This window comes from bacterium, assembly GCA_026708055.1.
In the GTDB taxonomy this organism is placed as follows: domain Bacteria; phylum Actinomycetota; class Acidimicrobiia; order Acidimicrobiales; family CATQHL01; genus VXNF01.
This window is the reverse complement of sequence record JAPOVS010000018.1, coordinates 61,329-102,552: the sequence shown is the minus strand read 5'-3', so window position 1 is coordinate 102,552 and position 41,224 is coordinate 61,329. Positions and strand designations below refer to the sequence as shown.

Below are 41,224 nucleotides of genomic sequence, written 5' to 3'. Positions count from 1 at the left end.
CCTACAACGAACTGCTGGCGCGCGACAAGGTCAGCCTCGACATCTTCTGGCTCCGAGACGACAGCCTCACCGATACCGACGACCTCCCACCCCCCGCCGTCCTCGCCGCTGAGATCGCTGAAGACATCCAAGCCGCCCTAGAAGAAATCCAAGCCCTCGCCGACTCGCTGACAACGTCGGAGAGAACTACTGACCCTGGATCGAACTGATGTTGGATATACTTGAGCCCAACGAGCCGGTGCACCTAGGCAGTTCAACAATCATCAGGATCGAAGACCAACTGGTCGATATCCCTGCCGAACTCATACTCCGGTTGCTTCCCACCCCAGTCTTTACGATTGAAGCTGTTCTACCGAATGTGTTCTTAGAAAAGAGACCTCTCGACATTGAATTGCAGAATGGTGCTTGCCTACGCTCTGTTTGCGGATCCTTCGACCTCAATACAGGAGAAGGGGTATTGTTGCCACAACGTCAGCCCGTGGATGTCCGGGACGACGGAAGGCCGCTAAGTGCTGTGACCTTTTCGCTGATCAACTTTCCTCAGCTACTCGGGAATCAATCGATCCCTAGTATCAACGGATCGATAATGACTTCGATTTCTCATGCAACCCTCGCGGATTCTGATTGGACCGTGGAGCTCACCGGGGTCAATAACATCTCCGAGGTCTGCACGACGCTCCAGCGAGATAGAGGATTCGGCGTTACGTATACTGGCAGAATCATCCGTACTAGCGGCGCTACGTTTTCGGTCAAGCGAGCGAGCGTACTGCTTGATGCGTTGCGTATGCTCCTTTCGTTCGCTCGTGGCTCGGCTTGCGGTGTCACTCTCGTGGAGGGTCAGGATGAGCACGGAGCACAATCTTGGATGCGCTGGGGTGTACACCACGTAGATTCATGGAGACAAAGCCGGTCCTGGTTCCGAGGATTGAACGGTGCCGACTCACTCTCGGAGTTGTTCCCCGAACACTGGCGTCTATTCAGAGACGATCGCGATTGGCGCAGCACTATGACACGAGCAATAGATTGGTATCTCGTAAGTAATACAAGTCCAGCATATGTTGGAATAGTACTAACCCAAGCGGCTCTCGAAGTTCTCTCGCACCAAGAACTCGGACGGGAAAAGAAGCGAGGAGAAAGCACAGGTAAGTTTGTCGCGTGTGCGACAAAAGGTATGGGAATCGATATCAGACTTGGTGCAGGTTGTGAAGCACTAGACGCGCTGGCACGGGTCGGCCGACTTCCAGCGAATGGTCTGGAAGCGATCAATAGCGTCCGGAATGACTTGGTTCATGCTAAGCAAAAACTGGGTGAACTGCCGAACGAAGTCCATCACGAAGCCTGGAATCTAGGACAGTGGTATATCGAGAGAATGCTGTTACACAAGCTTCACTACCAAGGATCGATTCTCAATCGCTTAACAGGTGAGAGGCATAATCGGACCACTGCGTGATGCCGAGCCCACTTGGAAGTGGCCAGGAACTCGTGTGATGCTCGGTAGACGAGTCGCCGGACCGCGACTCATGATTCCCGAAGTCGCTCCAACTCAAGACCTGAACTGAGCGACTCCCAGCACCAACGCGATACCTGACTGGTCACTGTCCGATCTGGAACCCGAGCCACGCTCCAGTAGCGGGTCGCGCTCGCGTCGACCTCGGCCTAGCGCGGCCCCGATTGCCGGTCGTCGGATTTGAGCGGGCACTAGGTCCGTGGTCGGTGAACTGAGGCCTCCAGAATCGGGTTTGACATGCACCGATTCGGAGGAGTCCGCGGTGCGGGAGAACCCGACGTGAGGTCCCCGTGTTGGTTTGACACCTCAATTGGGAGGGAGCCATGTCTGTGATGAGGCACTACCCGCCGCCGGGGAAGACCAGGCGGCGGTTCACGAAGAAGTTCAAGGCCACGCGGTGGCGTTGGTCCTCGACGGTGACCGGTCGGTCACCTGGCGGCGCGGGACACCGCCGCTTCGCGCACTACCAGATCAGAGCGCCCCTCTACGCTGGCAACCCCAACTGGGCGCTCTTTGCCGGCGCCACTCCCCGTCAATCGCCGAGGTCCGCAAGACATCCTCTGATCTGGGTATTGCCGGTTCGTTCGGGTCCGCTTGGCTCGATCTCACTGAGCCAGGGAGTGTCTTCGCGGTCGTTGCGGCTAGGCGCTGACTCCGATCCGGATGGGGATGGCGGTTTCTGCTTCGCCGTCGTCGAAAATGGCGAGGATCTGGAGTCGGGCGCCGAGACTCTCGAGGTAGCTGCGCAAAGTTGAGAGTTTCGCGTCGTCGCCGCGTTCGAGTTGCGAGACGGCCGGCTGGCTGATGCCCAGCTCGGCAGCGAGGTCGGTCTGGGAGCGTTCGAGGGAACGACGGAGTTCGTACAGGCCGATCTCCGCGAGGGTGCCCAGGCGGAGCGCGGCGAGGCGCTCGGCGGCGCCCGACCGCTCGGCAACCCGGCCGTGAAGCTCTCGGTATGACGTCGTGTTTGGCATGGTGCTGCTGTCCATTCGTGTGTCGGGTCATAGTTAGGGCTCATCGTCGAGGAGCCCTTCTGCTCGCGGTTCCTCGAGGTAGGTGTCGTATGGTTCGTCGGCTTGGGGGGGGGATCGCCCAGTTGTGCCACTCCTGCCATCGGCCTGACTTCTCGCCGACCAGCAGCAAGATGGCGTGGCACCGCGGATCGAATGCGAAAAGCACCCGTAGTGCGCTGCCCTTCGATACCCAGAGTTCCTTCATGTTGGCGTGCGTGACCAGGTGATCTCTCCGACGACGGGGTGCCGCAGGCCCTGTCCGACCTCGGCGAGCAGTATCACCCGATCGTCGAGCGCTTCTTGCTGCTCGGGGTCAAGCTGTCCCACCACTCGCCGAACTCGTCGGTGTGCTCGCCTGCCCACACACCACAATCATAAGCTAGAGATTGTAGAAGTGTGCACTTATAGTCCCCCGACCGTTAGCTGGTGAACTAGCCAGCCCAGCGTGCTACGACCATGTAGCGCCGCTCGAGGAGGTCGCTGCGCTGGTCGGCGCCTTCGACGCTGGCGACGGTGTGGCCGGATGCGGCATCGGCAACATCGCGGGGTACCCGGTTCTTGGCGCGCCAACTGCGGAGTCCGTGGAGGACGGCGCCAATGTGGTGTTCTTTGAGAACTCGGTTCGGTGGATCCCGCCCCATCAGCGGCTCCTGCGAGATGCGGCTCTTCGGACTGTACGCCGGGTGTCTCGCGAGAGCAGTTGGCGTAGTGCGTCATGGGAGGGGATTTCGCGTAGCGCCGACGCCAGGGCGGCTCGCACCGTGTGTGATGGGTCCATAGCGAGGCCCCGGCCAATCTGCTCATCAACATCGTCCAAGCTGGCCCACGTCAATGCGGCCAGGACGCGCGCCCGGGAATCCGGTCGTAGTCGAAGTGTGTCCACGTCGCCCGCGAGCACCGGCGCCGGCAGTTGAGCGGCAGCGAACGCCGCAGTCTCGGCTGTGTACTTGTCGGGTGCGATTAGGAGTTCCAAGGCCGCGCCTCTCACCATCTTCTTCTGCTCGTTCGTGACAGCGCTCGCGGCCGCGCACCGAAGTCCGGGACCTCGCAGAGAGCTTGGTCCAAAGCTGATCCGGAATCTACTCAGAGGGTCTGTGTCGCCCAGTGGCAAGGGAGTGCTCCCCTGATCGTCGTGTAGGCCGCGAGCGCACTCCATGGCTACCTTGAAGAAGTCCGACCGCTGCGATTCGGGAATTCCTGGCATGCAGGCTTCTGCTGCACCAAGGGCTTGATCTCGGTTGGGAACTGGTTCTCCTGGGTCGACGGCGAGCGCCATCGCCGCGGTGACGAATCTGTGTATGGATTCGGCCTCCAAGTGGCGGATCAGGTAGGCGTCGTAGGGCAGACTGCTGCCTATGTGTTGGACTCCTGGTTCTCTCTCGGGCTGCGAAACTGCTCGTTCGAGCCTTCGTCTCGCCTGGTCAAGGACCGCCTCGTCCACACAGTCCGCTGCTGTCATCACGATGCACGCCGTGAGGTCGCCTGCCTGCACCTCGACAGCCAGGTGATCTCTAACGATTTGTTGGTGCTGCCTCAGCACGTTGTAACCCTCATCCCAGTTGATGTGGGATCGATACGGGACACTCAGGAATAGCTTCATGGCCGCTGTGACGGCGCGGCTGGCCAACTCTGGGTGAGAGCCCGCTATCTCGTATAGCACTGTGACCGAGCAGCTGTCGGCGTCGAGAATCGCGGCCCGCTCCGATTCCAGGCCCGCCTCAACCTGCTCGAGGAATCGTTCAGCTTCTGCCGCTGCCAGATCCGAAGCTGTCGCCGCGAGCGCGCCATATGCGGCCTTGGGAGCACGGCGTCGGAATAGCCCGGCAGCGCCGGAGTCGGTGAGAATCTCCTTGAGCGAGGACGTGGCCCACAGGGCGCGGTCAGGATCCGGTAGCCAATCGTCGAAGGCAGCGACAGTTTCGAAGACCGCTGCACGTTGCCAACTCGGCAGCCCTGAGATGTCAGCATCGAGGCTGAACGCCTCGTCCGGCCAGCGTTCCGCGAGACTGGTGGCAGCTTTGCCGTCACCCGCGACGATGTAGTGCTGAACTGCTTCCATCGGGCGTCCCGTGTCCGCGAGGAGGTGCCCAAAGAGCTGGTGTGCTTCCATCTCCTCCGAGAGCGAAGCCGCGACCGTGGAGTGTCGAACGTGCCGCCTGATTGCTTCGTAGGCCGCGATCGGGTCCTGAGAATTGAGCGTCGCCAAGGCTTGCGTGCGTGTGCGCCCATTGGGAAGAACCGACGAGTCTCCATGAGCGCGAACGGTTTCGGCTATGCGATGAACGTCGCCTATGTCGTCGCTCACTCGGCGGTCGTTGCTAGAACAGACTGACCGTAGGGCGTATAGCCAAGCCCATGCGTCTCCGTAGTTCTGAGCATCCGTCGCGGCTCGGATGGCCTGTTGGTAGCGCTCAACAGCTAGATCCACGTCCCCTTGCTGGCCAGCGTGTCTGCCATGTCGTGCGCAGATGAGTGCATTGATCTCAGGAGCCCAGTGCGTCCGCGCATGCAGCATGAGTTGAGACCACTCGCCGGTAGCGTCGGCAATGCAGGCCCGTACACGCGCCGCGACAAGGGGTGCTGCCTCGTCGAGGGAAAGCTCGTTGAAAGCTGTTTGCATCGTGTCGGCTCGGTGCCGCACGAAGTCGAGACGATGAGCAGCAAGTGCCTCCTCCGCGAACGCGAGCAACCCAAGGTCACCATGAGGGTCGTCTGCTTCGAGGGCGTCGACTGCTTCCGCGATGTCCGCCAGTTCGGGGCCCGGCCCCAACCGGATTGCCACAATGTTGCCCAGAGCCTTGATTGATCGCGCCATCGGCTCCGGAAGGTGTTCAGCCGCTTCTCGGAGCTTTCGCGTTGCCACGTTGGCCGTCCAAAGATGGGCGGTGTCGATGAGAGCCCACGCGACGGACAGGCGGATCTCGCTGGCAGCGATGATGTCGTCGGCTTCCTCGAGGATGTCCGCCTGGCGCAGGCGAAACTGGTTAGCGTGTCCACCGAAAGAAGCTTCCTTTAGCGCGCTGGCAATCTCCCCGAAGCAATCCGCCGCGATCCGCGGGCGTACAGATGCCTCGTTCTCGGCCTCGCTCAGCACGGTGCTTAGTCCGAGATGTCGGATCGGACCCCTCATCACGTAGTCGCGCAGGGTCGCGGTGCTGGCTGGATCGCCGCTCGTTCGTTCGCCGCAGAACGTTCGCTTTGTGTGCTCACCGAAGAACTGCTCAACGATGTCCGGATGTCCGACGAGCAAACGCGACAGAACACTACGATCCCACAGTTCGATGTAGAAGCCCGGATGGCGGCGCTGACACTCCTGAAGCATGTTCACCGTGGCAGTGGCGTTCGCGTCACAGGCGACGATGACGATGAACTTCTGTGCATCCAGGGGCCGTTCCCCGTTGACAAAGTCCTCTACAGCGTTTCGAAGATCAGAAGCACCGAATCTCTGGTAGCGCTTCGCTTGAAATACCGTCGGCTCGCCATCGGAGGGAAGACAGGCGATATCGATGCCGTGCTGCGCCTGGCCGGAGCGCCCATATCGAAACACGTTCTGAGTGCGCTGCAGCTTCGGCACAAGCCAACAAAGCAGCCTCTCGAAGTCTTGCCATCCGAGGGCCTCTAAGTCGAGTTCTGTTGGTCGGGTCGTCGTCAGTGGAACCTCGAGCGGTACCGGCGGTTCCCAGATTCTGTCATCAGCGCCTATGCGTGACCAGCCTCGCGGCAGCGCGTCATCGGGCGCCGATGGCAATTTGATGCTCGCTGTGCATTGTCATTGTGTCTCCGCAATCAGGCTGCGCGGCACTAGGACTGGCGCCGTCACCTCCAAGATTACCGAGCGGTGTTCGCTCAACGTCTATCGGAAACACGCTCGGCAGGTCCGTGCAAGGAGGGCGGGAGTGGCGACACGGAGCGAGTACGGACCTGCACCGACGAGGTCCTTGGCCGGTCCAGCCGCGACGGCCTCATAACCATTGGTAGGTCACACCGAGTCTGCCGCTCCTGTGCATGTGGTCGGGTATCGGATCAGTCCTGCGGTGGGGAGCACCGTTTGGGCAATCTCGGGTGGCCTGCTGGCTACGTTCTCGCACTTCGTCGCCAGCGGCAGTGATGGTGGAGTTTGCCAGGCCTACTTCCGTCCCAGGTGATGCCGTCCGTCGCGTGGCATCGAGTCTCGAGGCTTCTCGCGCGAAGGCCGTTCGTCAGTTGAGTCGCGGTCAATCCGAATAGAGCGCGAGCCGGCTGACGCCAGCGACTACGAGGGCGTCGACGACTTGTTGCCATTGTGCTCCGAGGCTCGCATTGGTGGCGAATGCGCGGATGTCGATCAGCCAGGCGGACAAGTTGAGGGCTCTGTTGCCGACTCGGTTGGGGGCCGCGAGCACGAGTCTTGCTATCCATGGCAGCCCCATGGCAGCTTGATCCACGGGACTTAGTGCGCTGAGGAGGGCGATGAGCTGGTCGATGCATGTAGCGTTGCCTTCGGCGATCGCCAGCCACTCCTCGACTTCGGCGCGCAGCGCGAGCGGGTCCCACCACCTGATCGGATCGTGCTGCACCTCGCGGTAGCGGTACTCACTCTCAGGTGAAGGATCGGGGAGGAGGGCGGCCCGCGTCATGTCACCGATGAAACCGCTGCCGAACCGTGCACGCCCCGAGTGGTGCAGCGTAAGCACGTGGCGCATCACGCTTGGCCAGAGTCGGCGGGCTGCTGCGGCGCGGCCAGTTGTTTCTTCGGCTGCGGCTGAGAGCGTTCGTAACAGATGGCCGAGCAGGAACTCGTTGCCGGCATACGCGTCGATGTACGCGTACACGGCCGTGTCGTCGTCGTTTTCGGCGAGGGTGAGCAGGGCGCGGGCGCCTATGAGCGTGTGCATCCCTCGCTCATCCGCAAACTCGTGGCTAGCGTTCAGCAGACTTCGCCGCTGCGCGTCGAGCAGGACCATCAGCAGCGCGTGTGCGTCTGCGGAGACACAACAGTTGGCTATCGAGGCGGGCGCGAGCGATCTGATGGCGGCGTCGAGTCGTAGGGTGATGATCGAGTCGGCGCTGAGTTGGGCGACCGATTCAGCGATCGGTTCGTCGAGCGCGGCAGGTTGGCGACGTCCGTCGTCGGGATCCGGTTGCCCAAGTGCGCAGTCGCGCAGCGTCTCGGTAGCGATCCGCAGCCCCGTCTCGTGGTGACACGTTCTCTGGTTCTCACAGGGTGTTGTCCAGAGGGCATCGAGGCCGCGAGCCAAGTGGAGGCGGACCTCGTAGGAGAGAGTTCCTGCAAGGTTCACGCATGTGTTCGAAGCGCGGTCGTGTAGCGACCGCCCGTCGGCTCCGTCGACGAGTGCGCGAAGCCCCGTAGCGACGGGGAGAAGTAGCAATGGGAGGGCGCGCGCGGCGCTGCGATCCGCGGCCTGCTCGAAGTAGGTGGTTTCGGCCAAGTACTCGCGAGGCCACGCCTCGCCCTCGCCGACCTGCAGTACCGTATTGACCGCGAACGTGAGCGGTTCAACCGGAAGGTCTACGCCGCGCAGGAGATGCGCTTGAAGTGCTGCCGCTGCGACCGCTGTTGGAAGATCCCAGGGGTGCAGGGCGACAAGCGCTGACTGGTTTGCGAGGATCTGCTGCGCGACTTCGATATCGACAAGGAGTTCGTCGCGACTAACAGCGTCGAGCGGCTTGTCACGGGGCCAGATGGCGTAGCGACGGAGCAGCCGGATCTCTTCATGCCCGGGTTGCTGATCCCCAATGCGCTGTTGGAGCATCTCTGCCAGGTCCTCGGGCGGCGTAGCTTGCACGTAGAGGCCGTCTGGAGTCTGAAGCAATCGATATCGGTCGCGATCAAGGCTGATAGCCCAATTCCGGACGGTCGCGAGTTCCTGTTCGACTGGTTCGTTGGCTCCATCATCAACATGGGTCACATCCTGGCCGCCGGCCGTCTCGATGGTGCAACGCGCGTTTGCGACCAGCGCCTCTCCGAGTGCACGCAACTCGGCTTGACGATCTTCGTCGGCTTCCATGACCATGAATCCAGCCGCGTGTCGAAGTGACCAGTCTCGCCGGTCCGACTCCACGCTCGTGCCGGAGGGACTTGCAAACCAACTGTCCTCTGTGGCGAGGCGCGGGACTTCGAGTTCCCAGATCTGCGGTTCTGTGAAGAACGGGTCCAACGCAGAGTTGGCATTCTCGGCGTGCCGTACGAGGACCCCAACGACGAGACCGACCATCGCGAGGTTCTCGCAGCCCTCCAGGAGGATCGCAACGAGGGGATCGACCGGATCACCGGCTGTGATCCGGTCGTCGCACACGCGCTCAAGTGCCTGCAGCGCGCTGACGCACGGGTCCGGTCCGACTCCGGTTCCCCGGTACCAGCGCCAGACGTGATCGTCGCCGACATAGAGATGGCGTGTCCCGGTGATGCCCAACTCGGTCTGGTAGGTGCCAACGGCGTCGTCGGGTGCCCGGCCCGGCCGTTCTAGCGAGGCGACCGTGAGCGCACGAACGCGAGCGGCATGGTTGAGAAGGTGGTTGATCACCCTTACGCCGGTGCGGAAGTCGGCCTGAAGCAGCGGATAGAACGGGCCGCGGTTCCATGCAGCGCCCCAGGGTGAGCCGATGCCTCGGAAGCGGTGACGGCGGATCCCATCATCAAAGCCGTCGAGACGACCAATTTCGTCGTCGAAGTAGTACCCCTCGGCTAACTCGGCCAAGAGCCCGGGGGCGTAGCTGGCGACAGCACAGGCAGTGGGCAGGTCATCGACAGCGGGTGCGAGCTGGTCGGGTGCGTCGCGCCTGACGCGGCGAAGAATCTCCTCACCGTCGGTGCCAAGGTCGGGGCCGAGCAGTGCGAGGAGTTCGAGGATTATCTCCTCGGTGATCTCGTAGGGGAGATCCGGGCGCTCCCGGCGCGTGCTATAGCTGAGCGCAGCTACGCGTGGGAAACAGCCCGCTTCCAAGCCGCCCTCCTGCTCGGGAGTTCGGGTTGCCCGGACGGCGGCTTCGGCCTCTCGCTGCTCGGCCAGGCGACGGTCCGCCGCTCGGCATGCCGAGACGAGACGCTCCTGCAACAGAATGCGCAGTGGACTCCCGGCCGGAGTACGCGAAGTGATGTGCGCGTGCAACCACTCCCGCAGCAGGCCTTTGGCGAAGTCGCCGACTCGCCACGGGGTTTCCTCCTCAAGCAACAGTCGCACGACGGGTTCCACGGCGATCAGGCTGACCAGGCCGCTGTTGTCACGGTGCCTCTGATCGACCAGGCGGACAAGCCGGCGGAGGCCGGCATCATCGTCGGCGCGCAGCGAGGGCCAAGCGTCCGAGAGCACATTGTCGGGATCGGCGATTGTGAGCAAGGCCTCAGTGGGTACGTCACCCCAGCGATCCCCGTGCCCGGCCCGGACGACCGCGTCGAACGAGGACTGCAGGGTTGTGAACCGGCCGCGTATCGGCGCTGTGGCTGTCTCGGGCTGCGCCAACCGGGCTTGACACGCGAGTTGCGCGGCCGACAGGGACCAGCGCGGGGCGCCGTCCTGCAACAGCTTCGCGCCGGGATCCGGTTGCCCGAGCAATAGGCGAGCCACCGCATAGCGACGTAGTTCGTCGTGGGCGAACTCGGGTCCGATCCGGAATGGATCGTCGACCGATGTCTGCAACAGTCGGTCGTGGCGGAGACCACTAAGGGCGACTGGATCGATCCCCCTGAGCACAGCAAGCCGGTCGCCGCCGCTGAGTTCGAGATCAGCTAGTTGCAGTAGCGCCAACTCTCGGGCGTCCGGAGAGCCCCGCTCGGGCACCTCGCGTCGACGGACCAGACCCTGCCAGACTTCATTCATTGCATCTGCGTCGGTCAGTGGTACACCGGAGACGCCACCGCGCACAAGCAGGTCGACGACGACCAGCCGGCGCAAGAGTTCTCGTGATCGCTGGTTGGCGGTCAGGTTGTACAGTTCCGGGAACATCCCAGCAATTCCCGAGATCTCCGCGTCGGTCAACGGGGAGACCGCATGCTCTGCGACCGGGGCGCCAAGCGCATCGGTGAGCGCGTCGTGCACGACCTGCTTCGTGTCAACGGCGCACACTGCGATCACCTTCACGTCGGTCGCTCGGGCAGCCTCCACCAAGTGGCGGAATGCCATCTCCCGGCCCTCAGCGACCGCGTCGGCGCCATCGACGACAAGAATCCGCTTGGGTGCGCTCAGTTCACCGAACAGGGCAGCGAGCGGACAGCCCAAAGCGTTCTCGAAGTCGACCACGAGCAGCGGAACGGCTCGCAGGTTGACGCACAGCACCTGCAGGGAGTCCGGATCTGCGGTACTCGCGTCTGTACACGACTGCAGTGCAAGCGCGCTCTTGCCCACACCTGGCTCACCGGTAACGACTACACCTGCGGCATCCCTGATTGCTTCCAGCAGTTCCGAAGTGGAGTCGCGCCGATCGACATGCATGCAGCGGACGCCGTCGATAGTAGAGAGCTCGCGACGTACCGACGCGAGGGCCATCTCGTGGAGATGGTCGAGCATGTGCCATCCCGGCTCATGTCGTCGGATTGTTGGTTCGAGGGCCGCATGCGCACCCCGCCGTAGCAAGGTGAGATCGATTCGCGCGGACTTCGGCGAGTATTCGGCCGCAAGGTCGACAAGCCGATCCCGTAGTTGCGATGCTCCGAGCAGATCAGTCCCTCGGGCGACAGGGACGAGGCGGTTTGTGATGTCGGACCAGTCCGTCTCTTCGGGCGGCTCGAGCGTCGGCATGAGCACTTCGAGCGCCGAGAGCATTTGCCACGTGCGGTGCCGGACCGCCGTCGGGTCGGCTTCGGCTTCGTCGAGGTCACGAAGCGCACAGCTGACGAGCTGATATAGCTGAGCCAACCGGTCTCGAACCCCAGTAGGAAACTTCCCCGGCGTATTGATCAGCTCGAAGAATCCGGGGGCGTCCATCTGGACCGCAGCGTGGGTGGCCAACGTCGCGAGCTGCTCAGCATGCGTCTGCAGTCCCGATACCACCAGCGCCACCCGGAATTCCGGACCGTCGATTGGCGCATTGATCACAGCGCGCACGAGCTGCTGAACCAGCTTCCGCGTCGACTCGTCGCTTGAAACGATCTGCGGTCTGCGCCGCACTGCGAGCGCGAGCACGAGCGACGGCTCTTGTTCGTCCCGAAGCGCCGCCTGTACGACAAGATCGTCTACCGGGTGCTCCAGAGCCTGCTGGAACGCGACTCCCACTACGCGGCGGGCGTCACCGAGTTCGCTGGTGCCGTCGCCGACGAGGAGATGCGCGAGGTACTTGACCGCGACCTTCCGCTCAAAGGTGACCCCGCCACCGCCCGTCGAGTAGGGGCTCACGCCCGCCGGGCGAGCGTCGCCGTCCGCGCCCACCAGAGGCCCCGACTCGTCTGGACTTGCTGCGATCATTGACATCTATCTATCTCTAAAGAACCGCGATTGGACCTCAACACTGTGGTTCGTGCAGTTTCCTGCTCGACGACCGCGTGTGACAGCTGGAGAACGCGACGAAGCCCGGGCTGGGTGGCTGGGAACTCTGGGTGCCGGAGAAGTCTGCTCTGATCCTGGCGTACGTCAGAGACGTCGGGTCAAGGCAGGTCTCTTCACGTTCGCGATCCAGCGATTTGTGGCGGTCCTCTCTGTCGCTGGACTGGTAGCTGAGGTGGCCGCGCTAGGTGGAACTCTGCGGGTTGGTGAAGCTCCTCGTGCGCGCCGGGGGTCTGTGTGCGCGGTGTGCCCGCGGGGGCTAGATGGTGATGTAGCCGCCCCAGTCGTCCATGAGTTGGCGACGGGTCTCGAGGAGGTCGCTGCGTTGGTATGCGCCTTCGACGCCGGCGACGGTGTGGCCGAGGGCGGCTTCGGCGACTTCGCGGGCCACGCCGGTGTCGGCGCACCAGCTGCGGAAGCTGCTGCGGAAGCCGTGGGGGACGGCGCCGATGTTGTGTTCCTTGAGCAGCTTGGACATCGTGGCGTCGCTGAGTTGGCGACCCGTGGGGCTGGGGAACAGCAGTCCGCTCTCATCGACGAGGGCGGTGGCGTCGGCGAGGACATCGAGGGCTCGGTCGCTGAGCGGGACGCGGTGGGGTTTGCCGGTCTTGGTCCGGTCTCCGGGGACGGTCCAGGTCGCTGACTCAAGGTCGATCTCGTTCCAGCGGGCGCCGCGGACCTCGCCGCTGCGCGTGGCTGTCAGGACGAGGTACTCGAAGGCGAGTTTGGTCGCCGCCCAGGCGTCAGACTCTCGCACCGCAGCGAGGGCGTCGCCGACCTGTTGGTGGGGGAGCGCCCGGTGATGGGTCTGCTGGCCGCCGGTGCGGGGCAGTGCGGCGGCGATGGCGTCGCCGGCGGGATTGTCGGCCCGGTGGCCCTGCGCGATGGCCCACTTCATGACGCCGCCGATGCGCGACTTCAGCTTGGTGGCTGTGGCCCGCTTGTCGTTCCAAATCGGCAACAGCACTCGCATCACGTCCCCGGAGGTGACCTCGTTGACTCGCTTGGCGCCGATCTGCGGGTACACGAAGCGTTCGAGGGACGACCGCCAGATGTCAGCGGTGCGGCCGCCGTCACGCCAGGTGTCGGCGCGGAGCGCGATCACCGCCTCGGCGGCCTGTTCGAAGGTGGGAATGGCTCTGCTGCGCCGTGGATCCTTGCCCTGGGCGAGCACCCGGCGGTTCTCCAGCGCCTCCTCGCGCGCGTCGGCGAGGGAGACGACGGGGTAGGCGCCCAAGCCGATCATCACGGGGTGGCCGTTGATGCGCAGGCGCTGGCTCCACGTCTTGCTGAACCTGCCGTTGGTGGTCGGCTTGACCAGTAGGCTGAGTCCGCGGGATCCGCGGCCGTCGCCATAGCGCCCAGGGCGCTTCACAGTGCGTACGAAACTGGCCGAGAGTGTCGCGGGCCGGTCCACGTTTATGCCTTTCGTTATTACCAATTGTTCGGGAGTCTATCGGACTGATCTGGACAGTGGCAAACGTCAAATGGCATATGACCTGGACAAATACAGAATCTCTCGGACAGCTTCGGACGGTGGCAGACCCCGAATCGGTTTCCCCCTCCGACACCCTGGACAAGCGACTGAATTGCATTCGCCGGTAATCGATGGTGGCCGGGCTCAGGAGGGGATGAGGCCGTCCTGGGGCAGGGTCCATGGCAACGAGGGCACGTGCGCCAGCAACTTGGCGCGGGGCAGATCGACGTGGCCGATGGGGACGTCGATGACCACCGGTGCGCGGCGCTCGAGTGCTTCGGGGATCAGCCGGGCCAGATCCAGAGGGTCGTCCGCCCGTAGCCCGACCGCGCCGAACGATTCGGCGAACGCCACGAAGTCGGGGTTGTGGAGATCGGTCTCGTAGGTGCCGTCGAAGAACTCGGTCAGATCACGGGCGACGTTGCCGTAGGAGTCGTTCCTGAAGACGACGGTGACCACACCGAGCCCGTACTTGACCGCCGTCGAGAGTTCGGACGCGTTGAACATGAATCCCCCATCGCCGACGACGCAGACCACCGGGTCGTCCGGTCGGGCCATCTGTGCGCCGAGCGCCGTCGGGAATGAGAAGCCGAGGTTGAAGGCGTACCCGGAGTCCACGTAGGTCTTCGGGTGGTTCACCTGGAAATGGGTGCGGGCGTAGTAGCCGAACTGCGTCACCCCCCACACGACACAGGCCTCCTCCGGGATCCCGCGCTGCAGCGCCTCCAGGATCGGGTACTGGGGCTCCTTGAACTTGATGTCGTAGTACGCAATCAGCCGGCGGGCGGCGGTGACCGCTTCGGCGGGTGACGGGCGGTCGCCGGAGCCCGCCTCGAGGAGGTGGGGCAGGAGAGCCTCGATGGTCGCCCTGGCGTCGCCGTGCAGGGGGAGCGTGTTGGCCTGGATGCGCGTCAGTTCGGTGTCGTCGATGTTGATGTTCACGAGCGTCGACGACTCGCCGGCCGGGTTGCCCATCGAGAATCGCGCCCCGATCCCGATGACCACGTCGGCGGAACGCATCACGTCGTAGAGCTGGTTCATCTCGAACCGCTCGCCTTCGGGGCTGACGCACGAGCCGTAGGACAGCGGGTGGCGGTCGGGAATGGTTCCCTTCCCTCCTCCGGAGGTGACCACGGGGATGTTCGCCGCCTCGGCCAGAGCGACGAGAGCATCCTCCGCGTCCGAGCGCGCCACCCCGCCACCCGCGTAGATCAGCGGCAGGCGGGACGCGGCGATCACGCGAGCGGCCTCTCGCAGCCGCTCCGGGGTCGGCACGATGCGCACGACGGGCGCCGGATCCCTCAGCTGGACCTCCTCCCGCTCCACCGACGCCTCCGGCGGGATCTCGATCAGCGCGGGACGGGGGCGCCCCGTGCGCATCTGCCGGAACGCCTCGGACACCGTCCAGGGGATGTCCCGAGGCCGGAGCGCCCGCTGGCGCCACTTGGTCACGGGACGCACCACGTCGGGCTGGTCCACGATCTCGTGCACGCCGCCGAGGTTCCTGTCGATCTGGCCGCGGGGAATCTGACCGGCGACGACGAGCACGGGCGACGAGCGGGAGTACGCGGTGGCGAGCCCGGCGGCAGCGTTGTACAGGCCCACGCCCGGTACCACCAGGGCCACGCCCGGCCTCCCCGACACGCGGGCGTAGCCGTCGGCCATGTACGTCGTGGCCTGCTCGTGGCGGGTCGTGATCAGACGGATGCGAGGGTCATCGCGCAGCGCCGCCACGATGCCGTACATCTGCGCACCCGGGATGCCGAAGACGACCTCGACGCCTTCGTTGACGAGCGACTTGACGAGGGCCTCGCCCCCACTCATCTTCACCATCACCTGAGTGATCCCTGTCTTGCGAACAATTCCCCGCCTGATTGAAACTACTGCCCCGGTGCAGGAGTTGCTGCTCGACGCGGCTCACCGACATCAGGGTCTCCTTGCATCAGACCCAACCCGGGCCAGAGCGAGAATTCCCGACCGGGGCCCGGAGAGGCGAGAATGCAGTTCATAGACTGCGAGGGGTGATGGAGAAGGGACTGGGAGACGTCTCGGAGGAGGCGTTCCTGGGCGGCCGGTGGCGGCCGACTCGGGCTTGGGCGGAGGATCCTGCCGTCGCTGACGGCGCCGTGAGGCGGGTTCTCGTGCTCGGGGACATCCACAACAGCGACGGCGCGCTGGGGGCGGCGCTGCGAGCTGCTGAACGCGAACGCTGTGATGCAGTGGTTTCCGTCGGCGACTTCTGGCTGCAGGACTGCTCTTGGGGCACCCGGCCGCGGACCCACGTAGAGGGCCTCCCCTCCCGCTCGTGGGCGCCGCTGATGCGGCTGGCCATGCGAGCGCCGCTGCCGGTCATCGTGGTCGACGGCAACCACGAGGCCTGGCCCTGCCTCGCCGCCTATGCGCAGCGGCCGGACGTGACCGAGGCGCGCGCCGCGGGGCGGCCGCTGCACCTCGGCGGGACGCTGTGGTGGGCCGACCGCGGCAGCACTTGGACTTGGAGCGGGCGACGCTGTGGCGCTCTCGGCGGCGCCGTCAGCCCCGACAAGTTCATCCCAAAGCTCGCGCCACACCGCTGGGCTGACCACGAGGCGCCGACCAGGGACGACCTGCGCCGGCTCTGTGACAACGCGCCCGACGGCCTCGACGTGCTGTTCTGCCATGACGCCCCCGCCGGCGTGACGGGGCTGAAAGGACTGCCGCAGGCGCTGATCCCGAGATGGATCCTCGCGGAGTGCAAGGAGGTGCGGCACCTGCTGCGGGACGCCGTCGAGCGGACCGCGCCGGGGCTGGTGTTTCACGGCCACTGGCACCAGAGCAACCACGAACACGTCCGAGGCGGCGTCACCGAGGTGTTCGGCCTCAACCGGGACGGCAATGCCGGCTGCATCGCCGTGGTCGATCTCGACGACTACAGCGGCGCCCGATTCGCGGGAACGTAGCGCCGGCCCCGAGGGAAGAGCCGGTTGCCGTGGTGCTGCTACGGTGCCGGCCGCTCGAATCGCACTGAGGAGAACCTGATGGCGAGTCCCGTCGTAGCCGTGACCGATCACCCGTTCCCCGATCTCGAGCCGACGGGTGAGGTGCTCGCCCCCCTCGGGGCGGAGATCCGGATGTCGGCTTCGGTCGGTGCTGTCGACGTCCTGGCCGTGGCCCGGGAGGCCGATGCGGTCATCAATACCTACGCCCAACTGCCCGCCGAGGTGATCGAGCAGTTCGAGCGGTGCCGGATCATCGCCCGCACGGGCATCGGCATCGACACGGTGGATCTGGCAGCCGCAACGGCCAAGGGCATCGTCGTGACCAACGTCCCGGAGTACTGCGAGGACGAGGTGTCCGATCACGCCATGGCGCTCATGCTGGCGCTGGCTCGCAACGTGACACGGGGCAACACGCTGGTGCACGGCGGCGGCTGGGACCTCGCCGAGGTCAAACCGATACACCGGGTCCGGGGGCGCACGGTCGGCCTGGTCGGCTTCGGCAAGATCGCCCGGCTCGTGGCCGCCAAGGCCCAGCCCTTCGGGTTGGCCGTGCTCGCGTTCGACCCGTACGTGGATCCCGCCGACGCCGCCGCCCTCGGTGTGGAGTCGGTGTCGTTCGAGGAGTTGCTGGCGCGCTCGGACTTCGTGTCGGTCCACGCGCCCCTCACACCGCAGACCCGTCACATGATCGGTGCCGAGGCGCTGGCGATGATGCGCCCGGAGGCCGTGGTCGTCAACACCGCCCGGGGCGGACTGGTGGACGTCGCCGCGCTGGCGGAGGCGCTGGACGGCGGGCAGATCGCCGGCGCCGGGCTGGACGTGCTGCCCGACGAGCCTCCCGCCGCCGACCTGCCGCTCTACGGCCGCCCGAACGTGATCCTCACCCCGCACACCGCCTTCTACTCCGAGGAGTCGGTGCTGGATCTGCAGGTCAAGGCGGCCCAGCAGGTGGCGCTGGTGCTCTCGGGCCAGGACCCCGTCTACCCGGTCAACCTCTAGAGCGAGATGACCTGACCGCCCTCCTGGGTGGTCTGCCAGCGCAGCGACTTGCGCTCCACGAAGCCGATCCCGCCGTTCATGATCAGCGCGATCAGGGCCAGGATGAACACGATGGCGAACGTGTCGCCGTAGGAGAGCTGGTTGGCCGCGGTGATGAGCCGCTGGCCGAGGCCGCGCTTGGCCGAGAAGATCTCGCCGAAGACCACCGCCAGCACCGAGATCACCGCCGACAGCCGCAGCGCCCCGAACACCGCCGGGGTGATGCCGGGCAGGGTGACCTTCATGAAGCGCTGTCGCTGGGACGCGCCCATGGTCCGGGACACCAGGTCCAGGTCGGGGTCCACCAGCGCCACAGCGGATTGGGTGGGCACCTCCACGATGAAGAACACGATCAGCACCGCCAGGACCACCTTGGACATCTCGCCGACCCCGTACACGATCAGGATCAGCGGCAGGAAGGCGATCTTGGGCATGGCGTTGACGATGACGACGAAGGGTCCCAGCGTTCTCGCCGCCCTCTGGAAGCGACCCAGGATGATGCCGACGATGAGCCCGAGGAGCGAGCCGAGCACGAAGCCGATCAACGCCTCCTTCACCGTGACCCAGAGGTCCTGCCAGAAGAGCTGCTCGTGATAGATCTCGGTGAAGTACACCCAGGTCTCGTACGGGCTGGCCCGGAACGTCTCGGGCACGTTGGGGAACGGCATCACGCCGAACACCGAGAACGAGTCCCAGCCGTTCCAGAGAACCTCGGACCACCACAGCCACCAGATCAGGAACAGGATCCCGATCCGCATCAACTGGACCGGGATGTCGATGCGCCGCAGCCAGTACCTCCAGGTGGGCTCGTGGGGGATCAGCGCCTCCACTTCGGTCTGGGTGAGGGCGTCGGCCAGGCTCGTGGCCTCGGCCATGTCGGCCTCCCGCGGCTCGTCGCCCTCAGACGATCTCACCGCGCAGCTCCTCCCAGATCTTGTGCTCGGTGTCCCGGAAGGCGGGGTCGAAGCGGAGTTCGTCGATCTCCCGCGGGCGGGGCAGATCCACGATGGTGTCGGACTTGATGCGCCCGGGGCGTGCGGTCATGACGATGACCCGGTCGGCCAGCAGCACGGCCTCCTCCAGGTCGTGGGTCACGAAGATGACCGTCTTGTGGGTCTCGTACCAGAGCTCCAGGAACTCGGCCTGCACGGTGAGGCGGGTCTGGGCGTCGAGGGCGCCGAAGGGCTCGTCCATGAGCCACAGGTCGGGACTGATGGCCAGCGTGCGGGCGATGGCCACCCGCTGGCGCATGCCCTGGCTGAGCTGGGAGGGGTACGAATCGGCGAACCCCTCCAGGCGCAGCTTGGCCAGCAGCTCCGTGGCCTGCCGGCGCCGCTCCGCCTTCGGCACCTTGCGGAACTCCAGCCCCAACTCGACGTTCCTGCGGGCGGTGCGCCACGGGCTCAGGCCGGAGCGGGCGAGCATGTAGCCGATGTCCTGGCTGGGGCCGTCGACCTCCTGTCCGTGGCGGAGCACCGAGCCCCTGGTGGGGTTCAGGATCCCGGCCAGCATGTTCAGGATCGTGGTCTTGCCGCAGCCGCTGGGCCCCACGACGGCCACGAACTGGCCCGGCGGGATGGCGACATCGATGTCCTGGACGGCGAGCACCGGCTCATCGTCGGGGCGGTCGCCGCCGAAGATGAGCGTGACGTCCTTCAGTTCTACGGCCGGTTGCACAGAACCCCTAGGTTGTCAGACTCGCCCCGGTCGGGCGACTCAACCGAGTCGCCCGACCGGGGAGTGAGAGTTCGGTTACGGGGTGACGGCGAAGTCGTTGAAGTCCTGAGCTTCTTCGAGGATGCCGCGTCCCACGGCGTAGTTCACGTTGTTGCCGAGCCGCCTGGGGTCGGGTCGCCCGTTGAGGCTGAAGCTGCCGATGTTGCTGGCCAGCACGACCTCGGCGACCGAGCGGTCCAGGCCCAGGAAGCTCGCCATGAGGTCCAGGACCTCGGGATGGTTGGCCGGGTTGCGCATCCAGTCCATCGCATCACGGACCGAGCGGGCGTAGATGGCCACCGTGTTGGGGTTGTTCTGGAAGAACTCCCGGCTGGTGGTGTTGACCGCGGAGGGCCAGTCCAACTCGGTGGGGCCCTGGCCGGTGCGCAGCGTGAACGGCGAGTAGCCGATGCCGTCGATGACCGCCTGGCTCAGGCCGGGCTCGAAGGTGATGGCCCAGTCCACCTCACCGGAGGACAGTGCGGCCAGCGTGGTGCCGGCCAGTCCGGTGGCGATGTAGGTGGCGCCGTCGGGGTCGAATCCGGCGGAGTCGTACAGCTGGCGGGCGATCTGCTCGGCGGCGGCGCCGCGGGCCACCACACCCACGCTCGTGCCCTCGAGGGCGGCCATGGTGCATTGCCAGTCGCCCTGCTCGCAGTCGATCGGCCCGAAGTTCTCGCTGATGATGATGTCGAAGAAGTGCGTGTCCTGGATCTGCTGGAACAGCACCACGTCGAAGCCGGCGTTGCGGATGCCCAACATGTTGTCGGGCGTGTTGATCGAGAAGTTCACCTCGCCGGCGATCAGCGCCGCCGCGTTGGCCGGGCCCGAGTGGCACTGCACGAACTCGCCGGTCACGCCGCGGTCGCCCAGGAAGCCCTTCTCCACCGCCACGTGCACGGTGAGGCCGTTGAACGAGGGCGCCTGGCAGATCAGGACGTGATCGGTCTCTGCCACCAGTTCCTCCGGCAGGATGGCGTCGATGTCCGGGCCGACGGCGAACTCCCCGAACTGCTGGGCCTCGGCGAGGATGCCGCGACCGACCGCGTAGTTGACGTTGTTGCCGATCCGGACCGGGTCGAGGACGCCGGTGACGGTGTAGCTGCCGATGTTGTTGTCCACGATGTGCGCAGCCATGTCGGTTTCGAGCCCGAGGAAGTCGACCACGCCCGCCAGCAGCTCGTCGCGGTTGGCCGGGTCGCGCATCCACTCGACGGCTTCCACCATTGCCTCGCGGTAGTGCAGGACGGTGTTGGGGTTGCTGTCCCAGAAGTCCCGGGCCGTCAGCAGGATCGCCGACGGCCAGTCCAGCTCGGCCGGGCCGTGTCCCGCCTGGAGCCGGAACGGCCGGTAGCCGATGCCGTCGAGTTCGGCCCGGGTCAGGCCCGGCTCGAACGTGATGGTCCAGTCGATCTCGTCGGAAGCCAGCGCGGCCAGTGTCGTTCCCGACAGCCCGGTGGCGATGTACGTGGAGTCGTCGGGATCGAACCCGGCCGAGTCGAGCAGCTGCCGGGCGATCTGCTCGGCGGCGGCGCCGCGGGCCACCACGCCGACCCGGGTGCCCTCGAGTGCGGCCATCGCGCACTCCCAGTCACCCTCGGCGCAGTCGATCTGCCCGAAGTTGTTCGACACCACGATGTCGAAGAAATGGGTGTCGACGATCTGGGCGAACATGACCACATCGAAATCGGCGTTGCGGATACCCAGCATGTTGTCGGGGGTGTTCAGTGCGATGTCGACCTGTCTCGAGACCAACGCCGCGGCCTGCGCCGGACCCGACAAGCACGCCACGAACTCGATATCGGTCCCCCGATCGGAGAGGAATCCCTGCGAGACCATGACCTCCGCATACATCTGGGTGAACGACGGCGCTGCACACACCCGGATCAGGTCCACCTCCGGCGGGCCGATCACCATCGGCTCGGCGGCGTCGGCTGCGGTGGCCGGCTCGGCGTCGTCATCTGCCGGGGCTGCGTCGTCTGCAGCGGGAGGCGGAGCCGGGGCCGCATCGTCGTCGGCGGCCGGAGCGGGAGCCGGGGCCGCGTCATCCATCTCCTCGGCGTCGTCCATGTCCTCGGCCTCACCGGCAGGCGCAGCCGGCGCGGCCCCGGGATCAGGAGCCGAGGGTTCGTCGTCGTCGCCTGCGCACGCCGTGGCCAGCAGCGAAAACGCCAGCAGAATGCCGAGAAGTGCGAAGAGCCGTGATCGTGTCCTCATGTCAGTCCCCTCAACGTTTGTTGCCAAGCTCCCTAGCAGGGCAATCAGTTCGCAGAGAAACTACCAAATGTTTGATTCCTGTGCACGTCGGGGTGGCTTCCGTTCAGCCGGCTGCCCACCCGCCATCCACGGTGTGCCAGCCGCCGTTTATGTACGAGGCGTCGTCCGATGCCAGGAAGGTCACGAGGGCGACGACCTCCTCGGGTCTGCCCCGCCGACCCATGGGGTTCCGCTCGTCGCTTCGCTTCAGGAACAGGTCCGGGTCCTCGGGGAACTTGCCGGCCGCGATCGCCTCCAGCATGCGGGTGTCGACGGGCCCGGGGCAGACGGCGTTCACCCGGATCCCGGCCGGCGCCAGCTCGATCGCCGCGGTCGCGGTCATGCCGATCACCGCGTGCTTGCTGGCGCCGTAGGCGATCAGTTCCGGCGTGCCGCGCAACCCGGCGCCCGACGATGCATTCACGATGGCGCCGCCGCCGCGGGCCCGCATGGCGACGGCGACGTGGCGCATGCCGAGCCAGACGCCCTTCACGTTCACGGCCATGACGTTGTCGAACACGTCCTCGGGGTAGTCCTCGAGCGGCGAGACCACCCCTTCGACGCCGGCGTTGTTGAACAGCACGTCCACGCCGCCGAAGCGGTCGACGGCCGTCTGCACGTAGGCCTCCACGTCGCCCGACTGCGTCACATCGGCCCGAACCGCATGGGCCGTCCCGCCGGCCGCCGCGACCGCGGCGACGGTCCCGGCCATCCCGTCATCGTCCAGGTCGACCGCCACGACGGCCGCGCCCTCGGCGCCGAAGCGCAGCGCCGCGGCCCGCCCGATGCCGCCTGCCGCGCCGGTCACGATCACGACCTTGTCCTCGAATCGGTTCATGGCTTCCCCTCCGTGAGACCGCAGTGAATGTATGGCAATGTGACGCCGCCGGCGCACCGGCGAGGCCGTTGCTGCCGGCGGGAGTAGGTTGCCGGGCTGGCGGATCGAGAGTCGGTCGGCCCGCAAGCTGACTTGATTGACCAGGGGAGAGACGTGTCCAGCGACCTGCAGAGCGAGCACTATCCGGGATTCGAGGGGCGGATCGGCCGGGTGTTCTCCACCTCGGAGCCGTGGTGGCCACAGAAGCCGGCCGCGGCCGCCGGTTCGCCGAACGTCGTGATCGTGCTGGCCGACGACCTGGGCTATTCCGACGTGGGGTGCTACGGCTCGGAGATTCCCACGCCGGCGATCGACACCCTGGCCGCGGCGGGGCTCCGCTACTCGAACTTCCACGTGACCCCCATGTGCTCGCCGACGCGGGCGGCGCTGTTGACGGGACTGAACCCGCATCTGGCCGGGATGGGGTTCGTGGCCAACGCCGATCCCGGCTTCCCCGGCTATGCCGGCGAGTTGCCGCGCAACCAGCCGTCGCTGGCGGAGATGATGCGCGCAAACGGGTACGCCACCCTGGCGGTGGGGAAGTGGCACCTGTGCACTCCCGCCGACCTCTCCGATGCCGGCGACAGGAATTCGTGGCCGCTGCAGCGCGGCTTCGACCAGTACTACGGGTTCCTCGAGGCGCTCACGAACTTCCACCACCCGCACCGGCTGTACGAGGGCAACAGCGCCGTGCAGACCGACGAGTACCCCGAGGGCTACTACCTGACCGACGATCTCACCGAGCGTGCGGTGCGCATGATCCGTGAGGTGCGCCTCGGCGACCCGGACAAGCCTTTCCTCCTGTACTACGCCCACGGGGCGGTGCACGCGCCGCTGCACGCCCCCGCCGCCGACATCGCCCGCCACCGGGGTCGCTACGACGGCGGTTGGGACCGGCTGCGCGAAGAGCGGCTGGCCCGGCAGATCGAGTTGGGGATCGTGCCCCCCGGCACGGTGCTGCCACCGCGCAACACCGAGCCCGGCGAGGACGTCAGGGAGTGGGACTCGCTGTCGGCGAACCAGCGCAAGGTCATGGCGCGCTACATGGAGGTGTACGCGGCGATGGTCACCTCGGTCGATCGCAGCGTGGCCGCCATCCGCGACACGCTCGAGGACCTGGGCGAACTCGACGACACGATCTTCGTCTTCACCAGTGACAACGGGGCGTCACGGGAGGGCGGCGAGTGGGGAACGCCCTCCTACTTCCAGGCCGTCGGCGAGATATCGGGCACCCCTGGCGGGCACGGTGAGCCGATCGACGACGAGCTGGTTGCAGGCATCGACGCGATCGGCGGGCCGACCACCTGGCCGCACTACCCGCGGGGCTGGGCCATGGCCTGCAACACGCCGTTCCGGCTGTACAAGCTCATGACCTACCGGGGCGGGCACTCGGTGCCGTTCGTGCTGTCGTGGCCGGCGGGGCCCGTCGGGCAGCCCCGGGTGATCCGTGACCAGTACGCCAACGTCACCGATCTCCTGCCCACGCTGGCGGACCTGCTGGGGCTCGAGGTGCCGAGCCAACGGGAGGGTCTCGAGGCGGAGCCGCTGTCGGGGGTGTCGTTCGCGGCGTCGCTGACCGACCCGGCCGCGCCGTCGCTGCGCGACGAGCAGTACTACGAGTGCGTCGGCCATCGGGCCTTCTACCGCGACGGGTGGGCGGCGGTGACGTTCCACCGGAACCGGACCCCGTTCAGCGAGGATCAGTGGGAGCTGTTCAACCTGCCCACTGACCTCAACGAGCTGCGCGATGTCGCCGCCGAGTACCCCGAGAAGCTGGCGGAGATGCTGCAAGGTTGGGAGGACGCGGCCTGGCGGAACCGGGTGTTCCCGCTCGACGAGGGGGTGGGGCTGAAGACGGCGATGCGGCCGCCCGGCGACGAGCGGTTCGCCCGAGCGGTGCGGCTCACACCGGGTGCGCCCACCCTGGAACGGGTGCGTTCCCAGCGGCTGATCGGGGGCCGGTCGTTCCGCATCGACATCCGACTCGAGCACCGGCCCGGCGACGAGGGGGTGCTGGTCGCCCACGGCGGCCAGGAGGCCGGGTACGTGCTCTACGTCGAGGACGACCGGCTCTGCTTCGAGTTGAACGAGGCCGGCCGGCCGAACCCGCTGGCGCCGGCGCCCCTCGGTGCATGCGCCGGGATCCTCATCGACGTGCGGGCCCCCGGCGGCCACCGCTGGGACCTCGACGTGATCGTCGACGGCCGGACCGCCATCTCCGGCCAGGGCCTGGTGCAGCTCTCGGAGTTCCTGCCCTTCGAGGGCATCGACGTCGGCATCGACCGCCGATCACCGGTCTCGTGGCAGCTCTACCAACGCCGCGGCAGCTTCCCATACACCGGCCAACTCCACGAGGTCACCTACACCCCCGGCGACTACGCCCCCGACGCCCCCGAGACGCGCCTCGACGAACTCCGCCGCATCGGCCTCGCCCTGGAGTGACGGCCGATTTCTGTAGCGAGCGCCATGATTGGTTATACTTATCGGTATGACTCACACGGTAGGGGCCAAGGGGCAGGTCGTGATTCCCAAGGAGTTGCGTGATCGGTTCGGGATCGAGCCCGGCGACGAGGTGAGCTTCTGGGACTGCGACGATCATGTGGCGCTGCGGCCCGTGCGCAGCCCGGAGACTCTGATGGGCAGATTCGGTGACTCCGGTATGGCCGAACAACTGTTGGCGGGGCGCGACGCGGATCGACGCAGAGAAGACGCCGCGTGGCGGTAGTTCTGGACAGTTGGGCGGTCATCGAATTCCTGGAGGGGAACGAACCGGCTGCGTCGGCGGTTCGACGACTCCTGGACTCGGAAATTCCGACGATCAGCTGGATCAACCTCGGTGAGGTCTACTACATCGTCCGACGCAATCACGGGCAGCTCGCGGCGGAGTCGGTTGTCCGAGACCTGCAGGACATCGTGGCAGCCGAGCTTCCGACCTCCCGCCGGGTGATGGAAGCCGCTCGGATCAAGGCCGACCACCGGATGTCGTATGCCGATTGCTTCGCTGCCGCCACCGCCGCCGCTCACGGCGCCACGCTGTGGACCGGCGATCCCGAACTGCTCGTGGACGGAGCCGCCTGGACCTGGCGAGACCTGCGCGCTTGACGCCGCCCGCTCGCCGAGCCGGCCCGGACCCACTGGCGCCGGCATCGCTCTGAGCGTGCTTGGAAGTCGTCACCGACGTGGCGGCCCCGGCGGCAGCCGCTGGGATCTGACCGTGGCCGCCGTACCCGGGCCTGTGCTTATCGGTTCGCTGGCTTGAGCCACCACACGAACATCCCGACATCGTCGAGTTCGGGACCGTGTTCGACGAGGAAGGCATCGAGTGCATCGGCTAGGACTCGCACATGGTCCGGGGCGGAGCGGGGGAACCGGCGAGGATGGGTGAAGATCAGCCCCGAGTGCCGCTGCCCGGCAGCCGCGATGTGCTGGTGCAGCGGGGCGAAGTCCTTGACGTTCTCGGTGATCACTGCTCGCTCATCGGCCGTCGCGGCGCGCAGCAAATCCTCGTCGGACATTCCGATGAGCTCTGCACGCCCCTTGACGGCGACGGCGTCGTGTCCCCGGTCTCGCAGCCGGGCCGCGACCCGCGGGGCGTGCATCTCGTCGAGGAGGAGCCTCACCCCGACAGCAGCCTGCGCTCATTCTCCCAGGTGGCCAACTCGCGGTCGGCAATGTCGTCGTTGTGCGCGATCTCAGCGTCGACCTCGCCGGTGAACTCGGCGTAGTACCGGCTGGTCGTCCGGACCTGCGCGCCGGTGAGGCCGAGTTGGGCGGCCGCGGCGGCGACCCGTCCCTCGACACTGCCCCGCAGACCCCGCAGCAACCCGACGACCTCCCACACGTCCGGCCCGGCGGCCAATCCGGCGCGCCGGCCGCTCGGCCCGTCGCGGAAGACGATTCCGGGATGAGCCTCCATGCGCAGACCCTCGTCGATCAGACGCTCTCCCACCGAGGAGATCGACTCGGCCCGCTGGGCGGCGCCCCGCTTGAGTCTCTCGTAGGCACCCGGGCGCTTGAACCGGATCGACAGCACAGTCATGGTGAGAGTGTAGTCAATTGTCACCAAACAGGCGGCGAGCCGTCGTGCTCAGAACCAGTCGATCCGCTCGGTGGCCGGCCGGGCCGCAGCGGCGCGAGAATCAACCGGGCCTGCATGACTTCGCGGAACGTCGTGCCCGAGGCGTGCAGGATGTACCGGGCACGGCCGACCCATCAGAATCATCCCGCTAGATTCTCGGCGGCCATGGTTGCAGAGATCCACGAGACCACCGGCGCCGGGGCGCAGCCTGGCGGCGACTTCGACGCCATCGTCATCGGTGCCGGGGCGGCCGGGCTCTACGCGCTGCACCGGCTGCGGGGACTCGGACTCTCGGTGCGGGTGTTCGAGCAGGGCGACGGCGTGGGGGGGACGTGGTACTGGAACCGCTATCCCGGCGCCCGCTGCGACGTGGAGAGCTGGGACTACTGCTACTCGTTCTCCGAGGAGCTCGAGCAGGAGTGGGACTGGACCGAGCGGTTCCCCAGCCAACCGGAGCTGGAGCGCTACTTCAATCACGTCGCTGACCGCTTCGATCTGCGCCGCGATATCCAATTCGACACGCGGGTGGAGCGGGCCAGCTTCGACGAGGGCACGAACCGCTGGATCATCGACACGTCGGGCGGGGCCACGGTATCGGCCCGGTTCCTGGTGTCGGCGGCCGGCTGCCTGTCGGAGGTGAACAAGCCGACGATCCCCGGTGCCGAGACGTTCGCGGGGGTGCAGCACCACACCGCCCGCTGGCCCGCCGAGGGCGTGGACGTGGCCGGCAAGCGTGTCGGGGTGATCGGCACCGGCTCCAGCGGCGTGCAGGTGATCCCCCAGGTCGCCAGGACGGCCGAGCACGTCTATGTCTTCCAGCGCACCGCCCAGTACACCGTGCCGGCACGCAACCGCCCGCTCGACGACGAGGCCCGCCAGGAACTCCGCGACAGCTTCGGCGAGCGGCAGGAGTTCAAGCGCACGTCCCCCGCCGGGCTGTCCCGCCCGATCGTCCCGGCCTCCTCGGACCTGGACGCCGCCGCCCGCGCCGAGATTCTCGAGGCCTCCTGGCAGCGGGGAGGGCCGGGCTTCGCCATGACCATCGACGACATCCTGACCAACCCCGAATCGAACGAGCGTGCCGCGCAGTTCGTGCGCGACAAGGTGCGGGCCAAGGTCGACAACCAGGAGGTGGCCGAGAAGCTCGTGGACATCGACTTTCCGATCGGGTCCCGGCGGCTGATCGTCGACATCGACTACTTCGAGACCTACAACCGCGACAACGTCACGCTGGTGGACGTGAAGGCGGTGCCGATCACCGAGATCACGCCCCGGGGGCTCCGGACGTCAGACGATCACTACGACCTCGACGTGCTGGTTTACGCCACAGGTTTCGACGGCATGACCGGTGCCCTGCTGTCGATGGACATCCGCGGGGTCGGCGGGCTGGCGCTGCGGGACAAGTGGGCCGACGGGGCGGGCACCTACATCGGCCTGGTCGCCTCCGGGTTCCCGAACCTGTTCATGATCACCGGGCCGGGCAGCCCGGCGGTGTTCAGCAACGTCATGCTGTCGATCGAGCAGCACGTGGACTGGATCGCGGACTGCCTCGCCCACATGGTCGAGCGCGGCTTCGAGCGCATCGACGCCGACCCCGAGGCCGAGGCCGTCTGGACCGCGCTCGTCGAGGGTCTCGTCGCCCGGAGCATCGTCGGCAAGACGAACTCGTGGTGGACGGGGGCGAACATCCCCGGCAAGCCCCGCGGCATCACCATGTACCTAGGCGGGACCCACAACTACCGGGCCGCCTGCGACGAGGTCGCCGCCAACGACTACGAGGGATTCACCCTCACCCGATCGGCCGATCCGCCCTAGTGTCCTGAGTTCCAAGTTCATGAGGGTATGGCGTGGCCTCAACCGTTCGCCTTGGCACGAAACCGCTGTTGAGAGGCTTGCTAACCTCGCCAGATACCTCCGACGAACTTCCGGCTCAGGACACTAGCGGGGGCTGGCGAGGGGCTGATCAGGCGCTTTCGGCTGCGGCCGCGGTGACGTCGTCCTCGGTGACGCGGCCGCCGGGTCCGGTACCGGCCACCGAGTCGAGGTCCACGCCAAGGTCTGCGGCCAGGCGGCGGGCGCGGGGTGTGACCTGCCGGCGGGGGCCGTCACCGGGGTCGTCATTCCGGCGAAGGCCGGAATCCATGACGGTCTTGCGCGGATCCTCGGCGGGATCCGGCTCGTCGTCGCCGACGACCGGCTCACCGGCGTCCGCCGCGGCGGCTCCTGCGGGGCCGATCACGGCCAGCAACTCGTTGACGGCGACGGTCTCGCCCTCGGGCACGAGGATGCGCTGGAGCACCCCGCCGCCGGTCGCAACCAACTCCTCGGTGACCTTCTCCGCCTCGATCTCGGCCACGACCTCGCCGGCCGCCACCTGGTCGCCCTCGCGCTTGAACCAGGTGATGATCGTGCCCTCCTGCATCCCCATGCCGAACTGGGGAAGCCGGATCTCAGTGACGGCGGTCATGCCATCAGTTGGCGGGCGGCGGCTGCGATCCGATCGGCGCTCGGGTACAGGGGGCGCTCGAGGTCGGCGCTGTAGGGGATCTGTGTGTGTGGCGTCGTCACCCGGCTGATCGGCGCCTGCAGGTCCCAGAACGCCTCCTCGGCGACGATCGCGGCCACTTCCGACGCCACCGAGCCCATCTCGTGGGCGGGATCGGCGACGACGAGCCTGCCCGTTTTCGCCACCGAGTTCAGCACCGTCCGGCGATCCAGGGACACGATCGACCGGAGGTCCACCACCTCCGCCGAGATCCCGTCGCCAGCCAGTTCCTCCGCCGCCGCCAGGGCGTGGGCGACCGCTCCCGCCAGGGCCACGACGGTGACATCGTCGCCCTCGCGCTTCACGTCGGCCTCGCCCAGCGGGACGACGTGGTCGCCGTCGGGCACCTCGCCTCGCCGGCCCCACAGGCCGCCGTCCTCGAAGCTGATCACGGGGTCGTCGTCGCGGATCGCCGCCTTGAGCATCCCCTTGGCGTCGGCAGGCGTGGCCGGCGCGATGAGCTTCAGACCGGGGATCGTCATCAGAGTGGGGTAGGGGCGGTCGGAGTGCTGAGCGGCGTTGCCGCGGTTGTAGAGCATGGGCGCCATCAGCGTGATCGGCAGCTTGGCCTGCCCGCCGTAGAGATAGGTCGACTTGGCGATGATCGAGACGAGCTGATCGAACGCCACGTACACGAACGGCGCGATCAGCATGTGCACGACCGGGCGCATGCCCACCATGGCCGCGCCGGCGCCCGCCCCGACGAAGCCGGCCTCGGAGATCGGCGTGTCGCGGATCCGCTCGTCGCCGAACTTGTCGACCAGCCCCGTGGTGGAGCCCATCAGCCCCCAGGTCACGTCCTCGCCCATCACGAAGACCGACTCGTCGCGTTCCATCTCCTCGACCAGCGCCTCGTTGAGCGCCTCGAGGTAGGTCAGTGTTCGCACAGGGCCGCTCAGCTACCGATCGGGTCGGTGAACAGGTGGGTGAAGGCGGCCTCGGGCGGAGGGGCGGGGCTCGAGCGGGCGAATTCCAGAGACTCGGCCAGTTCTGCCTCGACCTCCTTGTCGATGACGTCCAGCTCGTCGCCGTCGATGCCTCGTTCTCCCAGCGCGTCGCGGAACAGCACCAGCGGGTCGCGCTGCGTCCGCCAGTGCTCGATCTCGGCGGGGTCGCGGTAGTTCTCGATCCGGATGCCGATGGCGTGGTTGTCGAACCGGTAGGTCATGGTCTCCACCAGGCTGGGCCCCTCGCCGCGCCGGGCCCGCGCCACGGCCTCGCTGACCGCTTCGTGGACGGCGAGCACGTCTTGGCCGTCCACGGTGACACCGGGTATGCCGTAGCCCGCGGCCCGCTCCGACACCCGCTCGACCGCCATGGTCTTGTGCGCCGCGGTCAACTCGCCGTAGCCGTTGTTCTCGCACACGTAGATGGCCGGGAGCGTCCAGATCGCCGCCAGGTTCAACGACTCGTGGAACGTCCCCTGGTTCGAGGCGCCGTCACCGAAGAAGCAGAGGGTCACGCGGTCGATGCCCTGCATCTTCGAACCCAGCGCCGCTCCCGCCGCCACGGGCAGCCCCGAACCGACGATCGACGTCTCGCCGAGACTGCCCACGGAGAAGTCCGACAGGTGCATCGACCCGCCCTTGCCCTGGTTGACCCCGGTCTCCTTGCCCATCAACTCGGCCAGGAGACGGTCCAGCGCCGCTCCCTTGCCGATGGGATGTCCGTGCGAGCGGTGCGTGCCCACCATGTAGTCGTCAGGGCGAAGCGCCATGCACGCCCCGACGATCGATGCCTCCTGGCCGGTCGAAGTATGGAACGCGCCGTACAGTTCGCCGGCGAGCAGGAGTTCCTTGGTGGTGGTCTCGAACTGCCGGATACGCGACATGCGCCGGTACATCTCTCGCAGATCGTCGCCTGTGACCGTCATGGCGTGCTCCTCTTGCCGCACCTGCGGAGATCATGCTACGCCGGTCGCCGCGGGCGAGCCCCGGTGGTGCCCGGGTTCGAGCGGGGTGGCCTGCCCGGCTCCCGCTATGTTCACGGTCCGGAACTGGCGAGCGGGAGCAGGCCGCCTACAGCGCCTCGAAGGGCGGGGTCATCTCCCTCACCCGGCAGATGGCGATCGACGACGCGCCGCACAACGTCCGGGTCAACGCCATCTGTCCCGGGGTCATCGAGACCCCGCTGCTGCGTCGCTCGTGGGCGCAGGCCCGGGGCGTGGAGGAGTCCGAGGTGGACGACCTGCTGACCGTGGCTCAGGTTTCCTGGGCGGGTTCCGGCGACGCCGGCTTCAGCATCATCATCCCGACGCGTTTCACCCGCACGACCACCTCGTCTCGCTGGTTGTAGCCGAGCTGCTCGAACCAGACGATGCCGGCGTCGTCGCGGCTCTTCGACAGCCGCTTGTCGACGATCGTGGTCTCGGCCCGCAGGGTGTCGCCGTGGAACACCGGGGCGGGGAACTCGATCTTGTCGTAGCCCAGGTTCCCGATCGTGGTCCCCAACGTGGTCTCGGGGACGGTCATGCCGGCGACGAGGGCCAGGGTGAACAGGCTGTTCACGACCCGCCGCCCGTGCACCGTGGTCTTGGCGAACTCCTCGTCGAGGTGCAGCGGCTGCATGTTCATCGTCAGGGACGTGAACAGGACGTTGTCCGTCTCGGTCACCGTCCGGGTAAGGGCATGGCGGATCACCATCCCCACCTCGAGTTCCTCGTAGCACTTGCCCTGCATGGTCTCCTCCAGCAGTCGTCGATGCCAGGGAGTTTGCCGGACAATCCGTCCGCGAGTGCGAATCGAGCTGCAGGACCGTGGATTCCGGCTGCGAATGTGGTGGATGACGATCATTCCCCTGAGGCCCGGCGTCCGCCTGTGTGCGGTGAAATCGTTGAGCCTCATGCTGCCCGCCGAAGGCGAATCGGGGTTCGGGCAGTCCCCGGGCGCCGAGGTCGGAGGTGAGGAAGTTTCACCCCTTTTCGTTGCAATCGGTTGCACCCAGATACTACGATCAGGTGCATGGCTGTGCGGAAGCTCTCTGTGGCGTTGGACGAGGAGGTTGCGCAGGCGGTCGCCGACGTGGCGGCGCGCCGCGGTGTGAGCCTGTCAAAGTGGCTCAACGCCGCGGCGGAGCGCGCCCTGGTCGTCGAGGCCGGCCTCGCTGAGGTGCGGGCGTGGGAGGCCGAACACGGCGAACTCGCGTCGGAGGAGTTGGCCTGGGCCGACGACATCCTGGACGGCTCGGCTTCTCAGGTTGCCGGCTGACCGGTGGCGGGCATCACGTACGACACGGGGGCGCTGATCGCCGCCGAGCGCAGCGATGACCGCCTATGGAGGTTGCACCGCCGGGCACTGGAGCGCGGGATCGTCCCGTCGGTCCCCGCCGGAGTGCTCGCGCAGGGGTGGCGGGGTGGTCCGCAGCCGCAGATGTCCCGGTTCCTGGCGGGCTGCCGAATCGAGGATCTCGATGAGCCGAGGGCCCGCTCCGCGGGCGCGGCGTGCAGCCTGGCGGGAACATCGGACATCGTCGATGCTGCCGTGGTAGTCGGCGCGGCGGCCCGTGACGACCTCGCGGTCACGAGCGACGCTTCTGACCTGTCCCGACTCCGGCACGCGCTCGGCGTCGAGTTGCAGGTGCACGAGATCTGATCAACCGAGCGGATGTGCCGGGGATGTTCATGATGCTCCATTTCGGTCGCCGCGTTCTGGTAGCGGCAGCGATAGGGTCGCTTCGTGGGTAGTTCTCCTGCCGGTGTGCGGCCGGCTTGGGTTTCGGACGACTTTTTTCCTTTCGAGAGCCGGTTCTTCACGACTCCACGTGAACACACGATGCACTACGTCGACGAGGGTTCGGGGGAGCCGATCGTCTTCGTGCACGGCAACCCGGCTTGGTCGTTCGAGTACCGGCACCTGATCGGGGGATTGCAGTCGGAGTGCCGCTGTGTGGCTCCGGATCACATCGGCTTCGGGCTGTCCTCTCGCAGCAGCCGCAAGGAGGATCATCGCCCTCAGGCTCACGCGGAGGCGTTCGCTGCCCTGCTGGACGATCTGGACGTGCATGACGTGACGCTTTTCCTGACGGACTGGGGCGGACCTATCGGTCTCGACTTCGCCCGACGGCATCCGGATCGCGTCAAGCGACTGATCATCGCCAACACCTGGTGCTGGCCGGTGAATCGCGACCCGCACTTCTGGTTCTTCAGCCGGATGATGGCGAGCCCGGTGGGGCAGTACCTGATCAAGCGGCGCAACTTCTTCGTCAACGGCGTCATGCCCAAGGCGGTCGGGAACAGGGACGCGCTCACCGCGGACGTGATGGAGCACTACCGCCGGGCGCAGCCCTCGCCGGCCGAGCGGGCCGCCAACGCGGCGCTGCCAGGATTCATCGTCGGCGCCACCGATTGGCTCCGGGAGATCTGGGACGAGCGATCGTCCTTCGCGCACAAACCGGCGCTGGTTCTCTGGGGATCGAAAGACATCGCCTTCCGGGCGAAGGAACGCGACCGTTGGTGTTCGGAACTGACTGACAGCGCGGTGCACGAGTTTCCAGACTGCGGTCACTTCCTCGCCGAGGAGGCGCCCGAGCGGATCCTGCCGCTGCTGCGGGCGTTCATGCGGTAGAACCGCGGCCGTGCAGTCCCATTTCACACCCGAGCTGTTCGAGTTCCTGCTGGAGCTGCGGGCCAACAACGATCGTGACTGGTTCGGTGAGAACAAGGCTCGCTACGAGCGGCACGTGAAGGAGCCGCTGCTGGCGTTCATCGAGGACTTCGAGCCGTACCTGCACTCCATCAGCGAGCACTTCGTGGCCGATGCGCGGGCCAACGGCGGCTCCATGTTCCGGATCTACCGGGACGTGCGGTTCTCCAAGGACAAGTCCCCCTACAAGACCCAGGCGGCGGCGCACTTCCGTCACGAGGTCGGCAAGTCGGTGCATGCGCCCGGGTTCTACCTGCATCTGGAGCCCGGCCTGGTCTTCGCCGGGGTCGGCCTGTGGCGGCCCGACTCAGCGGCCCTGGGGAGGATCCGCGAGTGCATCGTCGACGATCCCGCCGCTTGGGAGGCTGCTACAGGGGATCCCGGGTTCGTCGAGGAGTTCGACCTGGAAGGGGAATCGCTGAAGCGGCCACCGAAAGGGTTCGACCCCGAGCACCCGCTCATCGAGGATCTCAGGCGCAAGGACCACGTGGCCATGTGCATGTTCGACGAGGACGAGGCCACCGCCCCCGGCTTCATTGACGTCTTCGCCGACGCCTGCCGCACGTCAGGGCCCTACATGGAGTTCCTCACGAGAGCTGTCGGCCTGCCGTACTAGCGGCGAGCGAGGGCGGCCGGCGCGGGGGTTCGCCGGGGGTCCGGAGGACTTGGCGCTGGAGCGGGTATCCTGTAGTGACCGGCCGGAGTATCCGGTCGTTGGGCGCACAGTTCGCTTTCCATGATTGATTCTGTGTGAGCCACCCAACCGCGGTGCCGCCACATCAACGAGTTCAGGCACTCGCGGCAACCTGACGGCCCGCGTGGCGCGGGCAAGGAGCATCATGTCCACCTCTTTCGCCCAGTTGGGCGTACCCGAATCGATCTGCCGCGCCCTGCAGCGCGGCGGCATTCACGTACCATTCGAGATCCAGGCGGCCACCATGGCCGACGCTCTCGCCGGCCGCGACGTCTGCGGTCGGGCACCCACCGGATCGGGCAAGACCATTGCCTTCGGTATCCCCCTCGTCGTCAATGCGGGCCGTGCCCGCTCCAAGCGACCGACGGCACTCGTCCTGTCACCCACCCGCGAGCTGGCCGAGCAGATCGCGACCGACCTGCGCACCTTCGCCGGTGACGTCCGGGTCGGCGTGGTCTACGGAGGGGTCGGCTACGGCCCGCAGCTGAAGCGCCTGCGCGACGGCGTCGAGATCCTCGTGGCCTGCCCCGGCCGCCTCGAGGACCTCATCGACCAGGGCGCCGTGAGCCTGCACGACGTGGACCTCGCGGTCATCGACGAGGCGGACCGCCTGTCCGACATGGGATTCCTCCCCGCCGTGCGGCGTCTCCTGGACCAGACGGCCAGGGACCGCCAGACCTTCCTGTTCTCCGCGACTCTCGACGGTGACGTGAAGACGCTCACCCGCGACTACCAGTACGAGCCGGTCACGCACGCCGTCGGCGCTGAGACGCCCGACGTGATCGCCGCCGATCATCGGTTCTGGCAGGTCAACAAGGCTGAGCGAGTCGCTGCCTGCGCGCAGGTGATCAACGCGGTGGGGCAGACGATCGTGTTCTGCCGGACCCGGCACGGTTCGGACCGTTTGACCCGCCAACTCTCCCAGCGCGGCATCCGCGCCGCGGCGATACACGGCGGCCACCCGCAGCAACGGCGGACGCGCTCGCTCCGGCAGTTCACCGACGGCCATGTGCAGGCGCTCGTCGCCACCGACGTGGCCGCTCGGGGAATCCACGTGGAGGATGTGGCGTCGGTCGTCCATTTCGACCCGCCGGAGGACCACAAGACGTACCTGCACCGCTCGGGTCGCACGGCCCGCGCCGGCCGGGGCGGTCTCGTGGTGTCCCTGCTCCAGCCGGAGCAGATGGGCGACTCGAGGCGGATGCAGCGCCGGCTCGGCCTGGCGGAGCCCATCACGTTGCCGGATGCGGGCGATTTGCCGACTGCGCCTGGCGCGGCCTCTGCACGTGCTGCCGACTCGCCGGTCTACAACGGCCGGGAGTCGAACGGACACGGGGGCCGGAATAGCGAGTCGGCTCGCAACGGCCGGGAGCCGAGCGCTCACGCGGCTCGAAACGGCCAGGGCGCTCCCGGTGGGCAGCGGGGTCGAAACGGTCAGCGGTCGAGCCGGCGGAGCAGGGCGTCCGGGGCGCGACGGCGGTAGCTGTCCTCCAGCCACTCGGCCAAGTCCTCGAGGTCGACCTCGCCGAGCCGGATGAGCATCGCGCCGTAGCCCTCGTAGTGCGGCGTGGAGAACAGCACGTTCGGGAAGCTCTCCAGCAGGGACTCCTTGGCCTCGGGTTCGCAGAACACCACGAGGACCTCGGAGTCGTGAACGTCGTCGCGGTTGTACTCCCGCTCGCTCCACATCCGGCAGAACCCTTTGCCCCGCACCTTCAGCGCCGCGGTGCCGTAGAACGTCCCCTCGGTCACCTCCGGCAACCGCATGCCCAACCGGTGCACGTCCTCAAAGGTGGCCATGTTCGAGTCGCGCCGGCTAGTAGGGAGTTTCGCCGGCGTCGATGTTGATGGCCTGGCCGCGGATGATGGTGGCGTCAGTCGAGAGCAGGAAGGCGACGACTCGTCCGACCTCGATCGGCGCGACCTTGCGGCCGATCTGGGGAAGGGCCATGCCGGCCAGGATGTCCTCGGGGTCGCCGCCCTGGTGTTCGGCCAGCCAGTCGGCCACGCCGGCCAGCATCGGGGTGTCGACCGCGCCAGGGCAGACGGCGTTCACGTTGATGTCGAAGGGTGCCCACTCGGTTGCCAGCGACCGCGTCAGGTTGATGACGGCTGCCTTGGAGGCGTTGTAGCCGGCCATGTTCGGGAAGCCGACCTTGCCGCAGTTGGATGCCACGTTGACGATTGCAGCCTGATCGGACGCGGTCAGATGCTCCAGGGCGGCCCGGCAAACCCGGAAGACACCCGTCACGTTGATGTCGAGTTCGCGAGCCCAGGCCGCGCTTGTGGCGTGGCGAGCCTCGTTCATCTCGATCACCCCGGCGTTGTTGACCACGCCGTCGAGGCGACCGAAGTGATCCACGGTGGCCGCAATGGTCTCCTGGACGCTGCTGTCGGAGCCCACATCGCAGCAAACCGCCAGTGTGCACCGGCCGTCGGGGTCGATGCGGCGGGCGGTCATGTGGGTTGCTTCGAGGTCGAGGTCGGCGAGCGCAACCGATCCGCCGGCCTCGACGAGCGCCTCGGCGATCCCGGCGCCGATTCCCCCCGCAGCGCCGGTCACGATGTAGACGCGATCAGCGAGGCTCATGGCGCCGAGACCGCAGTCGGGGGCGCGGTGGAGTCGACCCGCGTGGCTGGGATCGGGCGCTGCTTGCAGGGACCCATCGACTCACCAGGTGGTGTTCGTGAGGACGCCGCCGTCGACCAGCAGGTCGGTGCCGGTGATCCAGCGGGACAGGTCCGAGCAGAGGAACACGCAGGCGTCGCCCACGTCCTCCGGGGTGCCGAGGCGTTCCAGCGGAGCGGCCGCGAGGTAGCGGTGGACCCCCTCGGGCCAGTCGTCCACCAGGCCCGGCCGGTCGATGAGTCCCGGCGACACCGTGTTGACGCGGATGCCGTCGGGGCCGTACATCAGCGCCGCCGCCCGGGCGTGCATCACCAGGGCGGCCTTCGAGGTTGCGTAGTGGCCGTGCATGACGGTCGGGTGGCGGGCCTCGATGGAGGCGATGTGGACGATCGAGCCGCTGCCGGGGTCCGAGTTCCGGCGCATCGCTGCCGCCGCCAGCTGCGTCAGCCGGTGCGTGGCGGTGACGTTGATATCCATCATGTCGGTGAACTGCTGGTCGGTGAGGGTGTCGAAGCGGGCGATCGGCTGGGCGCCGGCGTTGTTCACGAGACCGTCGAGGCGCCCGTGCAGTCCCAGCGTCTCCTCGATCACGCTGGGTGGGCCGTCGGGTGTCGTCAGATCGGCGCGCACGGTGGCGACCGGTGTGCCGTCGGGATAGCGGAGGTGATCGGTGGGGGAGTTGCGGGTGTGCGCCACGACGGTGGCGCCGGTCGCTGCGAACCGGCGCACGATCCCGCTACCGATGCCGCTGCCGACGATCCTGCCGACACTCTCGCCTCCGCCGCCGCCGGCGCCGGTGACCAGCATCACCCGCCCGGTCAGGTCGATCATGGCGGCGGGGGAGTCGGTGTCTGTCACGATGGGTGTCTACCGTGGGACACGGAAAAACCGTCGGCGCAGTGAGGTTGGCATGCAGGATCTGGGTGAGCGGAGCCTGGACTGGGCGGACGACCGCATCCTGATGGTCGATCAGACCCGGCTGCCCGATGCCTACGAGATTCTGGAGGTCGACGATGTTGCGGATCTCGTCGACGCCATCCGGTGCCTGGCGGTGCGGGGTGCCCCGGTGATCGGCGTGGCGGGCGGCTTCGGGGTGGTTCTCGCTGCCCGGCAGCACGGTGCTGGGACCGACGAGTTCCAGGAGGCGGTGGAGTCGATCCGCACGGCTCGCCCCACCGCCGTGAACCTCGCCCGGATGGTCGACCGCGTGGCGGCGCGCGCCCTCGACGGCCCCGAGGCCCTGCTGGAAGAGGCGCTCGCCGTGCGGGACGAAGAGGTTGCCGCCTCGTTGTCGATGGGTCGCCGCGGGGCGGCGCTCGTCGAGGAGTTGGTGACCGAGCCCGACGCCGTGACGGCGCTTACGATCTGCAACACCGGTGGGCTCGCCGCTGCCGGGCGGGGCACCGCCTTGGGTGTGATCCGTACGATCCACGAGCAGGGACGCCTGGCGCTGGCGATCGCCACCGAGACCCGCCCGCTGCTGCAGGGCGCCCGGCTGACGGCCTGGGAGCTCGAGCGCATGGGCGCCCCCTACCGCGTGATCGTCGATGCCGCCGGCCCGGCCTTGCTGTCCCGGGGCATGGCCGATGTCGTCCTCACCGGCGCCGATCGCATCGCCGCCAACGGCGACACCGCCAACAAGATCGGCACGTTCTCCCTGGCGCTGGCAGCGCGCTACGCCTCGGTCCCGTTCGTGGTCGTGGCGCCCGAGTCAACAGTCGACATGGACACCCCGTCGGGCGACGCCATCCGGATCGAGGACCGCGGAGCCGACGAGGTCGTGAACGTCCGCGGCACGCCGATCACCCCCGAGGGCACCGGGGCCCTCAACCCCGCATTCGACGTCACCCCGGCGGAACTCATCACGGCCATCGTCACCGACCGCCGGGTCGTGCGCCTCGACCGGGGCGAGACCCTGACCTCCGTGTCACCGGGAGACCCGGCCACCGATACCGGCGGTTGAGCCACCCCGCGAGGGAGAGGGCGCCGGGGGCCGGCCGGCGGAGCGATTTCGCCAGACGCTCCCGACGACGGCCACCGCCGCCCCCGACCGGGCGACCGCGAGGGGAGCCCTCCTCAGCCGCCGGCGAGCGGTGTGATGAAGTGCACCTCGGCGTCGGGCGGAACCGGTTCGTACACCGGGTCGGGGATGATGTCGCCGTCGATTGCGATCGCCGTGGCGGAGGTGGCGTCGAGGTGTGCCCGGATCCCCGGGAACATCTCCTCCAGCTTGCGCAGCAGTTCCCGCACCGTGGCGGCCTCCACCTCCGCCTGCGCCACGCCGCCGGTGAGACGGCGCTGGTTGGAGCTGAAGTGGACGTGCGCCATCAGCCCCCGTCGCCGTTGCCGGAGGTGATCGCCGCTAGCACCCGCGGCGGCGACATCGGGAGCTCGCGGATGCGCACGCCGACGGCGTCGTGGATGGCGTTGGCGAGGGCCGGTATCGGTGGCACGATGCCGACCTCGCCCACACCGCGCACGCCGTACGGGTGGTTCGGGTTGGGCACCTCCACGATGATGGTCTCGATCATCGGCAGGTCCGACGCCACAGGGATGCGGTAGTCCAGGAATCCGGGGTTCTCCATGACGCCGTCGGCGTCGTGGATGTACTCCTCGTTCAGGGCCCAGCCGATGCCCTGTACCACGCCGCCCTGCATCTGGCCCTCGACGTAGTCGGGGTGGATGGCGGTACCGGCGTCCTGAGCGGTCGTGTAGCGCTCCACGGTCACCCGGCCGGTCTCGTCGTCGACCGATACGTCGGTCACCTGTGCCGAGAAAGCGGGACCGGCGCCCCGGGCGTTGAGCGAGGCGGTGGCTCCAAGGGGCCCGCCGGTGCGGCCCGCCTCGGCGGTGATGGCGGCCAGCGCCAGCGGATCGTGCTCGCCGCCGCTGTGCGTGGCCTGACCGTCAGCCCATTCCACTTCGTCGACGTCGCATTCCCACATCCGGGCGGCGCGTCCCCGAAGCTGGCCCTTCAAGTCACGGCAGGCCTCCACGACGGCCATGCCGGTGGCGAACGTGGCGCGGCTGCCCTCGGTGACGTCGGTGAAGCCCACCACCTCCGTGTCACCCACCACCGGCTGGATGGAATGCACGTCGATCCCCAGCTCCTCGGCGGCCATCAGCGCCATGGAGGCCCGGCTGCCGCCAATGTCGGGGCTGCCGGTCACGACGGTCGCGGTGCCGTTCTCGTTCAGGTTCACCGTGGCGCTGGACGCCTCGCCGATGTTGAACCAGAACCCGCTGGCCACGCCGCGTCCGCGGCCGGGCGCCGGTTCGCTGCGGTAGTGCTCGCTGTCGCGGATGGCCTCCAGGCACTCCTGCAGCCCGATCGCGGACCACTTCGGGCCGTAGGGTGCCCGGTCGCCCTCGCCGGGACAGTTCAGGAGACGCAGGTCGATGGGGTCCATGTCCAGGCGCCGAGCCAGTTCGTCCACGAGTGTGTCGGTGGCGAAGGCGGCCATCGGCGCCGACGGGGCCCGGTAGGCGACGTTCACGGGCTTGTTCAGGACGACCTCGAAGCCTTCGATCAGGAAATCTCCCACGTTGTAGGGCGTCACGACGCACATGCAGCCCAGCATCGCCCAGGGGCCCGGGAAGGCGCCGCTCTCGTAGGCCAGCCAGGCCTTGGCCGCGGTGATCCTGCCGTCGTTCGTGGCGCCCAGCGTGACCCGTATCACCGAGCCCGGCGTCGGGCCGGTCGCCCGGAACACCTCGTCACGGGTCATCACCAGCTTGACCGGGCGTCCCGCCCGGGCCGACAGTTCCACGGCCAGCGGCTCCAGGTAGATGGTGGTCTTGCCGCCGAAGCCGCCGCCGATCTCCGCCGGGATCACCTTGATGCGCGACGTGTCCCAGCCCAGCATGGCGGCAGTCTGCGAGCGCACCCGGAAGTGCCCCTGCGAGGAGCACCAGATGACCGTCTTGCCGTCCTGGCCCGTGTCGGCCACACAGGCGTGCGGCTCGATGTAGCCCTGGTGGACCGCCTTGGTGATGAACTCGCCCTCCACGACGACGTCGGCTGCGGCGAGCGCCTCCTCCACGTCGCCGCGCTCGTAGCAGGTGCGGTTGGCGACGTTGGAGGGCTCACTCGGTGCGGGGTCGACGCCGGTGGTGATGATGTCGTCGTGCAGCAGTGGCGCATCGGGCGCCATCGCCCCGAGGATGTCGAGGACGTGGGGGAGTACCTCGTAGGTGACCTCGATGGCCTCTGCCGCGTCCCTGGCCTGGCGGCGCGTGGAAGCCGCCACGGCGGCGACGGCGTGGCCCTCGTACAGCACTTTGTCACGGGCCATGAGGT

Annotated in this window: 36 protein-coding genes and 1 pseudogene (1 of these 37 running past the window's edge); 14 read left to right on the top strand and 23 right to left on the bottom strand. The window is 67.2% G+C overall.

Annotated elements, in window-relative coordinates:
• A partial coding sequence (locus tag OXG55_01955) for an SAM-dependent DNA methyltransferase (GenBank protein ID MCY4102019.1) occupies positions 1–209 on the top strand: 209 nt, incomplete at its 5' end.
• A gap of 1,939 nt (positions 210–2,148) precedes the next feature.
• On the opposite strand, the gene OXG55_01950 is transcribed toward OXG55_01955, so the two are convergent.
• The 8 genes from OXG55_01950 to OXG55_01915 form a co-directional block, all read right to left on the bottom strand.
• A complete protein-coding gene (locus tag OXG55_01950; protein ID MCY4102018.1) occupies positions 2,149–2,481 on the bottom strand; it encodes an XRE family transcriptional regulator in 333 nt (110 codons plus the stop codon).
• A 40-nt stretch (positions 2,482–2,521) separates the two neighbouring features.
• Positions 2,522–2,725, bottom strand: coding sequence for a hypothetical protein (locus tag OXG55_01945; GenBank protein ID MCY4102017.1), 204 nt, complete (start codon positions 2,723–2,725; stop codon positions 2,522–2,524).
• Positions 2,722–2,850 carry a hypothetical protein gene (locus OXG55_01940; GenBank protein MCY4102016.1) on the bottom strand — a complete coding sequence of 43 codons (129 nt, stop codon included), beginning with the start codon at positions 2,848–2,850 and terminating at the stop codon, positions 2,722–2,724. Before OXG55_01940 ends, OXG55_01945 begins: the two co-directional genes overlap by 4 nt.
• Before the next feature lie 101 nt (positions 2,851–2,951).
• Positions 2,952–3,161: a hypothetical protein gene (locus OXG55_01935; GenBank protein ID MCY4102015.1), complete on the bottom strand. Its 210-nt coding sequence runs from the start codon at positions 3,159–3,161 to the stop codon at positions 2,952–2,954.
• Positions 3,161–6,268, bottom strand: coding sequence for a hypothetical protein (locus OXG55_01930; GenBank protein ID MCY4102014.1), 3,108 nt, complete (start codon positions 6,266–6,268; stop codon positions 3,161–3,163). Before OXG55_01930 ends, OXG55_01935 begins: the two co-directional genes overlap by 1 nt.
• Positions 6,269–6,734: 466 nt before the next feature.
• Entirely contained in the window at positions 6,735–11,882 is a 5,148-nt protein-coding gene (locus tag OXG55_01925; protein MCY4102013.1) for a hypothetical protein, read from the bottom strand.
• Between the two features lie 373 nt (positions 11,883–12,255).
• Positions 12,256–13,413, bottom strand: coding sequence for a tyrosine-type recombinase/integrase (locus OXG55_01920; GenBank protein ID MCY4102012.1), 1,158 nt, complete (start codon positions 13,411–13,413; stop codon positions 12,256–12,258).
• Between the two features lie 204 nt (positions 13,414–13,617).
• A complete protein-coding gene (locus tag OXG55_01915; GenBank protein MCY4102011.1) occupies positions 13,618–15,297 on the bottom strand; it encodes a thiamine pyrophosphate-binding protein in 1,680 nt (559 codons plus the stop codon).
• Between the two features lie 200 nt (positions 15,298–15,497).
• Between OXG55_01915 and OXG55_01910 the strand changes: the two genes are divergently transcribed.
• Complete coding sequence (locus OXG55_01910; GenBank protein MCY4102010.1) at positions 15,498–16,412, top strand: metallophosphoesterase; 915 nt, start codon at positions 15,498–15,500, stop codon at positions 16,410–16,412.
• A 78-nt stretch (positions 16,413–16,490) separates the two neighbouring features.
• Entirely contained in the window at positions 16,491–17,450 is a 960-nt protein-coding gene (locus tag OXG55_01905; protein ID MCY4102009.1) for a C-terminal binding protein, read from the top strand.
• Here OXG55_01905 and OXG55_01900 read toward each other — a convergent pair.
• The 4 genes from OXG55_01900 to OXG55_01885 form a co-directional block, all read right to left on the bottom strand.
• On the bottom strand, positions 17,447–18,403 hold the full coding sequence (locus tag OXG55_01900) for an ABC transporter permease (GenBank protein ID MCY4102008.1): 957 nt from the start codon (positions 18,401–18,403) through the stop codon (positions 17,447–17,449). The two genes, OXG55_01905 and OXG55_01900, sit on opposite strands and share 4 nt — an antisense overlap.
• Positions 18,390–19,166 (bottom strand): ABC transporter ATP-binding protein, encoded by a 777-nt coding sequence (locus tag OXG55_01895; protein MCY4102007.1) that lies wholly within the window; start codon positions 19,164–19,166, stop codon positions 18,390–18,392. Before OXG55_01895 ends, OXG55_01900 begins: the two co-directional genes overlap by 14 nt.
• Positions 19,167–19,241: 75 nt before the next feature.
• Positions 19,242–21,422 carry an ABC transporter substrate-binding protein gene (locus tag OXG55_01890; protein ID MCY4102006.1) on the bottom strand — a complete coding sequence of 727 codons (2,181 nt, stop codon included), beginning with the start codon at positions 21,420–21,422 and terminating at the stop codon, positions 19,242–19,244.
• A gap of 103 nt (positions 21,423–21,525) precedes the next feature.
• Positions 21,526–22,299, bottom strand: a complete 774-nt coding sequence (locus OXG55_01885) for a glucose 1-dehydrogenase (protein MCY4102005.1) — start codon at positions 22,297–22,299, stop codon at positions 21,526–21,528.
• Between the two features lie 153 nt (positions 22,300–22,452).
• Between OXG55_01885 and OXG55_01880 the strand changes: the two genes are divergently transcribed.
• Genes OXG55_01880 through OXG55_01870 form a run of 3 tightly spaced genes read left to right on the top strand, consistent with a single transcriptional unit; the run spans position 22,453 to position 25,440 of the window.
• The gene (locus OXG55_01880) at positions 22,453–24,780 is read left to right on the top strand and encodes an arylsulfatase (protein ID MCY4102004.1); all 2,328 of its coding nucleotides are present in this window, start codon (positions 22,453–22,455) and stop codon (positions 24,778–24,780) included.
• A 46-nt stretch (positions 24,781–24,826) separates the two neighbouring features.
• Positions 24,827–25,063: an AbrB/MazE/SpoVT family DNA-binding domain-containing protein gene (locus OXG55_01875; protein MCY4102003.1), complete on the top strand. Its 237-nt coding sequence runs from the start codon at positions 24,827–24,829 to the stop codon at positions 25,061–25,063.
• Positions 25,054–25,440, top strand: coding sequence for a PIN domain-containing protein (locus tag OXG55_01870; protein MCY4102002.1), 387 nt, complete (start codon positions 25,054–25,056; stop codon positions 25,438–25,440). Before OXG55_01875 ends, OXG55_01870 begins: the two co-directional genes overlap by 10 nt.
• A 137-nt stretch (positions 25,441–25,577) precedes the next feature.
• On the opposite strand, the gene OXG55_01865 is transcribed toward OXG55_01870, so the two are convergent.
• Together OXG55_01865 and OXG55_01860 are read right to left on the bottom strand one after the other, a co-directional pair.
• Complete coding sequence (locus tag OXG55_01865) at positions 25,578–25,958, bottom strand: DUF5615 family PIN-like protein (GenBank protein ID MCY4102001.1); 381 nt, start codon at positions 25,956–25,958, stop codon at positions 25,578–25,580.
• Positions 25,955–26,377 carry a hypothetical protein gene (locus tag OXG55_01860; GenBank protein MCY4102000.1) on the bottom strand — a complete coding sequence of 141 codons (423 nt, stop codon included), beginning with the start codon at positions 26,375–26,377 and terminating at the stop codon, positions 25,955–25,957. Before OXG55_01860 ends, OXG55_01865 begins: the two co-directional genes overlap by 4 nt.
• Before the next feature lie 204 nt (positions 26,378–26,581).
• Between OXG55_01860 and OXG55_01855 the strand changes: the two genes are divergently transcribed.
• A complete protein-coding gene (locus tag OXG55_01855; protein ID MCY4101999.1) occupies positions 26,582–28,231 on the top strand; it encodes an NAD(P)/FAD-dependent oxidoreductase in 1,650 nt (549 codons plus the stop codon).
• A gap of 148 nt (positions 28,232–28,379) precedes the next feature.
• On the opposite strand, the gene OXG55_01850 is transcribed toward OXG55_01855, so the two are convergent.
• Genes OXG55_01850 through OXG55_01840 form a run of 3 tightly spaced genes read right to left on the bottom strand, consistent with a single transcriptional unit; the run spans position 28,380 to position 30,834 of the window.
• On the bottom strand, positions 28,380–28,883 hold the full coding sequence (locus OXG55_01850) for an E3 binding domain-containing protein (GenBank protein ID MCY4101998.1): 504 nt from the start codon (positions 28,881–28,883) through the stop codon (positions 28,380–28,382).
• The gene (locus OXG55_01845) at positions 28,880–29,848 is read right to left on the bottom strand and encodes a pyruvate dehydrogenase complex E1 component subunit beta (protein ID MCY4101997.1); all 969 of its coding nucleotides are present in this window, start codon (positions 29,846–29,848) and stop codon (positions 28,880–28,882) included. Before OXG55_01845 ends, OXG55_01850 begins: the two co-directional genes overlap by 4 nt.
• Before the next feature lie 8 nt (positions 29,849–29,856).
• The gene (locus tag OXG55_01840; GenBank protein MCY4101996.1) at positions 29,857–30,834 is read right to left on the bottom strand and encodes a thiamine pyrophosphate-dependent dehydrogenase E1 component subunit alpha; all 978 of its coding nucleotides are present in this window, start codon (positions 30,832–30,834) and stop codon (positions 29,857–29,859) included.
• 143 nt (positions 30,835–30,977) lie between these two features.
• Here OXG55_01840 and OXG55_01835 point away from each other — a divergent pair.
• A pseudogene (locus OXG55_01835) lies at positions 30,978–31,115 on the top strand (SDR family oxidoreductase).
• A 47-nt stretch (positions 31,116–31,162) separates the two neighbouring features.
• On the opposite strand, the gene OXG55_01830 reads toward OXG55_01835, so the two are convergent.
• On the bottom strand, positions 31,163–31,639 hold the full coding sequence (locus tag OXG55_01830) for a MaoC family dehydratase (GenBank protein MCY4101995.1): 477 nt from the start codon (positions 31,637–31,639) through the stop codon (positions 31,163–31,165).
• Between the two features lie 282 nt (positions 31,640–31,921).
• On the opposite strand from OXG55_01830, the gene OXG55_01825 reads away from it, so the two are divergent.
• From OXG55_01825 to OXG55_01805, 5 genes are all read left to right on the top strand, one after another.
• Positions 31,922–32,167 carry a hypothetical protein gene (locus OXG55_01825; GenBank protein MCY4101994.1) on the top strand — a complete coding sequence of 82 codons (246 nt, stop codon included), beginning with the start codon at positions 31,922–31,924 and terminating at the stop codon, positions 32,165–32,167.
• A 3-nt stretch (positions 32,168–32,170) separates the two neighbouring features.
• The gene (locus OXG55_01820) at positions 32,171–32,551 is read left to right on the top strand and encodes a twitching motility protein PilT (protein MCY4101993.1); all 381 of its coding nucleotides are present in this window, start codon (positions 32,171–32,173) and stop codon (positions 32,549–32,551) included.
• A gap of 180 nt (positions 32,552–32,731) precedes the next feature.
• On the top strand, positions 32,732–33,523 hold the full coding sequence (locus OXG55_01815; GenBank protein MCY4101992.1) for an alpha/beta fold hydrolase: 792 nt from the start codon (positions 32,732–32,734) through the stop codon (positions 33,521–33,523).
• 10 nt (positions 33,524–33,533) lie between these two features.
• The gene (locus tag OXG55_01810; GenBank protein MCY4101991.1) at positions 33,534–34,217 is read left to right on the top strand and encodes a DUF2461 domain-containing protein; all 684 of its coding nucleotides are present in this window, start codon (positions 33,534–33,536) and stop codon (positions 34,215–34,217) included.
• Between the two features lie 223 nt (positions 34,218–34,440).
• The gene (locus OXG55_01805) at positions 34,441–35,778 is read left to right on the top strand and encodes a DEAD/DEAH box helicase (protein ID MCY4101990.1); all 1,338 of its coding nucleotides are present in this window, start codon (positions 34,441–34,443) and stop codon (positions 35,776–35,778) included.
• Here OXG55_01805 and OXG55_01800 read toward each other — a convergent pair.
• The 3 genes from OXG55_01800 to OXG55_01790 all read right to left on the bottom strand — a co-directional run bounded on the left by OXG55_01800 (position 35,730) and on the right by OXG55_01790 (position 37,782).
• Positions 35,730–36,095 (bottom strand): MmcQ/YjbR family DNA-binding protein, encoded by a 366-nt coding sequence (locus OXG55_01800; GenBank protein ID MCY4101989.1) that lies wholly within the window; start codon positions 36,093–36,095, stop codon positions 35,730–35,732. The two genes, OXG55_01805 and OXG55_01800, sit on opposite strands and share 49 nt — an antisense overlap.
• Before the next feature lie 16 nt (positions 36,096–36,111).
• Complete coding sequence (locus OXG55_01795; protein ID MCY4101988.1) at positions 36,112–36,885, bottom strand: SDR family NAD(P)-dependent oxidoreductase; 774 nt, start codon at positions 36,883–36,885, stop codon at positions 36,112–36,114.
• Positions 36,886–36,966: 81 nt separating this feature from the next.
• Positions 36,967–37,782 carry an SDR family NAD(P)-dependent oxidoreductase gene (locus OXG55_01790; GenBank protein MCY4101987.1) on the bottom strand — a complete coding sequence of 272 codons (816 nt, stop codon included), beginning with the start codon at positions 37,780–37,782 and terminating at the stop codon, positions 36,967–36,969.
• Between the two features lie 52 nt (positions 37,783–37,834).
• Here OXG55_01790 and mtnA point away from each other — a divergent pair, with 52 nt between their 5' ends.
• On the top strand, positions 37,835–38,887 hold the full coding sequence (gene mtnA, locus OXG55_01785; GenBank protein ID MCY4101986.1) for an S-methyl-5-thioribose-1-phosphate isomerase: 1,053 nt from the start codon (positions 37,835–37,837) through the stop codon (positions 38,885–38,887).
• 113 nt (positions 38,888–39,000) lie between these two features.
• On the opposite strand, the gene OXG55_01780 is transcribed toward mtnA, so the two are convergent.
• Together OXG55_01780 and OXG55_01775 are read right to left on the bottom strand one after the other, a co-directional pair.
• Positions 39,001–39,252, bottom strand: a complete 252-nt coding sequence (locus OXG55_01780) for a MoaD/ThiS family protein (protein MCY4101985.1) — start codon at positions 39,250–39,252, stop codon at positions 39,001–39,003.
• A protein-coding gene (locus OXG55_01775; protein MCY4101984.1) for a xanthine dehydrogenase family protein molybdopterin-binding subunit crosses the window boundary here: on the bottom strand, positions 39,252–41,224 show its 3' portion. Its footprint extends 280 nt past the window's final position; the window shows 1,973 of its 2,253 coding nt (coding positions 281–2,253); its start codon lies beyond the right edge, outside the window — the gene reads right to left on this strand; the stop codon is at positions 39,252–39,254. Before OXG55_01775 ends, OXG55_01780 begins: the two co-directional genes overlap by 1 nt.

Excerpts from the sequence above, each read along its gene's own strand:
- OXG55_01875 (MCY4102003.1), top strand. The coding sequence starts at position 24,827 with ATGACTCACACGGTAGGGGCCAAGGGGCAGGTCGTGATTCCCAAGGAG.
- OXG55_01825 (MCY4101994.1), top strand. The coding sequence starts at position 31,922 with ATGGCTGTGCGGAAGCTCTCTGTGGCGTTGGACGAGGAGGTTGCGCAG.
- OXG55_01910 (MCY4102010.1), top strand. The coding sequence starts at position 15,498 with ATGGAGAAGGGACTGGGAGACGTCTCGGAGGAGGCGTTCCTGGGCGGC.
- OXG55_01815 (MCY4101992.1), top strand. The coding sequence starts at position 32,732 with ATGCACTACGTCGACGAGGGTTCGGGGGAGCCGATCGTCTTCGTGCAC.
- OXG55_01905 (MCY4102009.1), top strand. The coding sequence starts at position 16,491 with ATGGCGAGTCCCGTCGTAGCCGTGACCGATCACCCGTTCCCCGATCTC.
- mtnA (MCY4101986.1), top strand. The coding sequence starts at position 37,835 with ATGCAGGATCTGGGTGAGCGGAGCCTGGACTGGGCGGACGACCGCATC.
- OXG55_01780 (MCY4101985.1), bottom strand. The coding sequence starts at position 39,252 with ATGGCGCACGTCCACTTCAGCTCCAACCAGCGCCGTCTCACCGGCGGC.
- OXG55_01945 (MCY4102017.1), bottom strand. The coding sequence starts at position 2,725 with ATGAAGGAACTCTGGGTATCGAAGGGCAGCGCACTACGGGTGCTTTTC.
- OXG55_01890 (MCY4102006.1), bottom strand. The coding sequence starts at position 21,422 with ATGAGGACACGATCACGGCTCTTCGCACTTCTCGGCATTCTGCTGGCG.
- OXG55_01950 (MCY4102018.1), bottom strand. The coding sequence starts at position 2,481 with ATGCCAAACACGACGTCATACCGAGAGCTTCACGGCCGGGTTGCCGAG.
- OXG55_01935 (MCY4102015.1), bottom strand. The coding sequence starts at position 3,161 with ATGGGGCGGGATCCACCGAACCGAGTTCTCAAAGAACACCACATTGGC.
- OXG55_01850 (MCY4101998.1), bottom strand. The coding sequence starts at position 28,883 with ATGACCGCCGTCACTGAGATCCGGCTTCCCCAGTTCGGCATGGGGATG.
- OXG55_01800 (MCY4101989.1), bottom strand. The coding sequence starts at position 36,095 with ATGGCCACCTTTGAGGACGTGCACCGGTTGGGCATGCGGTTGCCGGAG.
- OXG55_01830 (MCY4101995.1), bottom strand. The coding sequence starts at position 31,639 with ATGCAGGGCAAGTGCTACGAGGAACTCGAGGTGGGGATGGTGATCCGC.
- OXG55_01795 (MCY4101988.1), bottom strand. The coding sequence starts at position 36,885 with ATGAGCCTCGCTGATCGCGTCTACATCGTGACCGGCGCTGCGGGGGGA.
- OXG55_01855 (MCY4101999.1), top strand. The coding sequence starts at position 26,582 with ATGGTTGCAGAGATCCACGAGACCACCGGCGCCGGGGCGCAGCCTGGC.
- OXG55_01885 (MCY4102005.1), bottom strand. The coding sequence starts at position 22,299 with ATGAACCGATTCGAGGACAAGGTCGTGATCGTGACCGGCGCGGCAGGC.
- OXG55_01860 (MCY4102000.1), bottom strand. The coding sequence starts at position 26,377 with ATGACTGTGCTGTCGATCCGGTTCAAGCGCCCGGGTGCCTACGAGAGA.
- OXG55_01915 (MCY4102011.1), bottom strand. The coding sequence starts at position 15,297 with ATGAGTGGGGGCGAGGCCCTCGTCAAGTCGCTCGTCAACGAAGGCGTC.
- OXG55_01805 (MCY4101990.1), top strand. The coding sequence starts at position 34,441 with ATGTCCACCTCTTTCGCCCAGTTGGGCGTACCCGAATCGATCTGCCGC.
- OXG55_01840 (MCY4101996.1), bottom strand. The coding sequence starts at position 30,834 with ATGACGGTCACAGGCGACGATCTGCGAGAGATGTACCGGCGCATGTCG.